The organism is Thalassobacillus sp. C254 (genome assembly GCF_001310615.1).
In genome coordinates this window covers 1-57,671 of record NZ_BAXQ01000011.1, presented here as the reverse complement: position 1 = coordinate 57,671, position 57,671 = coordinate 1, and the positions used below count along the sequence as shown (strand labels likewise).

Genomic DNA, 57,671 nt, shown 5'->3' with positions numbered 1-57,671 from the left:
CCATTGGAGCAAAAGTTGAAGCACTTTACTGCCAGTGGAAAGGAACAGGGAGAACGACTTACCTCTACTCAGAGACAAGCCTCTCCTGCCGATGTCTACAGGCCTTCTTCGTTACAAGAGGGATCAGCCCGTCAAGTCTTTGATTATTTAAGAAGTATTGGTTTTAACAGAGAAGCAGAAATAAGCCAGAGCCTGGCTGGGAACCGAAGTCCTATAGGAGATGAAAATGTAAAGCACAAGCTGATGCAGTTAGCGAGAAATGAAGAAGAAGGGAGCCGGCTGCAGCAGCAGGCAACCCAAGGGGTGAACCATATTACCGGACAACAGCTGTTAAGTAAGCCAGACCCTGGAAGCCCTATTCAAACTATGTTTTTTCGCTTCCTTATCTCTTAAAGGGAAAGGTCAAGAATTTACAGGTTTATGTTAACTCAAGGGATGAGAGAGGATCGTTAGACTGGGAAAATTGCAGCCTTTATTTTTTAATTGAAACAAAAAAATTAGGAGAGGTCGGCATCTCTGTACAGGCGAGTGAAAGGAATCTGCAGGTCACACTAAAAAATGATCAGCAAAATTTAAAAAGCAGTATGGAACCACTTATTAAAAAGACTGAGAACGCTCTGACTGAATTAGGCTACCGTGTAGCAGGTATTCATTTTAAGACGTTTACTGAAAAAAAACAAAAGAAGAAGACCAGAGCGATTCCATGCCCGTTTTTACAGAGAAAGGATTTGACTATAAAATATGATCGTTTCTGCTTATTACAATCACAAACAGAGAAAAGAAAAAAATGGCCGGACAGCAGCGGTTATTCGTTATGACGAAGAAGAGAACCTGGTGCCTAAGGTAGTTGCTCAAGGGAAAGGACAGGTTGCCCAGCAGATTATGGCTCTGGCCAAGGAAAATAACATACATATGCAGGAAGACCCTTTGCTGGTAGAAAACCTTTTGGATATGGATCTGGGGGAAAATGTACCTCCTCAGCTTTATTCGGTTATAGCAGAAATATTACTGCTTATTGAAGAAATGGAAAACAGCTATTAAAAGAAATGATTAACAGACGATAATACAAGCGAGACTGCTTTCGGAGGTGTTTGAATTAATGTCAGGCTTAACAGAAGAGTTTATCCATAGGAAATCTTCTCAAGAAATTACCTCACTTCTTTATGAAGCAGCTATCCATAACATAAATGAAGCAATAGCTGCTATACAAATGAAAGATTATATGGAAGCTAATAGGAATTTACAAAAAACCAATGACATCTTATACCGTCTTGGTGCGGGTTTAAATTATGAAGCTGGAATTATTTCTGACCAGCTTGATGCTCTGTATAATTATCTTGCAGAACAAGTGATAGAAGCGAATCTAAAAAACAAATTGAACCCTTGAAATTGGCTCTCGAAATACTGACGAACCTGGCTGGTGCATGGAATCAGGGAATCAAAGCCAAACCGGACACCCGCTTTAAAACGATTCGCCAAAAGACCAATATTTACGAGCAGCATGTTATGCAAGAAAGCTGACAGAAAAGGAGATCTACATGAAGATTAATAATAATATTCAAGCGTTAAATGCCTACCGAAATTTAAGTCAAAACCAAGTGCATGTTTCTAAAAACCTTGAAAAGCTTTCTTCCGGACTTCGCATCAATAAGGCAGCAGACGATGCAGCGGGCCTCGCTATTTCAGAAAAGATGCGCTCACAAATCAGAGGCTGAAGCAGGCAGAACGAAATGCAATGGATGGAATCTCTTTAATGCAGACATCAGAGGGAGCGATGCAGGAAGTTCATTCCATGCTGCAGCGAATGAGAGAACTGGCAGTACAGGCAGCAAATGATACAAACACTGAATATGACCGGGACCAAATACAAAAGGAAATAGATCAGCTGAAGCTTGAAATAGATTCTATTTCGGAGAAAACTGAATTTAATACACGGAAACTTCTAAACGGGTCTAGCGCGGTATTGTCTACTTTTCACGTTATTGACGGAAACGATGCAAACCAGGCTAATTTAACAAGCCTTCCTAAGGCAGTCAATGCCAATCTGAAGTCAGGCGATTACAGACTTAATGTAACTGATGTCGAGCCAAAAATATCCATTGTCCAGCCCGATGCAGGAATCGGGGCAGAAGGCAGTGTAGTGTTTGCTGAAGATGCAGGAGGGATGCCACTTGGAGAATATACAATAAATATCCGAAATTATGAGTCGAACAGCGACTAACGGGGCTATGATTGAAGTTTTTGGACCGGATGGATTGTCACTGGGTTCTAAAGCTGTAGCAGTTGGGGAAGAAGGTGAGCGTGAAACCATAGCAGGATTATCAATAGATACAGGTGCTATCCAGCGGTCCGGTACGGTTAAAGTATCTATGGAAATGGAGGCCGCCTTCTCTCTCTATTACCGGGAACCAGGTAACGAGGATGGTGAATATCATAGGCACGCTTTTGGCAAAGAACATACATCCAGAAATGGAGTAGTTACTCACGGAGGCCTTGAATTTTCTATTTCCAGTAATTTACAAACCTCAGATGCTGAGGAAGCGACAGCATTTACAATTGTGAATAATGCCCTTGCGTTTCAGATCGGCCCCAACACAAACCAGCATGTGCTTGTAGACATCCCAAAGATGGACACCGTACAGCTTGGTATTGAAGAAATAGATGTGCGCAGCAGGAAGCAGCCAATCAAGCTATTTTTGCATTGGATGAAGCAATTAACAAGATTTCTGATGCCCGCTCAAAGCTAGGAGCAACACAAAACCGTCTTGAGCATACAGTTAATAACCTGCAAATTACTCATGAAAATTTAACAGCCTCTGAGTCTCGTATTCGTGATGCAGATATGGCTTTGGAAATGACAGAATTTACACGGAACAATATTATAAACCAGTCAGCGACAGCCATGCTTGCACAGGCTAATCAATTGCCCCAGGGGGTATTACAGCTGCTTCAATAGAATGTATCATTTACAGGGTAATAGAAATCATTTGCCCAAGGAGTATGATGTTTTAAGAGGAAGCTAATGTGACCTACCATCCTTGCGTGGCCGATGGTACAATGAGAAAAACGGTAAAGGGCGTGACGAGAATCGATATACAAAAGGTTGGCCGCTCTGAACTTCAACAAAATGTTAAAAGAAAAGCCGGCCCTGAACCTTCTCTTTCATTTACTGAAATCATGAACAAGCAAAAAGATGAAAAGGCACATGAACGATTCACTAAGCTTGTTCAGCAAATCGAAAACCAGGGGAATGTGCTGGCCGAAACAAGAACAGTAGAGGAGCTGAGAAAGTATAAACTGCTGGTCAAGGAGTTTATGCAGGAAGCAGTGGAGCATGGTCTTCGTCTTGAAGAAAAACGCGGATTTAACAGAAGAGGGCGTACAAAAATATACAAAACCGTACAAGAAGTCGATCAAAAGCTCCTGGACCTTACAAATGCCGTGCTGGCACAAAACAAAAAAAGCCTGGATATTCTTGATTTAGTGGGGGAAGTAAGAGGACTGCTGGTTAATGTCTATACATAATAGGCTGATAGAGGAAGCTTCCCTCCTCATTAAGCGGGGAAGCAAATACTGCTTACGTTAAATCGAAGAGAAATTTGACGCAAATGGACTATATCGTGATTCTCTCGCGTATGATTTAAGCAGTGCTCTCTAGGAGTTGCTCTTTCCTTTTTTATGAGCTGCTTTAAAGATTGCGGCTTTTTCTCATTTCTAATATTCTATTCTTTGTGAAGAAAAGAGGAGTGATTTAGCTTTGCTAGTTGTTATTAGAGGTAAAAGCACAGACTAAGTTGTTCACAAATCCTTCACTTGGTTTTCAAGAATTGGCAACCAAAGCTCTAAGCTAGAAGTGTATAGTAGAAATCAGGAATTCTCTTTATCTAAACAAAAATTAAGAATAGGAAGTGAATAGAACGTGATCGTTCATGACTTGGTGGAAACGAAAGAATATTTTACAGAGGAAACAAAGGCTGACTACTATGTGGTTTATGAAAAGTTTGAAAACAGTGATGCAAGCTTTGAGGAAAGCGGTCGTTTCTCTGTAAAAGAAGCCGACACAGAAGAAGTTGTGCAGATATTTTACGGCTGCAAGGATAATTCCTTATGTTCATTAGAAAAATATAAGGTTGACGAGTATCCTTCTGTGGAAGCAATCCTTAAACAAGTAAAAAATGACCATCAAGAAATATTTGCTTAATAAATCATAAAGCCTCTTTGGTATATACCATGGAGGTTTTATTTTTTTATTTATGAGTCTTTGTTCTTAATTCTTATTAACGATATAATATAAAGAGAGAATGGAAAATTGAGGTGACTGTATGATAAATGTGTTATTTGTCTGTCTGGGGAATATTTGCCGGTCTCCCATGGCTGAAGCAGTCTTTAAAAAGAAAGTCCAGGAAGCAGGCTTAAGCAGTAAAATAACTGTAGATTCAGCCGGTACAGGGCACTGGCATATTGGAAATCCTCCTCATGAAGGAACGATAAGTATACTTACGAAAAATAATATTGAGGCGGCCGGACTTCAAGCAAGACAGTTAAAGAAAAAAGACCTTTCTGAGTTTGAATACATCATTGCTATGGATGCTGAAAACCTGGGAAATATTAGAGCGTTAGCTGGACACAGCAATACAGGGGAAATATCACGTTTATTAGACTACGATCCAGCTTCTCCTGGAGAAGATGTGCCGGATCCATATTTTACAGGGAATTTTGAGGAAGTGTATGAGATGGTTGACTGCAGCTGTACAAATCTCCTTACTCATATACGGGAGCGTGAGGGGATATGAAAACAAGTGTTGAACTTGCTTTATCCTCGATTAACGCCGAAGACCATATTAAAACTGTCCAGCCTGTCTCAGGAGGCAGTATTAGTTCAGCGTATTACGTAGAAACGACGAGTGAACGTTTTTTTGTTAAGCTTCATGAAGAAGCCCCTAAGGATTTCTTTTCACAGGAAGCTGCCGGTCTTCAGTTTCTTGAGGAAACCCATACATTAGCTGTGCCTGAGGTTTTAGGGTGGGGAAAGAAGTTCATTGTAATGGAATGGGTGGAAGGAGAAGCAACAAACACAACCGAGGAAATGCTGGGAACCAGACTGGCTCAGCTGCATTCCCATCATGGAACTTATTTTGGTCTCGAGGCAGATAATTTTATTGGAGAGCTCCCCCAGTCCAACGGATGGGAAAAGACATGGGGAGATTTTTTAAGAGAAAAACGATTAAAGCCGCAGTTTGATTTAGCAAGGTCTCTTGGAAGACTGTCAGGTCAGAGAGGGAGCAAATCTCAGAAGTTATTAGAGAAAGTTGATGAGTTAGTACCTCCTGACAGAAAGCCTTCTCGTCTGCATGGTGATTTATGGGGTGGAAACTGGATAGCAGGCCCTGGTGGAGAACCCTTCTTAATAGACCCTGCTGTGTTTTATGGTGATTATGAGTTTGAAATCGCTTTTATGGATTTATTTGGCGGATTCTCTCCTCGAGTGTATGGAGCGTACCAGGAATCAAAGGAGCTGGAACCCGACTTTGAAGATCGAAAGCCGTTGTATCAGCTTTATTATCTTCTTGTTCACTTAAACATCTTTGGTGAAAGCTACGGACGTTCCGTTGATAAAATTTTAAATAAATATGTATAACAGGGGCCTCGGCAATGAGGACCCTGTTTTATTTTTCAATTAAGTTACCAAGATTAACTGTCATTTCATTCTCCGTATCGCGCAAGTCATAAATGCGTGCTGTGCTGTTTTCAGGGTCAACGGCTTGAATGTAAACGGCTACATCATTATAGTATACATGTTTCATCTCTGGAGAGGATGCTATTTCTTGAGCTCTCTGAATATTCACAGGCAGATTCTCCTTTGCTTCTTCATTTATTTATATCCTAGGGTGACGATAAGCTGCCTTCTTTATACCTAAAAGTTTATTTCTGCCTTGATGAGGGTAGGTAAGGAACGACAGGGGACAGGTGATTTGATGAAGTATGATGTGTTAATCGCAGGAGGGGGAGTAGCCGGGCTGACTCTCGCTTTAAAATTAGTTAAGAAAAACATTCGTGTTTTACTTATTGAAAAGGCCAAGCAGAACCCGCAAAAGGTGCTCTATAAAGGAGAATTGCTGCAGCCGAAAAGCATAAAAATATTTAGCGACCTGGGCTTATATAGCTTGCTGGAAAAAGAGAGCTACCCCTTACATGTTATTCACTCAATTGAAGTGGAGCTTCAAGAAAATGGATTTCCAACTCCCATATTTGAGAGCGAGCTTCGTTATGATAAGCTTGACTCTTTTTACAATCAGGCTTTTATGCTCCCCCATGAAAAGCTGAGATCCATTTTACTGGAGGAATTAAAAAGGTACGAAACCTTTCATTATATATGGCCTGGGACATTCCTGAATTTTACTGAGGACCAAAACCCTGACGCCAGGAAAGCAAGGATCAAAACAAAGGATGAAGAACTGTACTGCCAGGCTGATTTCTACGTAGGAGCTGAAGGCAGAGTTTCAAAAATCAGAGATTCCATGAAGACAAAAGTGAAGGAAAGTGATTACAATCATCAATTTTTAACGGTCTCCTTCCCACGTCCTCCTTCCTTAAAAGATTCTGTTATTTTTGCAAGCAAAGATAGTTTTCTCGGCCTTTTTCCATTGCCTGGGGGAGAGGTAAGGACAGTTCTGTTGATTCAGCCAGGACAGCTGAAAAAAATGAAAGAAGAGGGAATCGAGAGTTTTTACAGGGCTTATTATCAGTCATGCCTGAAATGAAAGGTACGTGGACTCCGTTGGATGGAGGGATATTCAGCTGATGATTCCAAAGCGACATAACGTCTCACATTATGTGGAAGAAAATAAAGTGATTATAGGGGATACAGCTCACAGCGTCCATCCAATGGCTGGGGAAGGAATGAATCTGGCTATTCAAGATGCTGATGTGTTAGGAGAGCTTCTTGGCTGGATGTACACAGAAAATAAAACGGACCACAAACATTTAACGTGGTTTGAAACGATCCGGAAACCCAGGGCAGAATACTTATCCTTTCTCAGTCATCAATCTGCCTTAGCTTACTCTTTTCCATACCAAACTGCCAGGAAAACAAGGATGAGGGCTTTACACTACATGGAGAATATACCCAGACTTCATTTCAAGCAGATGCTGAATATTTCTGGGCTTGGCATGTGGAAGTTTTCAGCATGGGATTACATGAGAACTATTGGTCTCCCTCCATGGTTTACCTCTAAAAAGCAATATTCCCCGCAAAAGCAGCAGCCGCATTTTTTTACACACAAAGACGATTATCCTTGGTACTACAAGTACCATTAACTTGATGAGGTGAGTGGAGAAATGATAAAGGAAATGAAACGATTACTGGAAGCAAGGAAATGGATGAAAAAGAATGAAGAATTTCTCCCGACCTGGCATGCCCATGTAGGATATAGTTTGGACTTATTTGATCATTTTGCCAAAGGGGCAAAGGTCCAAGAGGTACAAAGAAAACAGGAGCTTGATGAGGCTCTTCTTAAACGCTGGGTTGAAGTAGGCCTTGCTATTGGACACCTGAAAAAGAAACGTAATGGGAAAGTGAAAAGTCATAAAGAGATGACAAGGTATATTTCTAGACATAGTCCTTATTCAGTTGGCGTCCTGTTAACAGAAATGATGGAGCTGCATATACCGACGCTTCTGTCATATAAAGATGCAATGAAGGGAAAGGAGCGGGTTAGCTACCTGGAAAAGGATTACGGCCCGATCGTTGCCCAGACATCTTCGTTATTAGAAGCATTAGCCTTTCCAAAACTTATGGAAGTGATCAAGAAAAATAAAGCTTCTTCTATTTTGGATATGGGCTGTGGCTATGGCGGTTACCTAAGTCGTATTTATGAGAAAAATCCCGATCTTACATTAACAGGAATTGAACTTCATGAAGAAATTGTAAAGGAAGCAAAGGAACAGACTAAGCAAACAAATGTAGAGATTATTCAAGGAGATATACAGGATTTTTATACAAAAGAATACAAATCAGATATTGTAATGATGAATAACCTGCTTTACTATTTTTCAATGGAAGAGCGGCAGGACTTATTTAAAAATGCAAAAGAGCTGTTAAATAAAAAAGGACGATTACTCATTATGGCTCCGTTGCAGAACTCCAAGCATGGACAAGCCTTTTCAGCAGCATTTAACAGCTTTATGTCAGCCCATGAAAATTTATACCCTCTTCCTTCTGAAAAGGAAATAAAGAGTTATGCTAAGAAAAGCGGTCTGAAAGTAAAGAAAGTTTCCCCTATCATTAAAGAAGGCGGATGGTATTTGATTGAAGTTGCCAAATAAAAAGAAATGGAACGTTATCGTTCCTCCTGAATAGCATGAGATATACTCTGCCGTATTGATGCTTTTATAGGAGGGACTTTTTTATGTGTGGAATAGCAGGATGGATACATTTTTCCTCTGACCTGCATCAAGAAAAAGAAGAGATGATAAAAATGATAAAGACGCTGCGGCTGCGAGGGCCAGATGAAGAAAATATATGGTCTGATCGTCATGCTTTGTTTGGACATACACGGCTCATTGTTGTGGATCCTGCTGGGGGAAAACAGCCAATGACAAAAACGGCAGCAGGGAAGACGTGTACGATCGTTTATAATGGAGAACTCTATAATACAGAAGAGGTGCGAAAAGAGCTTCTTGCAAAAGGGTATACCTTTGCTTCTTCTTCAGATACTGAAGTGTTGTTAACTGCGTTTCTTGAATGGAAGGAACAATGCGTGGAAAAGGTAAACGGTATTTTTGCTTTTGCAATTTGGGATCATCATAAAGAAGAGCTTTTCCTGGGAAGGGATCGGCTTGGAGTAAAGCCTCTCTTTTTTGCAGAAAAAAACGGAGGCTTTCTTTTTGCTTCAGAAATAAAAGCTATTTTGGCACACAGGGAGGTAAAAGCTGCCCTTGATGAAGAAGGGCTGTTGGATATTTTCGGCCTGGGGCTTCGCGGACTCCTGGAAAAGGAGTGTTTCAAGGGATTCAAGAGCTTCGTCCTGCCCATGTCCTTCGTCTTTCAAGAACGGGAAAAAGAATCAGCAGATACTGGAATGTAAAGAGCGCTGATCATAAAGAGGATGAGAGGGATACTGCTCTTCATATACGCCAGCTGCTTCAGGATACTGTAGAAAGACAGCTGATTGCTGATGTACCGGTAAGTACTCTTTTGTCCGGGGGAATAGATTCCAGTGCTTTGACAGCTTTTGCCGCTACACATCTTGCTGGTGAAGGGAAAGGAAAGCTCCACACGTTTTCTATCGATTATGAAGATAACAACAAGCACTTTAAAGCAAACGAATTTCAACCGGCCAGCGATAAATCGTTTATTGAATTAATGAGTAATCAATACTCGACAATCCATCACAACAAAGTGATTCCTGTTCATACATTGGCTGATATGCTGGATGATGCAGTTATGGCCCGTGACTTGCCTGGCATGGCAGACATTGATTCTTCCTTACTGTGGTTTTCAAAAGAAATAAAAAAGACTGCGACAGTGGCACTATCTGGAGAGTGTGCGGATGAAATCTTTGGGGGATATCCCTGGTTTTACAGGACGGATCTTCTTCAAAGAAAAGGATTTCCGTGGATGGACTCCTTGAGTGAACGAAAAAAGCTGCTGCGAAAGGAATGGCAGGAAAAACTAAACGTAGAAGAGTATTCACAGGACCGGTATCAAGAAACCTTGAAGGAAGTTCCTGCTCATGAAGATGATTCAAAGGAAGAGGCAAAGAGAAGAGAAATGTTTTACTTAAACATGATATGGTTTATGACCACTTTGCTTGATAGAAAAGATCGCATGAGTATGGCTGCAAGCCTGGAGGTAAGGGTGCCATTTGCCGACCACAGGCTGGTTGAATATGTGTGGAACATTCCTTGGGAAATGAAGAGGTTAAATGGGATGGAAAAAGGAATCCTCCGTAAAGCGCTGGAGGGCATTTTGCCTCATGAAGTCCTTTACCGAAAGAAAAGTCCATACCCTAAAACACACCATCCAGTTTATACAAATCTGGTAACTCAAAAAGTCAGAGATATACTGGCAGATAAACACGCTCCAATTCTTGAAATAGTGGACCGTGCCGAATTAAAAAAGCTTGCTGACAGCAAGGGTGCTTCTTTTACCGTTCCCTGGTTCGGACAGCTGATGACAGGACCTCAGCTCCTTGCCAATATGGTTCAAATGAATAAGTGGCTTGAAATTAACAACATTGACATTATTTCTCATTAAGGCGCCATATGGAAGACACCGTGAAAGCGAATGAAAAGAAGCTTAAGCGGGTGTCGCACTTGTAGCTTTAGGTTCAGGGGAGTGGACTTTGAACAATAGAATACTGAAAACAAAAAGAGCTCTCACCGATGTGAGGGCTCTTCTCTTTCTGGGTTTTGTCCCAGACTCATGTTAAACAGGAAGTAATCAGACTAATCCCGCATTTCATCAAAGGCTTTTTGCATTGGCTCCATCATGTTATTGTTTCCATTTCCATTACCATTACTTTGGCTTCTTCCTAGCTGTAAGCCGCTGCCCCTACTCCTAAGCTGACTAAAGATAACATGACTGCATTATTGCCATTGTTTCTGCGGTTGTTATTTCGCCCCATGCCAAACATGAAACCATCTCCTCCTGTGTTTTAGCTGGAATTCATTCATTCAGCCCAGCCATTATTAATATGAGGATTTTTCTTGGCATGTAAACAAGGATGTTGTTACCATGAGCTGCCCACCTGAACAAAAGAGGTTCCCTTATAGTAAGGAACCTCTTTTGTTTCGTTATTCTTCCTCTGCATCATCGAGGTTAATTTCTATTTCCAAGTCATCACCAATGGTTTCTGCTTGGCCGTCAGTTGCTCCTTCAATAGAAAGGGTAAGGGTTTCAAGTTCGGCAGGATCCATGTCTAAGTAAAAAATAACATAATCCTTTTCGACTGAGTCTTCTCCAAACTCGCCGCCAACACTTCCCGAATCAAAAATATCGGCACTTACCTCTTCACCTGTATTGGTGGAAAGAGAAGCTGGTTAGGATAAAAAATCACCGTGTCTTCTTCATTGTTTTGAGCTTCCATAAGCACGGCTACAATTGTTTCATCATCTTTTTCACCAACAAGAACTTCTTGAATGGAAAGCGAGATAGGACCGGATTCCTCTTCGATACCAAGGTCAGTGTCTTCATATATAATATTGGCATCATCAATTCCTTCAGCTGTAGTGGTTTCTTCTTCCGCTTCTTCTTCATCCAGCTCTTCATCTGGATCTGGAGATTCTTCATCTTCCTGTTCGTCCTCATCAATATCCTCGGCATCTTCCTCAGGAGCCTGTGCATCCTCTTCTACAATATCCCCGTTTTCTTCTGCTCCTTCATCAATAACGGCATCGTCCTGGTCTTCTTCACCGTTACATGCTGTTCCAAGAACAAGCACAGAAGAGAGGGACACGAGCAGTAATGATTTTTTCATAAATTGTACCTCCTATGTAAGCATGGTAATAATCTCTTCGATTGACCAATTATTAGTATACCTAAATAAATGAATTTGTAAAGAAAGGTATGGGTACGCTGTTGTTTGTGGTCACAGAGCCGTGACTGATTATATGTAGCTTTTAAAGTTATACGATTTTATAAGAAACCCTTGTCTTTTTTCATGAAAAGGGATTCCAACCATGAGTCATTTTTTCTGAAAAAGAAAAAAACCTCCCCTTTTAAGGAGAGGCAATAAAGAATCTAAGCTGCTTCTTTTTTATCCTCTAACACTTCACCTGCCTGAACATTAGCAAATTTCAAGGAATAAAGAACAAAGAAAACACCAATGGCACAATAAGCTAGTGTAAAGTCTCCCGCTGCATTTACTGCTAAAGAAGGTGCATGCATAAATCCAAAGAAAGAGAGGATGGCACCAACGAAAGAAAACGCTGCAGCCTTTTTGAAATTATGGTCAATGATAAAGACGGTAATGGCTCCAAGGATAATGGCCGTAAACATGGCTCCTTCACCGAGGGGGACAATGCCAGTTGAAATATCTCTGACTACTTCACCAGCTTCATTGTTAAATCTTGTCATGACATAGTTAGCGACATAAGGAAGCATAGCCAGTGCCACTGCCGGATAATACTTTGTGGAATTCTGCTGAAAAGCAGAAGATACCATGGAAATTCCCACAAAAACAAGGATAGGAGCAACAGCTGCTACAGGTATGAAAGCGGAAATAGCAGCAATTAAGCCAAAGCAAGCTGCCAGTGCAAATACAGCGGCGTTTAAAATGCTGTACCCTCTTCCGGCTCCCATCCACTTCGAACCGACCGTAGCAATGTAAACAGTAGTTGGAAACAATCCACCAAACAATGTGCCGATCATTGTTCCTGTTCCATCAACAGCCTGGCATTCTCTTACGTCATAATCATCCCCTTCAGCAGACATGGCTTCTACATTATTCATTGTCTCAATTGCATTATAAAGTGTAATAGCAGAATAACTGCCAGTAAGCCAATAAGGGAGCCAAATAAATAATTAAATCCTTCAATCCCTGCAAGTGTAGGAACAAGAGGATAAAAGCCAAGATTGGCCATTCCTTCTTGTACCTGGTTCATATTCACTTCACCAATCACGAAAGCAAGGACGGTACCAATAACAATCGCAAAAAGAGATGTCGGGATGTTAAAAGGCATGGATATCTTGCCAAGAACGCCCACTAAGATAATGGCTAAGACAACTAGGCCGACAACAGGTACAGAGAATGTATTGAATAGCATTTCTCCAGCGATAAATGTAAGAGCGACACCTGCAAGGGCGCCAAGCATAGCTGCGCGAGGAAGGTTGCGTTTCACCCAGTTTCCAGAGAATGCAACAAGAGCTTCAATCAACCCGCTTATGAAACAAGCAGCCAATGCAATTTTCCATGCGAGTTCCGGATCTCCTGTTAATTGGTTTGCCGGCAGCAGGACCCCGAAGAGAAAAATAAACATAACGGGTGTGCTGATCCCGTAGGAAAGAGCTGTTACGTCTGTTCTTCCTTCCTTTTGGGCGAGACGGTTGGCCATGTAAGCATAATACAGGTTACCAAAAATGACTGCTGCGGCCGCTCCAGGAATTACTTTTCCAAAAACAATTTCTGCTGGAAACCCCATTCCAAGCATGGTTACGGCAATGATGACAAAATTAGCCAGGTTGTTTTGAAATAAAGCAAAAAAGGCGTCCGTATCTTCTTTTTTATACCACGGGTAATGGACAGTGTTGGTAGTCATTGTTTTCCCTCTTTCTTACAGCTCTGAGATGCCATTTCATTTTTTACAAATTCTACCTCGCTATGTGACAACGTTTCTATGCGGGCAAGTGATTCTACCGGTATCCTGCATCAACAAGCTTTTCTCGTCCCGGCTGAAAGGACTTTTCAATTACAATCCCAAAGCCGGCAATCGACGCACCGCTTTGCTTAATAACAGAGGCAAGCCCCTGGGCAGCTTGTCCGTTAGCTAAAAAGTCATCAATAAGCAAGACGCGGTCAGTTGAAGTGAGAAGGGATTTGGAAATGGTGATCGTATTTGTTTCTTGCTTTGTAAAAGAATAAACGTCCGCTGTATAGACATCATCTGTCATAGTTATTGACTTTTTCTTTCTGGCAAAAATAAGCTCTACCCCAAGTTCGGAAGCAGTCATAAGAGCCGGGGCGATTCCGGAGGATTCTATCGTTACCACCTTGGTTATCCCCTCATGTCGAAAACGAGCAGCAAACTCTTTACCTATTTCGCTCATTAAAGCAGGATCAATTTGATGATTTAAAAACGTATCGACCTTCAATACACCTTCAGATAAAACAAGGCCTCTTTCGGTAATTGCCTTTTCCAAACTTCTCATTTCTGTCATCCTTTCAGTTACAATTCGTCCACTCAATGAAAAAAGCCCGATCTCCAGTGTCCATATGAGCGAACAACTGATGATCGGGCTGTGTGCACAAAATAAGCCATATTCATCCGAGGTTCACCCATAGTCGAATGATATGGTCATTCGGTAGAAACTTGCAGGCCGTATTCCCGCGATTATATGAGTGAGTATGTATAAATTTGTCGTATGTATGGATTATAACGCAAATAGACAAAGTTGAAAAGAAAAAATAGCTTTAAATACGAATTTTGATTTCAATATTGATTTTAATGTTCGTATTTTGGTAAGTTTTACTTTTTGAGAAGTAAGGAATAGATGGGGACTGTACAGGCTGTCTCGTTGACTTTTATAAGGCTGTTCGTTACATTTTATGAGGGGAACCGCAATGGAAAGCTATTCTTTTTTGAAGCACTCATTAAAGAAAAGTAATTATGAATGGTTTCATGGCTTTTAGACAAGGTTATACATATGTAAAAGAGGTGATTAAATATGTTGAAAAAATTATTTGGAAAGAAAAATGAGCCACAGGATTTGGTGGTTTATTCTCCTGTTTCAGGAAAATACGTTGATTTAACAGAAGTACCGGATCCAACATTTTCGGAAAAAATGATGGGAGAAGGCTTTGCTGTTGATCCTTCTGAAGGACGGGTAGTATCCCCAGTAGATGGAAAGGTCATTCAGGTATTTCCTACAAAACATGCCGTTGGTATTAAGTCTAATGAAGGTCTTGATATTCTTATTCATATCGGACTGGAAACAGTAGCAATGAATGGAGAAGGGTTTGAAGCTCACGTCTCAGAAGGAGACAAAGTAAAAGCAGGAGACCTTCTCATTGAATTTTCCCTTGACGATGTTAAGGAAAAAGCAAAAAGTACTTTAACTCCAGTGGTTTTTACTGAAGGGGAACAATTTGAGAACCTGGAATTAAAAGAAGCTGAAGATGTAAAAGGCGGAGAAACGGAAGTCGCTTCTGTGACTGTGAAAGCTTAAGGCATTAGTGAAAAACACCCGGGCAAAACCGGGTGTTTTTTGTGCCTGCAAGTTTTCAGGTTTCGTATATATTTCTCCGGAAAATTTAGTTTTAAACCATAGGATACGGGAAGGTAGATTGTATAGAACAAAACAAACAGGTACAGCTACCGGAGGTGATTTCCTTGGCAGAAAGAGTAATAGGCGTTTATGAAAAAGAGCAAGAAGTCATTACTGCTGTTGAAGAGCTTAAAAAAGAAGGACTTGCCCCTTCTGATATGTCTTTGGCTGTTGATGAGAAGACAGATGCTAGTTATTTGATGAGGGAAACAGGTGTGCAAACTGAAACTGAAAAAACAACTGAAGCCAGTGAAGGCAATAATAAAGGAATGCTTGATAAGCTTAAGCAAGCTTTTACAGGAAATGATCAACAGAGTAATGAGACATCCGGAAATGTAAAAGAAAAATTTATTAGTATGGGCATGACTGAGGAAGAGGCAACGGAGTATAAGGACCAAATAAAAGAAGGAAAAATGGTTTTATTTGTAACCAGAGATGCAGACGAGAGTTTAGGAGGTCCTATTGGTCATACTACCAAACCTACGTCAACGGATCGTCCTCCATTAATGGGTTCCACCTCAAGTGAAAGGGAGACTGAGGGAAGCTCCATGAAAACAGAGGAAACCCCAGTTGAAACAGAAGGAACGCCAAATAAACCTGCGAAACCCAAAAGGTCATATGCGACTCAAGGCACCAGTGATCCAGCACCGGAAGGATCTTCACCACCACACAGTAAATCTGAGCCAGTCGCTTCAGAGGATGAAAATAGAAACAAATAAAGCATTCTTATAATGTCGACAGGGGACCAGCATACGCTGGTTCTCTTATTATAAAGAACGAGCATTAAATTTTTTAATCATTTATTTATTTTCCATCGCTCCCTGGGTAGCGGCTGAATTAACATGACCACGTCCTCTTTTGCAAAGCCTTGTTTTCAAAGAACAATGTAGGGGAATTGAAGTAAAAAGCACTTTTTAAAGAAAGGAAGGTATAAAATGGCCAATAGAGTTGTTGGTGTGTATGATTCAAAAAAGAAACTTCTGGAGAACGTGGAAGAGCTTAAGGCAAAAGGCATTGATGCATCGGACATTTCGATTGTAGCTAAAGACGAAGATACAGCAAATTTTTACGGCGAACAAACCGGGGCTCAAACAATGGCGGATACGTACGATGCTGACCAAGATGAAGGGTTTTTGAGAAGGTCAAAGCGGCCTTTCAAACAAAAGGTGAGGTTGAAACAAGTGACGCAAGGACCCTGACTGATAAATTTATGACCTTGGGACTGCCTGAAGATGAGGCCAGAAAGTACCACGATAAAGTGGAAGACGGAGGGATTGTGGTCTTAGTGGATCGTCCTGCTTATGAAGATAACGGCAGCAAGAGTAGTCAGGGCAATACGCAAGAAGGTATTTCAACAACTTCTTCGGATGCAGGTGCCGAACCCCTCGCATCCTCTTCTGATATAGGAACAGAAACAACCAGAAACGAGAGTGACCATCCAATCGAAGGGACACAAAATCCTGCACCAGGCAGAGACAAATTTTCTGACAACGCGTTAAATCATCAGGAGAATAATGAAAATAAATAATGGAGAAAGGGCAGCACAAGCTGCTCTTTTTTTAAAAAGAATAGTTTTGTTGTTTTACAGCAGGGGTGCTACAAAAGAATAGTAAAGGGAGGCAGGAGTATGATTTTTAAAGGAGACCCTACCTATCATGGTCTTTGTTCTCTATGCAGCCGAAGAATTAAAAATGAGGGATATTGGAAGGAAGATTCATCATATGGTACTTTTAAATACTACTGTTCCGAGGATTGTATGAAAAAAGAGGAGCCAGACCCTCAGTAACAGCTGATATTTAGGCCAGGTGCAGCTTGAAGGCTGCGCCGATTCTTTGAAAAGGCAGTCAAATTTTACCTTTGGCTGCGAACTCGTTTTTCTTTTAATGCCTTACTCTTTACAGTAAAATAAGGTACATAGTTTGATAGAAAGAGTGAGTGTATTATGATCATTCAAAAGGTACTTAACCATAATGCAGCTATAGTAAAGGAAGGTAACGAGGAAAAAGTTGCTCTTGGGGCGGGGCTGGCCTTCCATAAAAAAAGAAATGATACGATAGATCCGGCAAGGATAGAAAAGCTGTTTGTATTAAAAGAAAAAGAACAAGATCATTTCACCCATCTTTTACACTCAATAAAAGAAGAAGAGGCTGAAGTTATAAGAAAAATCGTAAAAAAGGCTGAGTCTGAACTGAATGCCACTTTTAATGAAAGAATTTATATAGCGTTATTTGATCATATTATCTTTACCATAGAAAGGGTGCAGACAGGTCAGTCTGCGCCGAATTATTTACTTCCTGAAATAAAAGGTTTATACCTGATGAATTTAAGGTCGGGTTATGGGCTGCTGAGGCGATAGAGAAAATGACAGGGACCTCCATGTCAGAAGATGAAGCGGGTTTTATCGCGCTTCATCTCTATACAGCAAGAAACAAGCACCCTTCTGTTGAAGAAACGATGAATCTTACTGAAGCGATACATTTAATGGTTGAAGTATGCGAAGAGTCTCTGGGAGTTACCTTTCCAACGGATACAGTTGCCTATCAGGGGTTAATTACTCATTTAAATATTGCTATTAAAACAGTCATACAACAGGAAGATATAAGCTCTACCCCATCTGAAATGGTTCAAATGATCAAGAAAGGCTATCCCGAAGTCTATCAAAGCACGCAAGCTGCAACTGAGGCTTTAAAAAAAGAATATGGCCTGCTCCTTCCCGAAGACGAGAACGTGTATATATCGATGCACATTCAAAGAATATTAGTCAGAATAAAGGAAGAGGAAAACAATCATGCCTGAAGACTCTGGTCTTTGGGCATTTTTTCATTGAAGCAGTCAAATGGCTTGAAATATAAAGAAATAGGGTCATTGATTGTCCTCTGGACATATTCAAATGTCCCCTCCTGTGATATACTATTTTCCAATATGGGGAGATTTAAAACAATTCAGAAAAGAAGTATGGATGGATTAGAGTAGGAGGGACTCAAGTGAATAAGCAAGTCCGGATATATGATACGACCCTGAGAGACGGAACACAAGGTGAAGGAGTCAGCTTATCTGTTGATGACAAAGTAAAGATCGCCAGAAAGCTTGATGAGCTCGGCGTTCATTACATTGAAGGAGGCTGGCCTGGAAGCAATCCGAAAGATATGAATTTTTTCGATAAAATAAAAGAATTGGACTTACAAAACAGTGTGATCACGGCTTTTGGAAGCACTCGTCGTTCCGGTATTAAAGCTTCTGACGATCCCAATTTAAACCGATTAATTCAAAGCGGTGTCAAGGCTGCTGCAATTTTTGGGAAAACGTGGGACTTCCATGTGACAGAAGCTTTGCAAACAACCTTAGAAGAGAATCTACAGATGATATATGATTCTATTTTATTTTTAAAAGAACAAGGCTTAGAGGTAATCTTTGATGCCGAACATTTTTTGATGGCTATAAAAATAATGAAGAGTATGCGATTCAGGCCATCCTAAAAGCACAGGAAGCGGGAGCAGACTGTATTACCCTTTGTGACACAAATGGAGGGTCCCTTCCTAAGGAAATAGAAGACATTGTAAAGGATGTAAAAGAAAAAGTCAGCACGCAAGTCGGTATCCACTGTCATAATGACGGGGAGCTGGCGGTAGCGAACACTTTATCAGCCGTCCGTGCTGGCGCAAGCCATGTGCAAGGGACAATAAATGGGTATGGCGAGCGCTGCGGAAATGCCAATCTCGTTTCTTTACTGCCGAATCTCCAATTAAAAATGGGGTATTCCTGTATTGGGAGCGATCCTATGCAGGAGCTCGTTTCTATCTCAAAATTTGTGCATGAGATTGCAAATCAAGTGCCGGCAAGCAATCAGCCATTTGTAGGAAATAGTGCGTTTGCTCACAAAGGCGGAATGCATGTCAGCGCAGTTTTGAAACACCCAGAAACCTATGAACATATTAAACCTGAAGTGCTGGGGAATAAGCGTCGGGTTCTTGTTTCAGAGTTGTCGGGCCAAAGCAACCTTATGTTTAAAGCAGAGGAAATGGGACTTACTCTTGATAAGAATGATCCCAAGGTTAAAGAAATTATTGAAAAACTAAAAGAAATGGAAAATCTGGGGTACCATTATGAAGCGGCTGAAGCGTCGTTTTTGCTTCTGGTAAAGAAGTTGTTAGGAGAAGATATTACGTTCTTTGAGCTGGATCATTTCAAAATTCTGACAGATAAAGAATCCAGTGATGAATTAACTACTGAAGCTGTGGTGAAGGTGAAAGTAAACGAAGAAGTGGTTATGACCGCAGCAGAAGGGAACGGGCCGGTTAACGCGCTGGACCATGCATTGCGTAAAGCGTTAGGCGAGTTTTATCCAGTGATTCATAAGATGTACTTATCTGATTATAAAGTGCGTGTGCTTGATGAGGGGGAAGCTACTGCTTCCAAAGTAAGAGTACTCATTGAATCATCTGATGGAAGAAATACGTGGAGCACTATAGGTGTGTCCGGCAATATTATAGAAGCAAGCTGGCATGCTCTTGTGGATAGTATCCGTTACCACTTTATGAAGCAGGACGAAGAGCTCGAAATCATAAAAAAAGATACTGTTAAGCCTCCAGTTGGAGTAAATAACCATTAAGCAGAGGGATGGCATTTCTATTGGTCTTTGGTACAATAAAAGACAGGATATAGTAAAGGAGAGAATGAGATGAGCAGAGCAGAGGTAAATGAAGAGAAAAAAGGTTATTTCGGGGATTTTGGCGGGAGTTTTATACCACCCCAGCTAGAAGCAGTATTAGAGAGGCTTGATAATGCCTTCCAACAATATAAGGATGAACCGGAATTTATTGAGGAATACAATTATTATTTAAAAGAATACGTAGGGCGTGAAAACCCTCTTACATTTGCTGACCGGCTGTCAAATGAGCTGGGAGGAGCCCGAATTTATTTCAAAAGAGAAGATTTGAACCATACAGGCGCCCATAAGATAAACAATGTGATTGGACAGATATTACTTGCAAAAAGAATGGGAGCCATCGTGTGATTGCTGAAACTGGTGCAGGACAGCATGGCGTGGCAACGGCTACAGCATGTGCCATGCTGGGAATGGATTGTACCATCTATATGGGAAAAGAAGATACAAGAAGGCAGGAACTCAATGTCTTTCGCATGGAGCTTCTTGGAGCTAAGGTTGTCCCGGTAGATAAAGGAAGCGGACGCCTTAAGGATGCTGTGGATGAAGCGTTAAATGATCTGGTAGAAAACTATGAAACGACGTTTTACCTTCTCGGATCAGCTGTTGGTCCTCATCCGTTTCCTACCATTGTTCATCATTTTCAATCAGTGATCAGTAAAGAGTCTAAAAAGCAGATTTTACAAAAAGAAGGGCGCCTTCCTGATATGGTTGTTGCTTGTGTAGGCGGAGGCAGTAACGCGATTGGTGCATTTTCTGAGTATATTGAAGAGGAGGATGTACGCTTGGTCGGCGTTGAGCCTGAAGAAGCTGCAACCCTCACAAAAGGAACGCCGGGTGTCATTCATGGTTTTAAATGTTTATGTCTTCAAGATGAGGAAGGAAATCCTCTTCCGACATACTCAATTGCAGCGGGTCTTGACTATCCGGGAATTGGGCCAGAACATAGTCATCTAAAGGTATCAGGACGAGGGGAATATGAAACGGTATCGAAACAGGAAGTGTTAGATGCTTTTCAAAAGCTGGCTCGTACCGAAGGGATCATTCCTGCCTTAGAAAGCGCTCATGCTGTGGCTTATGCTGTTAAAACAGCCCCTTCTATGGACGAAAACGATATTATTATTGTTAACCTCTCCGGCCGTGGCGATAAAGACGTAAATGAAGTCCGCTTGTTACTGAAAGAAAAAGAAATGTAAATAAGAAAAGGCTGGGAAAAAATCCAGCGAAAAAGAATGGCCTCACAGTTGGTGAGAGCCATTCTTTTTTAGGAGACGGAATTGTCCCAGCTTATTTGTATCTATCTGAAGGAAGGAAAAACATATGGCATATCAGGTTCGTCAATCTCAGTAATTTCCTGTAAGTGAACAGAAGGCATCGTGAAGCCTCCATATTCCCCCTCCTGGATTGTCCCTCTAATAGTAACCCATGAGTCTTCCTCATAATGCACCGCTTCTTCGGATTCAACCAGCAACCCATAAACCGTAGCGTCAGCAATGCAGCATGTCATGGAAAATCGGGCTACAACCATTTGGTTTTCGTTAAATTCTGGTTCTCTGTACACGAAACCAGACACTTCAATTTCTTTGCCTTTAAAGTTGTCCAAGTGAATGTCCATCGCAGAGACCATGTCAAGAAAATTGTCTTCTGTAATGATTACTTCATCTTGATTTTCATAAGCATCTGCAATTTCTTTATAGTGGGAATCCAGTTCTTCCTCCTCGTATAAATCTTCCATCATATAATGCTCTTCCTCTGAGATTTCCCCTAAGCTGTCGCCAGAAGCGGAAATTGCACCCGACTCAAGATCATCCAAATACTGCTCTGGATTATCAAGGTAAGCTTCCGCTCTGTTTGCTGTGTCTTGCTCCTCAGAAGCTTCTGCTGCTGGTGTAGCAGGAGAAGAGGATGAGGTTGGACTTGTGAAAATACCAGAGCCATATTGAATTCCACGGTTGGCAGCTACTGAACTGTCCAATACTTGATCAGGAAGTGAGAAACCAAGCACTACAGGAGCAACAAATATCCCATAAATCATTACCTTCGTTAGTGGCCGCCCCGTCATGCTATGGTCGCTTCCACAGTCACAATAAAAATCTTCATTTTTTTTACTTGTGCTTCGTAATATCTGAATTACACCTAAGATAAATAGCACAATTGTTGCAGCATAGACAAACGGCAGCATCGTTGGCGCAATGTATAACCGAATGCTTCCTGATATAATCATTCCAAGCTGAAGAAGGGCAAAGCCAATTAATATAATTCCTCGAATATAAGCATGAAAGCTTGTGTCAGTTTGATTTTCCATGTGCTCCTCCTTTCAGAACAATTTCTTATAAAAGGTTTTGGTAAAGCCAATGTGGATCTTTTTAAGTCATTTAATTATTGATATAACCGTGAGACGATTTCGGGGGTAGCATGAGCCGAACCTATAAAATAAATAATTGAAGGATCATGATACTTGTAAACACGGTCACTGTTACGACTGACATGAAAATCAGTACAAACTTTGTTTTAAAGAACGCAAACAGCATAATAGTATTCTTTAAATCAAGCATCGGTCCATACACGAGGAATGCGGCAATGGACCCGGTGGTAAACATACTGCCAAACGATGCAGCTACAAAGGCATCGGCCTCTGAACAAAGTGAAAGAACAAAAGCAAAAGCCATCATAACTCCTGTAGAGGCCCAGTCACTCGAACCAATTGCAAGTAGGAGACTTCTATCCAGAAAGGTTTGAAACATAGCTGCGATGAAGGCACCGGCAATCAAGAATTTACCCATAAGGAAAAACTCATCTGCGGCATGATAAACCGTTCTTTTTATCCCACTGCTTTGCGGTTTAGGGGATGGCGTTGCCGCTGCCGCCATTCCGTTTCCCAGTAATTCGTCTTTTTGCACCTTGAGCTGGTCGCTGTTTTTAAAAATGGTATAAAGAATAGCTCCTATGATAATGGAGAGAACAAAAGCCAGTCCAAATCTTGTGTAAAAAACAGTGAGGTCATTGCGGAAAGCAAAATACGTAGAGGCCGCAACCACCGGGTTTAAGATCGGGGCTGCCACTAAAAAGACCACACCGACATGCAGAGGCATACCTTTTTTGATTAAGCGTCTGACCACAGGGATAATGGCACATTCACATATAGGGAAAATAGCTCCAAGCATGGCTGCAGGCAGCAGGGCGGCGTAAGCTTTTTTAGGCACGTATCTTTGTATTGTATCCTCTGAAACATAGACTTGGATAAGAGCAGATATAAAAACTCCTAGTAAAATAAAAGGCACGGCCTCTATAACAATACCTAGAAAAATAGTGTTTACATTTAACCAGGAAGACGGAAGCGTAAAGAGACCTCCATCTTTAAAAAGATCCATGCTGAAAAAAAGAATCACAAAAGTAAATAGCAGCAAAATACCGAGGGCATCTTTCATCCAGCCGTTCAGCGGGGAGGGGGTATGTTCCATATTAATTTTTTGCTCCATTCTTTCTTGGTCTTATATGTAAATTCTATGTGGCTTAGAGTGTATTTTAGCATAGATTCTTCTACTTTTATTAAGTAAAATAGAAAGTAATCCAGATTTTACAAATTTGTAATGAAAGAAACCATTGGGGGACAAATATGGAACAAAAGAAAACACCGGTCTATGTGCTTACAGGCTTTCTAGGAAGCGGGAAGACAACGCTTTTGAAAGAAATGCTTACTGCAGAAAAATCAGCAGGAAGAACACCTGCTGTAGTTTTAAATGAGCTTGGGGAAGCAAATGTGGAAAAAAGCTACTTCAATGAAGAGACTCTAATAGAAAAGTTAAACGGCTGTATATGTTGTACTATACAAACGGATCTTACAGATGATCTCCTTGATTTTTTCACCTATTCAAAGAAGAAACCAGATGTCATGTTTATAGAAGGGACAGGGGTCGCTGATCCTTTACAGGTGATGGATGGACTAACAGATCCCAGACTGCAGGCTTTTATTGATATTAAATCTGTAATTGGCGTGGTTGATGCAGCAAGATACATAGAATACCAAAGCATGTTCTCGAGCTCTAAAGAAGTAAGAGAAGTGTTACGGTCTCATCTATTACACAGCTCGCTTCTTATACTGAATAAAGTAGATGAATGCGATGTCAGGACACTTGAAAAGGTAAAGAAAAAAATTGATAAGGCAAAGCTTCTTCAGTTCCTGTTATAGAAGCCAGCTTTGGGGATGTCTTACATGAGGAACTAATGATGTCACGGTTTGAACATACCTCTGAAAACAGTCAGGAACAAAGACAGGAAATTCAGCATTCTCATTCTCATTTTCAAGCTCTGCACATTGAACCGGAAACACAGCTGCAAAAAGAAAATCTTAAAAACTGGCTTGAGTCTCTCCCTGAACAGGTAGTTCGTGTCAAAGGGATTGTTCACATGAAAGGAGAGGGAAAAAGGGCTATTCTTCAATATTCACCTGGTTCTCTCAGTTTAGAACCACTTTCTCACAGAGATGAGGATGGAGGGCAGCGCTTGATTATCATTGGCTACAATATTAATTCTGCCGATATAAATGAATCATTCAGTAAAATGATGTAAAAAGCAAAAGGGTGATCTCTTTTGCTTTTTACATAGGAAAATATTTCTCTTGCGTTTTCAGGCAATAATTTTGATTATTTTGTATAATTAATGTTAGAATAAAAGCTACTTGCAAAAGCAGGTCTATTTTTTGCATGTAAAGGGCCGCGAAATGTCCTTGCGGGACGAAAAGTGTCCCTGTTTTATGATCATCGTATGCACGACTTTTTACAGGAGGGTAATAAATGATCAACGTAGAAGATAGCAGCTCACTATTAAGAAATGACGTAAAAAATCTTGGAAACATCCTGGGGGAAATTTTAGTTCATCATGGCGGTGTTTCCTTATTAAACAAAGTTGAAGAAATCAGAAAAAAAAGTATTGCCTTAAGGCAAACTCACAATGAAGAAGAATACAAAAAGCTGAAAGAAGAAATCAGCAGCTTGGAACCGCCTATGCGCCAGCATGTCATTCGTGCTTTTTCCACATATTTTCACCTGGTCAATATTGCAGAACAAAATCATCGCATTCGAAGAAGACGCCAATATCAGCTTGAAGATAACAATGTAAGCCAGCCTTTTTCCCTGGAAGGAGCAGTGAAATCTTTAAAGGAAAATAAGATAACAGAGAGTGTCATACAGGATGTACTCGATGATTTATCCTTAGAGCTCGTGATTACTGCTCATCCTACAGAAGCAACCAAAAGGACTGTACTGGAGATACAAAAGCGAATTTCCACTATTTTGCAGCAGTTTGATAATCCTCTTCTTACAAAACGGGAGAAGGAGAACTTACATGAGAGTCTTTTTAATGAAGTCACAGCTTTGTGGCAGACAGATGAGCTGCGTCATCGCAAGCCTACTGTAGTAGATGAAGTAAGAAATGGTCTGTATTACTTTGACCAAACGTTGTTTGACGTGCTGCCAGACATCCACCAGGAGCTTGAGGAGCAGCTGGATTCTGAGTTCCCTGACCATGATTGGAAAGTCCCTAACTTCCTCACATTTGGCTCCTGGATTGGAGGGGACCGTGACGGTAATCCAAATGTAACCCCTGAAGTAACATGGGAAACGTTACAGAAACAAAGAGCACTGGCAATTAAGAAATACAGAAAAGTAGCAGAAGAACTGATGAGAAGATTCAGTCATTCCATGGTCAGGGTAGAAGTGAGCAAGGAGCTTCTTCGTTCAGTTGAAGAAGACGAAGCGAAATACTTAGATGAAGGTGAAGCTTGGCCGGTGGATTCAGAGATCTACAGAAGAAAATTTGCAATCATTTTAAAACGGTTAAAACATACCGGAAAAAAGGAGCTTGGCTACGAAGATGCTGAGGAGCTATTGAACGATCTTCTGATGATTCAAGAAAGCGTAGAAAAGCATCAGCCTTCACACCACAAATTAAAAATGATTCGAAAATTAATTCGCCAGGTTCAGCTCTTTGGTTTTCACCTTGCAACCTTGGATATTAGAAATCACAGCGGCGAGCATGAAGCAGCAATTACTGAAATTCTGCGAGCAGTGAATATTACTTCTGATTACAGTACCCTTCCAGAAAATGAGAAGGTAGAAATGCTTGAAAGTGTCCTTAAAGATCCGCGTCCGCTTCTATTGGCAGATGAATACTATTCAAAAGAAACACAAGAAATGCTTAAAGTATTCCATACGATTAAACAGGCACATGAAGAATTCGGACAAAGGTCCATTGAGGTTTACCTGGTCAGCATGACCCAGTCCTCAAGTGACTTGCTGGAAGTCCTTGTTCTTGCAAAGGAAGCCGGAATTTACCGCCTTCACGCTAATGGTGAGGTAGACAGTCATTTAAATGTGGCGCCGCTTCTTGAAACCATTGATGATTTAATTGCAGGGCCAGACATCATGAAAACCTTGTTTAGCATGGATGTATACCGCAATCATTTAAATGAACGAGGAAACAATCAGGAGGTCATGCTGGGTTATTCTGATGGAAGTAAAGATGGTGGTACCCTTACTGCGAATTGGAAATTGTTTAAGGCCCAGCAGGAAATTCACGATATGGCTAAGGAATTTAATATCGGTTTAAAGTTTTTCCATGGCCGCGGCGGATCCTTAGGCCGGGGAGGCGGGCCGTTAAACCGCAGTATCCTTTCTCAGCCTGCAGAAACGTTGGGAGACGGAGTGAAGATTACGGAACAAGGGGAGGTTCTTTCCTCTCGCTACCTTCTTGAAGATATTGCCTTTAGAAGCCTTGAGCAGGGAGCATCTGCTTTGCTGGAATCATCAGCTAAGATTTCTAACAAGTCAGAACAAGCACATATTCGTGAATCCAAGTGGGAAGAAGCAATGGAGGAAATCTCCTCCCACTCATTAAAGAAATATCAATCGTTAGTGTTTGGTGACAAAGACTTCCTTGGCTATTTTAATGAAGCCACACCAATAAAAGACCTGGGAGCTCTTAATATTGGCTCTCGTCCAATGAGTAGAAAAGGAAGCAGCCGCTTTGAAGATCTCCGGGCAATACCATGGGTATTTGCATGGACAGTCCAGGCAGCTCATCCCTGCCTGGTATGCTGCTGGAACGGGCCTTCAAGCTTTTGCTTCAAAAAGTGAAGAGAACGTGAAACTTCTCCAGTCCATGTATAAGCATTGGCCATTCTTCAAGTCTACTGTTAATAATCTGCAGATGGCTCTTATGAAAGCAGATTTGAGCACAGCAAAAGAATACATGAAGCTTGTGAAGGATGAAGAGATAGCAAATAGAATTTTTGGGGATATAAAAGAGGAGTACGAAAAAACAAAGGAGATGCTCTTACAAATTACGGGGAATGATAATCTTCTTGATCACACTCCTAACATCCAAGAGTCAGTTTATCGAAGAAATCCTTATGTTGACCCTCTAAATTACCTGCAAGTGGAATTAATTAAGATCATGCGCTCACAGGAAGATCAGCCTGAGGAGCTGCTGACAGAGGTACTTTTAACAATAAGTGGAGTGGCCGCAGGCTTCGAAATACAGGATGATGTAAGAGGGGTTGTCTCAAATGAGACAGCTCCTTTTTAATCTCACTAGAATACTGAAAACAAAAAAGCTCTCACCGCCGATGGTGAGGGCTCTTCTCTTTCGCTGGGTTTTGTCCCGGCTTCTTGGTTTTATCTATTCTACATCAACAACAACTGTTGGATCCAGCTGGGTTACAACAAATACAGCTAGAACAAAACAATAAATGGCAAAATAGATCAGTTTGCTTTTTTTAAGGAATCCGATGAGCCAGACAATTCCTATCCATGAAAATATAAAGGAAGCAATGAAAGCAATGATTAAATTACCTGTTCCTATGGACGCAAACGCTCCTCCGCCAATATCGTCGAAGGCTAACACGGAAGAGCCTAAAATGACGGGTATTGAGAGTAAGAAAGAGTAACGGACAGCTGTATCTCTATTTAAACCGCAGTACAGAGCTGTAATTAAAGTAGCACCTGATCTTGAAATCCCCGGAAGGACTGCTAAAGTCTGACCGAGGCCGACAAAAATTGAATCCAAAAATGTCATATCTTTTTCAGTTCGTGAACCGTATTTGTGGAATCTTTCTATTAAAATAAGAAATAGCCCCGTAGTTGCTAAAGCCCCTGCAATAAATGGCGGGGTTTTCATAATGTCTGAGACAAAGTCATTTAAAAGCAAGCCAAGAAAACCGGTAAGAAAGGTAGCAACAAGAATATAAATTGCAAAGAAAAAAGAGGTTCTGTGATGGGAAGACCTTGTAGTTAAGAAAGTAAAGAATCCTGTGACGACCTCGACCACATCTTTTCGAAAATATAAAAGAACAGCAAGAATTGAACCAATATGTAAGAAGATTTCAAACGAAAGTCCGGGAAAGGTATAGCCAAAAACCATCTGTGTAATGACGATATGGGCAGTACTGGAAATAGGCAGAAATTCTGATAATCCTTGAACAATACCGAATATTAAAGCTTCGTACCAACTCATTTATCTCTTCACTCCTCTTGTTATCTCTGTTATTTTAGCAGATATAGGTATGAACGGATAGATTAAATTTATGAAGTTTTTTCCTGAGGCCACCATACTTGTCCATCAGTTTAAAGATGGACTTTCCTCTACTATATTAGTAAGGTATCAGAGGTATGAAAGAAACCATGCTTACTTTTAAAAATATAAAAAATTAGACCTTATAAGGTGGGGTAATGATGAAAAAAAAGCTGACGATGTTCATACTCATTGCAGCTGGAGTTGCTGGAATGTTTGTGGTGTATACAAATTTGACCATAGAGAGAGTAGGAGTGGAAGTTGGGAATGCAGCAGTAGATTTTACCTTGCCGACCTGGACGGAGGAGGAGAGATCTCTTTCTTCCTACAGCGGGGATATTGTTATTATGAACATGTGGCTTCTTGGTGTGAGCCATGTACCAGGGAAATACCGGATTTGCTTCAGCTGCATGAAGATTACCATGCTGAAGGAGTGAGTGTCCTAACAATTAATATGAATTCTTATGAACGTACGAGGGAGGACGCCCAGAGATTTGTGGAGGAATATAATATGACGGAAGCCCCGGCCGTTATTGATCTCGAGGGAGATGTAGCAGATATGTACAATATTCAATACCTCCCAACCACCTATATTATTGATGAAGATGGAATCATAGTGGACAAGATTCCTGGTGAAGTTAGTTATGAATTGCTTGAACAGAAAGTTTTAGAGCTATTATAAAAGGCATGGTAAAGGTCAATTTCTCTTTTCCATTCGCTTTTCGGAGCAAATGTATTTTTTAAGGAAATGACCCTATTGAAGCTTGTAGAGTTTATTGTTCCCAGTCAATTGGCTGGTGTGAAAAAGGTACTGAACCGGACTCATGCCAGCCAATTTTTGTCTCGTTTCCTGGATATATTACTTTTCATATACATAAAGTACGAGTGTAAGACAGAAAGGAGCGAGCAGGATGTATGAAGAAAGGTTCGCAACGGTTCTTTCCATCCTTGAGGAAAACAATGGATGTCAACGTATTGCAACAGATCATGGCAGCGGGAAAGCTTTGGTTTTTTTATCCTTTCTTCCAAAAGTACATGTTGGAGACAAGGTAAAAATAAACACCACTGCTTCTGCCTTAAAACTGGGAACCGGGGGATGGGATATTGTGACTTCTCTCGTATCAGGCTCACCATTTTCTCTCACGGGAAAAGGGCATATTATGAAAGCCAGATATCTTCCTTCCCAGCATAGTGTACTTTCAGTGGATGATCCTGAGCATCCGGATCATTGGATCTTTCAACAGCCATTTACTTTAAAAGGAAAAAAGATCCTGCTAGCAGAGCTGCACAGCATGATTCCTGTGTTAGTTGGAGCTTTAATAGCTCTAAGTCCTAAAAGTAAAATTGGGGTTGTGTTGTCTGATGAAGCTTCGCTGCCTTTAAATATGAGCAGCCATCTAAGTGTAATGAAAGACTGGGAAGGGGTAAAAACTATAACCGTAGGGCAGGCTTTTGGAGGAAAGGAAGAAGCCACCACTATACCTAATGCTTTGCAATGGCTGTCGGTTAAATATAATGCAGATTATATGATCATTTCTATGGGACCTGGTACCACTGGCACCAGCACACCATGGGGTTTCAGCGGACTGTCATTGGCTAATTGGTCCAACCTGGTTGGGGCATTGGAAGGCATCCCGGTATGGACAGCGCGTATTTCCTTTCAGGACGAAAGGAAACGACACAGAGGAATCAGTCATCACACCCTTACACCTTTACAGGATTTTACCTTGGCTTACTCTTTCCTGGCACTGCCTTATCTTGCTAAAGAGAAACACGAAGTGATCTATCAGCAAAGCTCTCTCCTCATGAAAAAAAACAAGCATATCAAAGTGTTATGGCAGGCGGTTGACGAGCTTGAGCTTAAGTGGAAAGAGTGGAAAAAAGATTATCCTCTTTCTCTTACAACAATGGGGAGGCCGATAGAAGATGATCCGCCGTTTTATTTATCCTGCCTGTCAGCGGCTCTCGCTGTGGCAGGGTAGGGATCAGTTTTTACTCCCCCATTCAGCCATTGTTTTATGAGTTCGTGAGGCAGCTTTTAAATATTGAGTCACTTCCCATGCTTTACCGACAATTCTAATGTGGCGTGGAGTGATATAAACTTTCATATCCACCGCTCCTTTATTCATTTTATGATAAACTGTATGTAAAATCGGGGTTTTTATACATAAGGGGGAAGAAAAATGAAGGATCATCTGTATGAGGAAACTGTTAAATCTACAAATATATATAAAGGGAAGATAGTAGATCTGAATCTTTTAGATGTAAGACTTCCTAATGGCAAGGATGGAAAACGGGAAGTAATTAATCATCCTGGAGCCGTGGCGGTTATCGCCCTAACTGAGGATAACAAGCTTGTATTGGTCCGACAGTTTCGAAAGCCTTTAGAAAAACACTTAATAGAAATTCCGGCTGGAAAGCTAGAAGAAGGAGAGGATCCTTCAGTAACAGTTGCCCGGGAATTAGAAGAAGAGACAGGCTATAAAGCTAAGGAATTCCAAAAAATCACTTCGTTTTATACCTCTCCTGGTTTTGCTGATGAATTGGTACATATTTATGAAGCAAAAGGGTTAATGCAGGGACTGCCGGGACCGATGAGGATGAATTTGTAGATGTACTGGAAGTCACCCTTGAGGAAGCAGAAGAACTGATGGAAAAGCAGGAAATTCATGATGCCAAAACAGCTTATGCTCTGCAGTATTTAAAGTTAAAGCTCTGTTAATGCTTATTTTTTCTGTAAACTTCCTCTTGTTTCCCTTCTCTCACCAAGCTTTTTATGTGTTTCTGACCAGGTAGTTTTCTGCCTGTATTGTGCCCGCTTACCCTGGTCAAGCGGGCATGGTAATTTGTCAGTCCTCTGTCTCACTAAATTAGTGACCATAAATAATAAGAATCAAGACAGTGAAAACAGGATAGGTATACCTAGCAATCGAAATCGTATTCTTCCTTGAGTCATAGTTTTTGTATAACTCTCATAGAGTAGAGACAGAAACAGAGACGAGAGGGGGAGAATTCTATGAAGGGAAAGCTGGCCAGGTCTGCTTATCAGCATATAGAAGAGCATCGGTCGCTCTATTTGTTTGTCACTGTTCTCTTTCTCATGGGTATTGTGTTTGGAGCTATTGTAGTAAACAGCTTGAGCTTGACACAAAAACATGATTTATATATGTATCTGAACCAATTTTTTGGACAAGTAAGTGAAGGAAGCTATGCCACGGCAAGTGATATGTTTAAACAAAGCTTCTCTCACTACGCTAAATATGCAGGGCTTATGTGGCTTTTAGGCTTATCTGTGATCGGTCTGCCTTTTATATTATTATTGTTGTTTTTAAAAGGGATCGTTGTCGGCTTTACCGTAGGTTCCTGGTGAATCAAATGGGGATTCCGGGTTTTGCCATGTCATTTGTTTCAGTGCTCCCTCAAAACCTGATTGTTGTACCTGTTTATATTTTTGTGGCAGCAATTTCTTTAGCATTCTCACTTAAATTGATCAGACATCAATTCTTAAAAACAAATTATGAGCCTATCTTTCCTATGTTTATGAAATCGTGTTTGTTTATGGGTGTCTCCCTTATGCTCCTTGCTTTTGCTTCAAGTATTGAAGCCTTTCTATCACCCTCTTTAATGAAAATCATTATAGACTGGACAGCAGGTTAATAACTAAAATTTAATTATAATAATTATAATGTGATAATGATTTTAGTTATCATTTGACACTCTCTTCTCCTGAGATTATAATTAATCGTGAATGGTCACCAGGGGGAGGGGAATGTCAATGGAAAACCGGATAGACCGCATTAAGAAGCAGCTGCATGCGCAAAGCTACAAGCTTACACCTCAACGAGAAGCTACAGTGAGAGTCCTTCTAGAACATGAAGAAGATCATTTAAGCGCGGAAGATGTATATCTGCTTGTCAAAGAAAAATCTCCTGAAATCGGTTTGGCTACCGTATACCGTACCCTTGAGCTTTTAAATGAGCTTGAAGTGGTAGATAAGATTAACTTTGGGGACGGAGTTTCCCGTTATGACTTGAGAAAAGAAGGAGCTGCTCACTTCCATCATCATCTCGTATGTATAGAATGTGGGGCAGTGGACGAAATTCAAGAGGATCTTCTCGGTGATGTAGAAAAAGTCGTTGAGAGGAACTGGAACTTTCAAATTAAAGATCACCGATTAACCTTCCACGGAATCTGCCACCGCTGCAATAATAAATCAGACCCAGAGAAAAAAGCGGAGAAAACCGAAGAAAAGGGTAGTAAAACCAAAATCCGAATAAAAACCTTTTCATTTAAGGAAGAGGTTTTTATTTTTTGGTTTATATAAGACATAGAAAGCCTTCCTATAGCAGCTGGAAGGATATAATTTTCTTATACATAAAGATTTTTCCGTAAGATAGCTGTCTCATGTATATTTCTTATCTATTTAGGCATAGCTTGAAATTAAGCATGCTTTTTTAGAGGTGAATAATATGAGAAAGTGGTTTAGCCCCATGTTTGATGCTGTTAAAGTATTTCTTGTCTTTGCAATGTGCACGACATTTTTTTATTATGGTATTCTATGGATAAGTGCAGAGTATGAAAGCGATCATAGGTTTGAAGAGCCCCAGGGAAGGGCAGTAAAAGTGATAGAAATGTTTGAAGAACCAGGACCGTCAGTCTGGCTGGAACGGCTACTGTTTTTTACCGGCACGGGGAATGACAAGGGGGGAATTTAATGGAGCATGGGTAGATGATTTTCTCCATTACATAAAAGTAGAACGGGGATTGAGTGAAAACACTGTCAATTCGTATAAAAGAGATTTAAAGGCTTACCTTTTATTTTTAAAAGAAAGAAACAACATTGCAACGTGGGATGAAGTACGACGAGCTGACATTACGGAATTCCTCTATCTATTGAAAGAAAAAGGAAGATCCCAGGCCACGCTGGCCAGGACCACGTCTTCCATAAGGGCGCTTCATCAATTCTTGCTGAGAGAAAAAACGGCTTCCAGTGACCCTTCAGAGCTGATCGAAACACCTAAAGGGGACAAGAAGCTTCCCGAGGTGCTATCAACCACAGAAGTAGAGTTATTATTAGATGCAACTGGCGGAGCTGATGATTTTTCCAGGAGAAACCGGGCGATGCTTGAACTTCTTTATGCTACAGGCCTGCGAGTTTCTGAAATGTGTGAATTAAAAAAAGGCGATGTTCATTTATCAATGGGGTTTGTCCGCTGTACGGGAAAAGGAAACAAGGAAAGAATTATTCCGTTAGGAAAAGTTGCCATTGAAGCTTTAGAAATCTATTTGCAAAAAGCACGTCCTGGATTAGCAAAAGAAAAACCACACGAGCAGTTATTCGTAAATCATCACGGGAACCCTTTATCACGTCAAGGTTTTTGGAAAATATTAAGAGGAATAGCCGACAAAGCAAATATAACAAAAGCGCTGACACCTCATACTCTTCGTCATTCATTTGCCACTCACTTACTGGAAAATGGTGCAGATCTGAGAGCGGTACAAGAGATGCTTGGGCATGCAGATATCTCAACCACACAAATTTATACACACATATCAAACAAAAAACTAAAAGATATTTACAGTTCGTACCATCCCAGAGCATAAAAGAAAAGGACAGGCTCACAATAAACAAAGATTCTATTTCAGGCCCTTTGATAAGAGAGGTATTCTTATGGGGGCTTTTGGTTTGCTTACAAAGCAATGAAAAGGGAGAATGAACAGTACATAAAGGAGGAAATGATATGGCGGAAAATATACCTTTTAAGAGAGTCTTCTTAATTGTGATGGACTCAGTAGGGATAGGGGAAGCTCCAGATGCTGCAGAATTCAATGACGTAGGAGCTGACACCCTCGGCCACATCGATGAGAAAACAGGCGGTCTTTCTATGCCAACTATGGAAAAGCTAGGACTAGGGTGGATTAAGGAAACGACGGGGATCCGAAAAATAGATGCTCCTCTCGCTTCTTTTGGAATTATGGAAGAAGCTTCAAGAGGAAAAGACACGATGACAGGCCACTGGGAGATTATGGGGCTGAGAATAGACGAGCCGTTTCGCACGTTTCCTGATGGATTTGATGAAGGGCTGATTAAACAGCTTGAAAAGGAAACAGGAAGAAAGATAATCGGTAATAAAGTAGCCTCAGGAACAGAGATTATCAAAGAATTAGGGAAGGAGCATATGGAGACAGGTGATTTAATTGTTTATACGTCCGCAGATTCTGTGCTTCAAATTGCGGCTCATGAAGAAATTGTCCCTGTAAAAGAGCTCTTTGAGATATGCGAAAAAGCCAGAAAACTTACGTATGAACCTCCCTATATGATAGGAAGAGTGATTGCTCGTCCGTTTATTGGTGAACCAGGAGCTTTTGAGCGTACAGCAAATCGTCATGACTATGCTTTAAAGCCTTTTGGCAGAACAGTTATGAATGACCTGGCAGACCAGGGATTTGACAGTTTAGCCATAGGGAAGATCAGCGATATTTATGATGGAGAGGGTATCACCGAATCCTTGCGGACTACTTCGAATAGTGACGGAATGGATAAGATCATTGAAACAGCAAACCGTGACTTTACAGGACTGAGCTTTTTGAACCTTGTAGATTTCGATGCTAAATTTGGACATCGCCGAGATGTAGACGGGTACGCAAAAGCCCTTGAGGAATTTGACCGCCAGCTGCCGGAGTTACTGGAAGCTTTAAAAAGTGATGATCTCCTGTTACTTACCGCTGACCATGGAAATGATCCGACACACCACGGGACAGATCATACGAGAGAAGTAGTGCCTTAATCGCATATTCTCCTTCTCATTCAGGGGGCCAGGACCTTGGCGTGAGAAAGACATTTGCTGATGTAGGCGCTACAATTGCTGAAAATTTCACATTGAAAGCTCCTTCCCATGGAACGAGTTTTTTATCCGCTCTTAAGAAAGGATGAGTAAAACCATGAGTCAAGAAGTGAAACAAAAAGAAGCATTTTCTTTTTGCGTGGACAGATTCAAGAAACACCCAAGGCAGGCTTAATTTTAGGGTCCGGGCTTGGGGTGCTGGCAGATGAAATTGAAGAGAGAATTGTCATTCCTTACAGCAAGATTCCAGGATTTCCTGTCCCAACTGTTGAAGGACACGCCGGTCAACTGGTTTTTGGCAGACTAAAAGGCCTCCCTGTTGTGGCTATGCAAGGGAGATTTCATTTTTACGAAGGCTATGCGATGAAAGAAGTGACTTTTCCCGTACGAGTAATGAAGAATTTGGGCGTGGAAACGCTGCTGGTGACAAATGCAGCAGGCGGAGTGAATGAATCCTTTGAAGCCGGAGATTTGATGATTATCAAGGATCATATTAACCTCATGGGGGATAATCCCTAATGGGAAAAAATAATGAAGAGCTGGGTCCTCGTTTTCCAGACCTCTCTTCAGCCTATGACGAGAAACTAAGGACAGTGGCAAAAGAAACTGCTCAATCCCTGAACATGTCTATTCGTGAGGGCGTGTACATAGGCAATACTGGCCCTGCATATGAAACGCCTGCTGAAGTGAAAATGGCAAGGACTTTGGGAGGCGATGCTGTAGGGATGTCTACGGTCCCTGAGGTTCTGGCTGCCAGACATGGCGGTATGAGAGTACTCGGTATTTCCTGCATTTCTAACATGGCCGCAGGTATACTCAATCAGCCTCTGAGCCACGATGAAGTTATTGAAACAACTGAAAAAGTGAGAGAAGAATTTTTGTCTCTTATGATAGGGATTATAGGACGAATGAATGAGGAGGAACTATAAATGAATATGTCTGCCAAAGTAAAGGAAGCTGCGTCTTATCTTAAAGAACAATTTAGCGTAAATCCAAAAGTGGGCCTCATTTTAGGATCAGGACTTGGTGATCTTGCAGAAGAAATAGAGGATGCGATCTACGTTGAGTACCAATCTATTCCTCATTTTCCTGTTTCTACAGTGGAAGGACATGCAGGAAGACTTGCCGGGGGGACTCTCGAGGGAAAAGACGTTGTAGCGATGCAAGGACGTTTTCATTATTATGAAGGCTACAGTATGCAAGAAGTGACGTTTCCTGTCCGTGTCATGAAAGAGCTGGGGGTAGAAACGATTATTGTTACGAATGCTTGCGGCGGAATGAATCCTTCATTTAAGCGGGAGATCTTATGGTAATTGAAGATCATCTAAATATGACAGGGGCCAATCCTCTCATTGGGCCAAATGATGAGGAGTTAGGACCGCGCTTTCCAGATATGAGTCAGGCTTATGAAAAAGGTTTACAGGAAGTAGCTCAGAGGGCAGCTGATAAGCTGGGAATTTCCATACAAAAAGGTGTGTACGCCGGAATCTCAGGTCCTGCTTTTATGACTGGCGCTGAACTTATTATGCTTCGTAAGCTTGGAGGTGATGTCGTAGGGATGTCCACGGTTCCTGAAGTAATTGTTGCACGACATGGAGGACAGAAAGTTTTGGGCATTTCCTGCATCACAGATATGGCAATCGGTGAAGAAATTGAAGGTGTAAGCCACGAAGAAGTAATAGAACGGCGACAAAGACGAAGCCTCGTTTTATTTCTCTCGTTAAAGAAGTATTAAAGACAATGCCATAGGGCGAGAGGGGGACGATTTACTATGCGTATGGTAGATATCATTGCAAAAAAAAGAGATGGGGAAACCCTTACAAATGAAGAGATTAAGTGGTTTGTTGAAGCTACAGCCGAGGGGAAATCCCAGATTACCAGGCTTCAGCTTTTGCCATGGCTATTTATTTTAAAGGAATGACTCAGCAAGAGGCGGCGACGCTGACATATGAAATAGCAGCTTCAGGAGATCAATTAAATCTGACGGAAATTGAAGGAATTAAAGTAGATAAGCATTCTACTGGAGGAGTAGGAGACAAGACTACTTTGGTCCTTGGGCCATTAGTGGCCGCCCTTGGTGTTCCAGTTGCAAAGATGTCAGGACGAGGGCTGGGCCATACAGGAGGCACCATTGATAAATTGGAAGCCTTCAATGGATTTCGGACAGAATTAGAGCGTGAGGAGTTCATTCGTCTCGTGAACGAAAATAAAATTGCTCTCGCCGGACAATCTGGAAACCTGACACCTGCTGATAAAAAACTTTATTCGCTCAGAGACGTAACGGCTACTGTTGATTCGATTCCCCTGATTGCAAGCTCGGTAATGAGTAAAAAATTGCAGCCGGAGCCGATGCGATTGTCTTAGATGTTAAGGCAGGCTCAGGTGCTTTTATGGACAAGGTGGAAGATGCAAGAAAGCTGGCGAAAGCAATGGTTGATATTGGTAACTCTCTGGGGAGACAGACAATGGCAGTCATTAGTGATATGAATCAGCCCCTTGGCCGCCTTGTCGGCAATGCACTTGAGGTCAAAGAAGCTATTGATACGCTAAAAGGTGAAGGCCCGGAAGATCTTCATGAGCTTTGTCTGACACTTGGAAGCCATATGGTAGTGCTGGGAGGAAAAGCAGACACTGTTCATGAAGCTAGGACCATGCTTGAGCAAGTGATTCAAAACGGAAAAGCTTTGGAAAAAATGAAGACGTTCATTGAAGCACAGGGGGGAGATCCGGCTTCCGTTGAAAGACCGGAGACCCTTGTTACAGCTTCCTCTTTCATAGAGGTAAAAGCTGATACAGAAGGCTTTGTCCATCGAATGGATGCTGCTCTGATTGGAAGGGCAGCAATGGTATTAGGTGCAGGCAGAGCGACAAAGGAAGATAAAATAGACCATGCAGTAGGAGTTGAACTAGTAAAGAAAATTGGGGATTCTGTGAAGCATGGAGAGACTTTGGCCGTTCTTCATACAAATAAAGATGAGAATGAAGCTGTCAAAGATATGATTAATAGAGCGTATGAGATTGAAGAGAAGCCTGCCTCAGCCCCTTCTTTAATTTATGATACGATTGAATAATCCACATGAATTCCTATCCTTTCTAAAGGATAGGAATTTTTTTATTCTTCCATTGTCCTGGCAGTATGAAAGAAGAAATTTATGGAAACTCTAGTAGTAAAAAATCTGGAGGTCCTGTACTATGAGGGGATTATTAAAAAGAAGTACATCTATATTTCTTGCTTGTTTGCTAGTCTTATCCGTTTCTCAACATGCGTTCGCAGAGGAGAAACAAGCTGAGCTTGCTGAAGAGGCTGCAGCTGCTATTTTGATGGAAGCAGATACAGGTAGAGTATTATATGAGAAAAACAGTGAGGAGTCCCTGCCTCCGGCGAGCATGACAAAAATTATGACCATGCTTTTAATTATGGAAGCGATAGACGAAGGAAAAATTGACTATGAGGATAAAGTGGTAACGAGTGAGTATGCGGCTTCAATGGGAGGATCACAGATCTTTCTTGAACCTGGCGAAGAAATGACTGTAAGGGATATGCTGAAAGGAATTGCCGTTGCTTCTGGAAATGATGCTTCTGTGGCAATGGCCGAACATATTGGCGGGTCAGAGGAAAAGTTTGTGGAGATGATGAATAAAAGGCTGAAGAATTGGGCCTTGAAAATACTCACTTTACGAACACCAACGGCCTGCCTGTTGAGAATCATTACACGAGTGCAAAGGATCTGGCTTTAATGGCTAGAGAGCTGTTAAAACATGAGAAAATCACATCTTTCACCGGAATTTATGAAGACTACTTAAGGCAGGGCACAGATGATGAATTTTGGCTTGTAAACACAAACAGGCTTGTAAAATTTTATCCAGGAGTGGACGGGTTAAAAACGGGATTTACTCAAGAAGCTAAATACGGCTTGGTTGCCACTGCGAAAAAACAGAACATGCGCGTTATTTCAGTAATAATGGGAGCCACAACACCCAAGACCAGAAATAGTCAGACAACATCGCTCCTTGACTACGCTTTCAATCATTATGATATCCAGCCTCTTTACGATAAGGACCACGTCATAGATCGTGCAGCAGTGGAAAAAGGCGACGCATCCCATGTGACGGGAGTGTTAGGAAGCAGGATAAGCCTGCTGATTCAAAAAGGCATGAAGCTTGAAGATATAAGTGAAAAAGTTGAAATGAACAAGAATTTAAAAGCACCGATTAAAAAAGGAGAAACGATCGGGAAATTTGTAGTAGAAAAAGATGGAGAAGTATTGGCAGAAACGGATATCGTCGCACGTGAAGACGTAAAAGAAGCCACGTGGTGGGGATTGTTTAAACGAACTTTGGCGAAGATGTCCGGCATAGATGCAGGCAGTAATGAAAAGGAAAGCGAATAGCTTCTTCTTTACACGATTTGCCACTAGTTTTGTCAGTGGGAAAGGAAGAGGAAGGTGTAAGGAGAATATATGTTTCAGAAAGATGCTAGTGTTTATCAAGAATGAAATGGGAGTGAGAGCCGATGAGCCTTTCGATTGATTTAGAACGAAAAGGAGACGTACTTTGTGTCCGTTTAAGTGGGGAATTAGATCACCACACTGCCATGATGTGAGAAATAAGGTGGAACGAGCGTACGAGCCTGAAGAAATAAAGCATATTCTTTTAAACCTGGAAGACTTGACCTTTATGGACAGTTCAGGAATTGGAGTCATTTTGGGAAGGTATAAACAAGTGATAAATAGAGGGGGCCAAATGGTTGTATGTGACATTTCCCCTCCTGTGAAAAGACTGTTTGAAATGTCAGGGCTATTTAAAGTTTTGCGTTTGGAAGAGGGAGAATTTGATGCTTTACGAACTTTGGGGGTGGCGTAACAGTGAAAAATGAAATGAGACTTGAGTTTTCCGCTGTTAGTGAAAACGAATCTTTTGCCAGAGTTACTGTAGGAGCTTTTGTGACACAGCTTGATCCAACGATGGAAGAGTTGACAGAGATTAAAACAGTAGTATCCGAAGCAGTCACGAACTCAATTATTCATGGTTATGGTGAAAACCCTGCAGGCACGGTTATTATTATGGCTAAACTTGAGGAAGATACAGTGGAACTTACGATAAAAGACGACGGACAAGGGATTGGAAACGTTGATAAAGCAAGGGAGCCATTGTATACAACAAAACCAGACATGGAACGGTCAGGAATGGGTTTTACGATCATGGAAAATTTTATGGACTTAGTAGAAGTGACCTCAGAACCGGGATTGGGGACCACTGTTTATTTAAAAAAGCATTTATCTAAAACCAAAGCGTTTTGTAATTAAGGGCAACGCCATGGGGACAGAAGTAAAAAAGAATAAACAGTTGAGTGATGCCAAGCTGAGGGAACTGATTGCAAAAAGCCAAAGTGGTGATTTTGAGGCAAGAGAGTTGATTGTTAACAGTAACACCCGTCTTGTCTGGTCGGTCGTCCAGCGTTTTATGAACAGAGGGTATGAAGCAGATGATCTTTTTCAAATTGGCTGCATTGGTTTAATTAAATCTGTAGACAAATTTGATTTAAGTTACGACGTTAAATTTTCCACTTATGCTGTTCCGATGATTATCGGGGAAATTCAAAGATTTATCAGAGATGACGGCACGGTGAAGGTGAGTCGTTCCTTAAAGGAATTAAATAATAAGATCAGAAAGAAAAAGGAAGAAATGACGAAGGAATTGGGACGAACCCCTACTGTGAATGAAATTGCTGCTGCTTTAGAGATTGCACCAGAGGAGATAGTGTTTGCCAATGAAGCGACAAGGTCACTTTCTTCCCTGCATGAGACCGTCTATGAAAATGACGGCGATCCTATCACGCTTATGGATCAGATTTCAGATGAAAATGAACAGAAATGGTTTGATAAGATTGCTCTTCATGAGGCGGTAAGCCATCTTGAAGAAAGAGAAAGGCTGATTGTGTATCTTCGTTATTTTAAGGATCAAACACAAGCAGAAGTGGCAAGAAGACTTAGTATCTCCCAAGTTCAGGTTTCTCGTTTAGAAAAGAAAATACTGGATAAAATAAAAAGCCGGATGGATGAATAAACCATCCGGCTTTTTGTATTTTAACAACAACTAATATTTTTTTATTAAGAACAGTGGGCGTCCTTGTTAGAGGTTTCTTCTTAGTAAGATGAAGTATTTCCTCAATTTTAGAATGAGGAAAAAAAAGGCGTTCATACTAAAAACAACTAAGATCTCCTGAGAGGAGGAACAACTTTGGATGAAATCATTTATATAAAGCTTAAAAGCAGAATCCAAAAGAAGCTGAACGAACGAGTGCTGGTCAAAGATGTTGCTTATCTGGAAGGTCAGGAAAAGATTAAAACGGCGATGGGAGATCTCGTACTTTATGAAGTAACCAAAGCAGATAAAACCCACGTGGTGATAGACATTATGGACGTGCTTTTCCTCCTTCGAACCCGGCATCCTGACCTTGACGTTCAGTCTCTTGGCCCGGTGAACACGATTATCGAAGTGGACCGGGGGAAGCGCCCTCCATCTCTTCTTTTTGTATCCTTTGTTTGGTTTCTTCTGTTTGTTGGAGCAGGACTTGCCATTATGAATTTTCATGAAGACGTGAGCATGCTGGAAGTCCATCAGAAAATTTTTATGATCATTACAGGAAATGAAGTATCGGCACCCTGGCTTCTGCAAATTCCTTATTCCTTTGGGCTTGGGCTTGGAATGATTTTATTTTTTAATCATTTATTCCGTAAGAGAATAAACGAAGAGCCAAGTCCCCTTGAAGTGGAAATGTTCAATTATCAGCAAGATATGGACCGCTACGTAATTATGTCCGAAAAAGAAAAACTGTAAAGATGACTATTGAACCTTTACTGTCAATTCTCGTTGGTTTAGCAGGGGGGCTGGCTGTCGGAAGTGGTTTTGTAGCTTTTATTTCCGTGCTTGGAATTATTCCTCGTCTAGTCCAGCTGACTCGGTCTTATCATCTTGTACAGCTGTATGAGTGGGCAGTGATAACAGGTGCCATTGCCGGATCTGTTTTCACTCTTCATCAGCCTCATGCTCATCTGCCTTCATTTTTAGCAGTCCCGGTCGGGCTTGCTGCAGGAATGTTTGTAGGTATGCTGGCAGCGGGTCTGACAGAAGTGCTCAACGTGTTTCCCATTCTCTCAAAACGAGTAGGATGGAGAATAATATCCTAGTTTTACTGATGGCGCTAGTGTTAGGGAAAATAACGGGATCACTCTTTCATTGGCTTTACTTTGTTAACCATTAAATAAAATGAAAGGAAAGGGAGAAGCTAGTGAGTAGGAAAAAGCCAGTAATTTTTATAACAGATGGAGATTCTGCTGCCGTGAAAGCAGTAGAGTGTGCTGCAGGAGAATTACAGCTCCCCTTTCTTACAGCTTCAGGAGGTAATCCTTCTCCTCCTAATACAACAGAGCTGGAGGAAATGGTTAAAAGCGCAGAAGGGGAGCCGGTTTTGCTGTTGTTTGATGATGCCGGGCAGCAAGGATAGGGCGGGGAGAAGAGAAGATGATAGCCTTAACAGAGGCAATACAGTTGATGTATTAGGTGTCATAGCTGTGGCATCCACCTCGAAACAATTTGACTGGACCAATGTTGATGTATCAATAGACAAGTTTGGGAACCTTACTTCTTATGGAGTGGATAAAGAAGGGATAGAGGACCTTGAAATTGGCCGGCTCAAAGGAGATACAGTGTATTGTATTGATGACCTGGGAGTTCCTGTCATCGGCGTAGGGGATATAGGCAAAATGGGAGGGTGGGATGACCCTGAAAAAGGCTCGCCGATAACAAGAAAAGCTATTGAAATCCTTATCGAACGGAGTGGTTGGAATTGTCGCAACAAGTAGAAGAAAAACAGTCTCTCTTTCCACAACTTCATAAAAATGAAAAATTACTAACAGAACGCCTGGGAATCGGGACAAGTTACGATGTAGGAATTCGAAAGCTGAACATACTTGGGAAAGAAATTCAAATTTATTACGTAAATGGACTTTCAAATGATCAATACGTAATTGAGATTTTACGAGAGCTTATGCTGCTTGAATCACGTGGCAGGGAAGTTCACGATGTTCAAAAAGCAATAGAAAACCATCTTACCCATGTTCAAGTAGAGTATAAAGATACCTTTGAGGATTGTATCACAGAGCTCCTCTCCGGTCTTGCTGTTATTTTAATGGAAGGTAAAGCCGAAGCCTTCATAGTAGATGTAAGAAACTATCCAGGACGAGGCCCTGAAGAGCCAGACACAGAGAAGGTCGTGCGTGGAGCAAGAGACGGATATACAGAAAACATCGTAGAAAACACGGCCCTTACAAGAAGAAGGATAAGGGATCCAAACCTTCGCAATGAAATGCTTCGGATAGGAACGAGATCGCAAACCGACGTCTGTCTATCCTATATAGATGGGATTGCTGACCCTGCCTTGGTGGAGATCGTGAGAAAAGAACTGGAATCCATTAATATTGACGGTCTTTCTATGGCTGACAAAGTAGTGGAAGAGTATATCGTTAAACAGGGAAACAACCCTTTTCCGCTTGTTCGTTATACGGAAAGGCCTGACGTGGCAGCTACTCACCTTTTAGAAGGGCATGTTGTTGTCATTGTGGATGCTTCCCCTAGCGTAATCATCACACCAACGACAATGTTTCACCATGTCCAGCATGCAGAAGAATACCGGCAGGCCCCGGCCATTGGGACGTTCTTTCGTTGGGTTCGTTTCCTCGGAATTCTTGCTGGAGTCTTTCTAGTTCCACTTTGGCTGCTAATGGTGTTGTCTCCGGAAATGCTGCCTGAAATGCTTGATTATATAGGTCCCGACAAATGGAGATCAAAATGTTCCTATTTTTGCTCAAATTCTAATCGCTGAATTTGGTATAGAACTTCTGAGGATGGCTGCCATCCATACTCCTTCTCCTTTGGCAACGGCTCTTGGGTTAGTCGCAGCACTTTTAATTGGGGAAATTGCCATTGAGGTCGGGTTGTTTACCGCAGAAGTTATCTTATATATTGCCGCAGGGGCGGTAGGTCTCTTTGCCACACCAAGCTATGAGCTGGGTGTTGCGTTAAAGATTTCCAGACTTGTTCTCATTGTTCTCGTCTTTTTGTTTGAAGGGCCAGGCTTCATTATTGGTACCACGATCATTTTCTTGTTGGTATGTGCCATTCGTTCCTTGAATAAACCTTATCTTTGGCCGTTTTTGCCGTTTGCACCCAAGGAATTCTGGCAGATTATTGTACGTACTACTGTACCAACTCTTCGATTCAGACCAAAGATTGTTGACCCTCAGGATCCCATCAAGCAATCATAAAAAAAGAGCCAGGCTGTTGAGAAAAGCGTCTCAACAGCCCTTTTTTGCTTAAGATAAACCCAGTGTAATTAGTACTTTAAAATAAACTCACTCCATGCCCGCGACCCTCGTTTGCTATGTAGGTTTAAACGAGTATAGTGCCGACTTTTAGAACTCTATCACTATGATAAAAAACAAAAATTTCTCAACAACCTCGAGCAGCTATGTTGCTGCTTTTTTTATTGGCTTTTTGCTGAACATGATTTAACGTTACATTATATAGTAAGGTTTAGCTACTGGCATAGGGCAAAAATACAATTTCAGGGAAGTGGACTCTTTTTCTTTTGCTAATGTATAAATGATGATAAAATGGACACATTGATTTAAGGGGTAAGGAGAGAGAACGCTCATGTATTTACATGGAACGAGCAAGATAAATGAAAAGGGCCATCTGGAAATTGGTGGAGTAGATACTGTCGCTATAGCCAAAAAATATGGGACCCCTGTATTTGTATACGATACAGCATTAATTCGTAAACGGACTGAGGGCTTTCAAAAGGCTTTTATAGAAGAAGGTGTGTCCTATCAAGTGGCGTATGCCAGCAAAGCATTCAGCTGCCTGGCAATGATACAGCTGGTTGAAGAACTAGGCATGAGCTTGATGTGGTATCAGGAGGAGAATTGTACACAGCTAAACAAGCGGGATTCCCGATGGAGCGTGTCCATTTCCACGGTAACAATAAAAGCGCTGAGGAAATCCGTATGTCCATAGAGTTAAATATAGGCTGTATTGTTGCTGATAACTTTTATGAGCTTGACTTAATTAAAGAAGAAGCGAAGAGTCAAGGGAAAACTGTGAAGGTGCTTCTCAGGACCACTCCTGGAGTAGAAGCTCATACTCATGATTACATTTCAACTGGCCAGGAGGATTCGAAGTTTGGTTTTGACCTTGCGAGCGGGCAGGTTGAAAAAGCAATGGAAACCATTCTTTCTCAGCCAGAAATAGAGCTCCTCGGCTTTCATTGCCATATTGGCTCCCAAATTTTTGATACAACTGGTTTTACAATGGCAGTTGAGAAGCTGTACGAGAGTATTAGAAAGTGGCAGGAGAAGTTTGACTATACCTGACGTATTAAATGTCGGCGGGGGCTTTGGCATACGTTATGTTGAAGGAGATGACCCTCTGCCTCCGGAAGAGTATGTAAAGGATGTAATTAAGGCTGTAAAAAAAGAAGCGAAGGCTTCTGGAATGGATGTTCCTGAGATTTGGATTGAACCAGGACGTTCTATCGCAGGAGATGCAGGAACCACCCTTTATACAATTGGTTCTACAAAAGATATTCCAAATGTACGTAGATATGTTTCTATTGACGGTGGAATGACAGATAATATTCGTCCGGCTCTTTATCAGGCAGAGTATGAAGGAATTCTTGCGAACAGAGCAAACGAGAAAGCCGCAGATAAGGTTTCAATTGCAGGTAAAGCCTGTGAAAGCGGAGATATGCTTATTTGGGACCTCCCGCTCCCGGAAGTAAAACACGGTGATATTTTAGCTGTCTTTTGTACGGGGGCTTATGGGTATTCAATGGCTAATAACTACAACAGAATCCCCCGTCCTTCTGTTGTATTTGCAGAAGAAGGAAAGACTCATCTGGTTGTAAAAGGCGAAACATATGATGATTTAATTCGTAACGACCTTCCTTTATATGCCCCGGAACGAGTATAATAATAAACAGTGCCCTTCTTTGAAAGGGCCACTACATACAATGAGGTGAAGAAATGAAAAAAGGTACAATTTCTTTTGAAAACGGTGAGACAATCCATTTAGAATTCTTTGAAGAAGATGCTCCTGGTACGGTAGCTAATTTTGAAAAACTTGCAAATGAAGGGTTTTATAACGGTCTGACATTTCACCGTGTAATTCCTGGCTTTGTAGCTCAAGGCGGTTGTCCTCAAGGAACTGGGGCAGGCGGTCCTGGATATACAATCAAATGTGAGACAGAAGGCAACCCTCATAAGCATGAGAGAGGATACCTTTCAATGGCCCACGCTGGAAAAGATACGGGCGGAAGCCAGTTCTTTATCCTGTTTGATCGCCAGCCTCACCTGGATGGCGTCCACACTGTTTTTGGCAAGGTAACAGATGGACTTGAAACCGTAGACCGTATTCAAGGTGGAGATGTAATGAAGGAAGTTAAGGTGTGGGAAGAATAAGCACAGTCTTAAAGGCTTCATTGCATAAACTTTTTGGTTGTCTATAAGAGACTGGGATAAAACAGTCTCTAAAAAGGAATAAAAGGTGTCAGTTATCGATTTTCGATAGCTGGCACCTTTTTATTGATCAGAAATGGGTTGATCGGGCTTACGGGCGGTGTACTTTCTCAAGTTCACCGCCAGTAATGCAAATCCTATTTAGTTTTTCACCTGTTTTTTCCTCTCACCGACATTCGTATTCACTTCTATGCAGCTGGCAGGACTTTAGCTAACCGGGGAAGATTACTCCGTCCCCTACTTCTTACTTTTCAATAGAACTGGTTAGGCGTAATATCGGGACGTTTTTGTACAGCAATGTTTAAGTTTCCAATATCTAAAACGAACTGACAGAAATGGGCGCTGGAGAAAGATTTCTATGAATAAGTCTTCATTGTTGCTAGTTTGGCCGGATAATATGGTATACTAATTAAAAATTGAATATATCAAGCCATGCGGTTTGCCTTCGGGGTCGGGTGAAATTCCCAACCGGCGGTGATAAAGCGATATTCGTTTTTCAGTCCGTGACCCGTGTTTTCATTGAAGATACGGTGGATCTGGTGAAACTCCAGAGCCGACAGTAAAGTCTGGATGGGAGAAGGAAAAACCGTGTTCACCTCTTTGCACTTATTTTGCTTGTTTTTTATCAAGCCGAATATCCCAGGGGGAAGTCTGTCTATTTCAGGCTTATACCTTCCGGGAAAGAGGCTTATTTGAACACGTGTATATTACTTACGTTCCCTGAAGAAACCTTTTCTTCAGGGGGTTTTTATTTTGTATAAGCGGTGAAAGAGTGAGGGCCTTCTAGAAAAGCAAAGACCAATTGACCGCAGAAGGAAGCTTGATAGAAGGGGGAGCCATCCATGATAAATGATCAATCCTATATGAAACTAGCATTGGACTTAGCGGAAAAAACAGAAGGACAAACTTCCCCAAACCCGGTAGTAGGCGCTATCGTCGTGAAAGAAGGGCGTATTCTTGGAATGGGGGCTCATTTAAAAGCAGGGACAGAGCACGCCGAGGTGCATGCTTTAGCAATGGCTGGAGAAGAAGCAGCGGGAGCAGATATTTATGTAACCCTCGAACCTTGCAGTCATTACGGTAAAACCCCCCCCTGCGCGGATACAATTATTAATAAAGGAATTAAACGCGCTGTCATAGCAACGTCCGATCCTAACCCTCAAGTTGCAGGAAAGGGCATACAGAAATTAAAGGAGGCGGGGGTAGAGGTTGTCCTTGACGTGGAGAAAGAAAGAGCAGACTGGCTGAACCGGAAATTTTTTCATTTTATGAAGGCGAAAACTCCCTATGTCACCTTAAAGTCGGCCACTTCATTAGACGGAAAGACGGCTACAGTTACCGGGGAAAGTCAATGGATTACTGAAAAAGAAGCGAGGGAGGATGTTCATCATTCACGGCATACTCATGATGCCATCCTGGCAGGGGTTGAAACAGTGAAAAAGGATAACCCTTCCTTAACGACAAGGCTTCCTTCAGGAGGCGTCCACCCGATAAGAGTGATTCTCGATACAAATTTACGAACCCCCCTGCAGGCGAAAATGCTTCATGACGGACTTGCTCCCGTATGGATCATTTGTGGAAGCGATAACGATGAACAAAAAATGAAACAGTATAAATCATTAGGTGCTGAAGTCATTAAAATGAGTCATTCTTCTATCAGCCTTCAGGAGATGCTGAACGTTTTAGGAGAAAGAAATATTCAATCCCTTTATGTTGAAGGAGGCGCGACAGTTGCCGGGTCCTTTGTGGAAGAAAGGGCGTTCCAGGAAGTGATTATGTATATGGCACCTAAGCTGATTGGCGGCAAAGATGCTCCTACGGCTGTAGGAGGAGCAGGGATAGCAAATATTAATGAAGCCATCGCTCTTGATATCATATCAGTCGAAAAAGCAGGAGACGACCTCAAAATAACCGCCCGGCCAAAGGAGGCTTTTTAAGATGTTTACAGGTATTATTGAAGAAAAGGGAACGATAAGGTCATTACATCAAAGCGGCGAGGCGATCGTCATGAGTATCGAAGCAAGAGAAATATTAACGGATGTCGGTCTTGGTGACAGTATCGCGGTGAACGGAGTTTGTTTAACAGTTACTTCGTTTGATGACAGCCATTTTACTGTTGATGTTATGCCGGAAACAGTCAGAGCTACGAGTCTAAGGACATTAAAATCCGGTTCAAAAGTAAACCTGGAAAGAGCTATGGCAGCAGGCGGCAGATTTGGAGGCCACTTTGTTTCCGGCCATGTTGACGGAACAGGCGAGGTGCTTGCAAAGAAGCCGTTAGATAATGCCGTGTACTTTACCATTAAGGTACCAGCTCATCTAACACCGTATATCATGAATAAAGGGTCAGTGTGCATTGATGGAATAAGCCTTACCGTGTTTGGAATAGATCAGCAGGAGCTGACACTTTCCATCATTCCCCATACTCTTTCGGAAACAATACTAGGGGAGAAGTCTGCTGGTGATCCGGTAAATATCGAGTGTGATATGCTTGCAAAATATGTTGACCGGCTGGTGGAAACAAAGCTTCAATCACCGAAAACAGGAAATATTAGTGAATCTTTCTAGAGGAAAACGGCTTTAAATAGAATGGGCAGGAGAGTGAAAGACCATGACTGAAAAAATGTTTGATCCGATAGAGGAAGCGATTTATGAATTAATGCAAGGAAAGGTAGTTATTGTTTGTGATGATGAGGATCGTGAAAACGAAGGAGATTTTGTGGCTTTAGCAGAAAAAGTTACTCCTGAAACAATTAATTTTATGATTACTCATGGAAGAGGCCTGGTTTGCGCTCCAATTTGTGTGGATCGTGCAAAAGAGCTTGATTTGCAGACAATGGTAGACCATAACACTGATCCACACGGAACTGCTTTTACTGTGAGTATTGACCACAAAACAAATGCAACAGGAATCTCTGCCCATGAACGAGCTGATACGATCCGGGCTTTAATCGCTAAAGACACCAAGCCACATGATTTTAAAAAGCCTGGACATATATTTCCTCTTGTGGCCAAAAATGGCGGTGTGTTACGCAGAGCAGGGCATACAGAAGCTGCTGTGGATTTAGCCAGGCTCTCTGGAGCTGAGCCTGCAGGGGTTATTTGCGAAATTATTAAAGATGACGGGTCAATGGCGCGGTCCCTGATTTGAGGAAAATTGCAGACCAGCATGAAATTAAAATGATAACCATTAAAGACCTGATTCAATACCGCCATAAAAAAGATAAATTAATCAGAAGAGAAACTGAAATAAAACTTCCTACAGACTATGGAGATTTTAGAGCGGTAGGCTACACATCAATTGTAGATGAAAAAGAAAGCATTGCCCTCGTTAAGGGCCAGTTTGCTCCGGACGAGCCCGTTCTTGTTCGGGTGCATTCCGAGTGTTTAACAGGAGATGTATTTGGTTCCCACCGCTGTGATTGCGGACCACAGCTGAATGCTGCCTTGCAGCAGATAGAAAAAGCAGGAAAAGGTGTCTTGTTATATATGAGACAGGAAGGACGGGGAATAGGCTTAATTAACAAAATGAAAGCCTATAAGCTTCAGGAAGAAGGCTACGATACCGTTGAAGCAAATGAAAAGCTGGGATTCGGTCCGGATCTTCGTGATTATGGCATAGGAGCACAGGTTTTAAGAGATCTTGGAATTTCCAAAATGAAGCTGCTGACTAATAACCCCAGGAAAATAACAGGACTTAAAGGGTACGGACTTGAAGTTGTAGAGCGAGTGCCGTTAGAATTACCATATAACAAAGATAATGAAACTTATCTACGCACCAAACATTCTAAATTAGGACATATGCTGCATCTTTAGCAATGAAAGGGGAAATTGACATGGGAAACATTTATGAAGGTGAACTAGTGGCACGGGCCAGAAAATTGGTATTGTAGTTGGAAGGTTCAATGAATTTATTACGAGTAAATTATTAAGCGGAGCAGAGAATACGCTTAAACGCCATGGCGTAAATGAAGAAAATATTGATATTGCCTGGGTACCAGGTGCATTTGAAATTCCTTTTGCAGCAAAAAAGATGGCTGAAACAGGGAAATATGACGCCATCATTACACTTGGAACTGTGATTCGCGGTTCTACTCCTCATTTTGACTATGTGTGCGGTGAAGCTGCAAAGGGAGTAGGTTCTCTTTCTCTTCAAACCGGGATTCCTGTAATATTTGGTGTCCTTACCACGGACACAATTGAGCAGGCGATTGAGCGTGCCGGGACGAAAGCAGGAAATAAAGGGGCAGAAGCAGCTGTGACAGCAATTGAAATGGCCAACCTTGATAAAAGCTTAAAAGAAGAGTAAAATAATGATAGCGTAAATGGATAAGCAGTATAACATAAAAGGACAAACATTCTTAATGTGAGTCAAATTTCCTTGCCTGTAAGTGGTAAAATATGTCGTTTGAACCTTTTCTTTTGGTTTTACACAGGTATAATTGAGGAAGAAGGAACAGCATATTAAGGTATAAGATCAACATGAGCAATGAGGGATGAAAATGTTCATCAAGTACAAATCTTCGTATAAAAAGATAGCTATGGGTCTTCTTTCTTTTATGCCTGAAGAAAAGGAAGTCAAGAAACTGCAGGAAACCATTCGTCTTTATGAAGAAGAGGAAAACAGGCAGTTGTATCTTTGGAAAGAAAACGATGACCTTGTAGGTGTAATCGGAATTTATATGCATGAAGATGGAACACCTGAACTCAAGCATCTTTGTGTAAACCCTTCGTTTCGGGATGAAGGAATTGGCCGGAAAATGGTGTCTGTTCTTTCGCAACGCTTAGGCTGTGAAATGGTAGGTTCTGAAGAAACATCAGGTTTTTTGAGCTGCTGTGAAAAAGAAGTGAATCAAGAAGTGAATTAGAAGTTTGCAGGATTGTAAATAATAAGCATAATATAATAAGCATAAAAAAACGGAAGGCGTAAGTTACGCCTTCCGTTCCTTTTCTTTGACATATTGTTGTTTAAGGCGTTCCTCAATCACTTCGGAACGGTCACGGAGAGTGTGTTTATGAATAATCATACCATTTTCGAAGTCGCTGTCGGATCCCCAGAGAGTGCCGATTTCCAAGGATTTTTGCTTGCAATAGGCAAGGAGATCCAAATCAGCGATTGGGAGGTTAAATTCCTCATAGTCCTTATATTCATACATATCCGTTAGCCTCTGTTCAAGTCTTTGTAGTAACTCCTCATATTGTAAACCAAGGAGCTTTAAATTCTCCGCTTCTTTACTTAAAATGTTTATGGCGCTTGTCATCATACGAATGGCACCAGAGAAATTATTCCTTCTTTGGTGGTATAAGGAAACGGCCACTTGTATTAAACCCACCCAGTGGGGTTTTCTTTCTTCTTTATTATCTTTCTTCCAGTGCTCTTCAAGAACCTCGTGACATTCAAAGAAGTCTCTGGGCCCATGAAAGTATACCAGGTATTCGATATATGCGTTTGGATACATAGACAGCAGAAACTCCTTTCTTACAAAGAAAACCGATAAGTTTAGCATGGCAATTATTATAACACATTTAATCCAGCTTCAATAGCTGATTGCCTTTGTTAAGAAAGGTGTTATGTTATAATTTCAACAGTTTCAAGTAAAAACACGCGGTGTTTTGCCGGAAAAATATATTTTTTACCAATTATTTTTTAATCTTGTTCCATCTTGCTCGTCAAAGACGCTTGATAACACTTATAGGGACAAGCAGACACCGATTTATACATCCCTTCATTCTCGTTCCTCGGGCATGTGGTCTCTGATTCCTCTGGACCCCCCTGCGGGCTCGTGAGGCTCATGCATTCCCGAAGGAGTCGCTCTTTTATCTACAATGCCATGAATTGTGAAAAATTAACAGTCCTTTTTTAACAGAACCATTTTAAAAATCAGGTGATAAGACGTGAACTCATACAACGTAAAGATTGATGCTTTTGAAGGTCCCCTTGACCTCTTGTTACATTTGATACAGCAGGCAGAAGTTGACATTTATAACATTCCTGTTTCAGAAATAACCGAGCAGTATCTCTTGTACGTGCAGACGATGCAGGAGCTGGAATTGGATGTTGCCAGCGAATATCTAGTGATGGCTGCAACGCTGCTTGCTATCAAGAGTCAAATGCTCCTACCAAAGCAGGAAGAAATGATAGACGAAGAACTGACTGAGGATTGGGAGGAAGACCCCAGGGAAGAATTAATGAGCCAGCTGCTGGAATATAAGCGATTTAAAGAAGCGGCGGGCACTTTAAAAAATCGTGAGGAACAAAGAAATCTTACATTTTCAAAGCCCCCGAGCACGATAGATAATAGCCAGACTTTAGAGGAAGATAAAGAAATTGATACGAAACACCTTTCTTTATATGATATGATTCAAGCTTTTCAGAAGTTAAAAGAACGTGTCCGGTACAAAAAGCCTCGTCAGACGAAGATTCGTTCCGAAGAAATTCCTTTAACTCAAAGGATGGACGAAATTCGGACATTGTTATCAAGACAAAAAGAACCTACAACTTTTTCAAAACTATTTGATTCCCCTGATAAATCTCATATGGTTGTAACTTTTTTGGCGGTTTTGGAATTAATGAAAGCTCATTCCATCTCCTGCATGCAGATGGATAATTTTGAGGACATCATTATTATCAGCAGAGAGGGGGAGATACAAGATGAGTAACAAGGATATGCTGTCGGTGCTCGAAGGACTCTTATTTGTATGCGGGGATGAAGGCCTAGCTGTTCCGGATGCGGTAAAAGCGTTAGACGGAGATGCCGGGGAAGTGAAAGAAGCGCTCCTTCTCCTTTCAAGCAACTATGAAAATGAAGAACGTGGCCTGCAAATCAAGGAATTTGGCGACAGATTTTATATGATGACGAGAAAAGAACATGCTCCGTATTTTAAAAAACTGATTGACCAGTCAAGAAAAGGCAGTCTGTCACAAGCTTCTCTTGAAACATTGGCTATCATAGCATATCAACAGCCCATCACAAGGGTGGAGATAGAAGAAATCCGGGGAGTGAAATCGGAGAAGCCGATGCAGACCCTGATTAGCAAAGGACTGGTTCAGGAAGCTGGAAGAGCGCAGAGTACAGGAAGGGCTATTTTGTATCAAACGACCCAGCGTTTTCTTGATGTTTTTGAACTTTCCTCTTTAGAAGAGCTTCCTCCGTTGCCTGAGGGAAAAGAAGAAAGTGAGGAAGAAGCAGACCTCTTCTTTGAAAGCTTTGAAGATACAATCAAGGAATAGGCCATCCTGTCCTGGTGCCAGGCACCAACTTTGCTTGTAATAGTAGTTCCTGTGGATCAGGCGTGGGCTCTTATTTATGTTACAGCGTTCCAAGGTGCCAGGCACCTCCCATAAAATGGGAGGTGTCAATTTAAGAGAATGGGACAACTCCTCACTCCATAAGTTTTAAAATAGAGAAAGGAGTGAGGCTCTTGTCCCAGCGGGAAGAATGGAATGAGTATCTTTATCGTGTAAAAGAGTGGATGGATGATTTGGAAGAATATATATACCATTCAAGAGTAGATGTGCAAAGTGACGAGCAGGAAGAAGCGCCTATGGAAACGGAACTTTATCGCTTAAAAGAATCATGGCCGGAATCAATGGAAGAAGATAAGGAAAAGCTCGATTATTTCATAGAGCAGGTAGGAAGAACAGCAAAAGCATATGAACAATTTCAGAGCGGAGCAAGTGTAACGACGGAAAGCAGAGGGGAGACTCAGGATTACGTGCCCCCTGGAGAACACCGCCTTCCTCCTTTGCCTTATTCCTACGATGCGTTAGAGCCAGTGATCTCTGAAGAAATTATGAGACTTCATCATAGTGAACATCACCAATCTTATGTTGATGGACTAAATAAAGCAGAAGAAGAAATGCAAAGGGCAAGAGAAACGGGAGATTTTGAACTGTTGAGATATTGGGAAAGAGAAGCTGCCTTTAATGGCGCCGGCCACTATTTACACACCATTTTCTGGAATAATATGAGCCTGCTGGCGGAGGAGAACCTGGTGGTGAGCTCAGAGATTTCATTGATAGAGACTTTGGCAGTTTCGAAGGATTTAAAGAGCATTTTAGTGAAGCTGCAAAAAAGGTCCAGGGTGTTGGGTGGCTATCTTAGTGTGGGCGCCACGAGCCAGAAGACTTGAAATTCTCCAGGCTGAGAAGCATCATTATTTATCACAGTGGGACGTTATCCCTCTTTTAGTACTGGATGTCTGGGAGCATGCCTATTACTTACAATACAAAACAGAAAAAGGGAAGTACGTGGATAATTTCTGGCATGTCATTGATTGGGATGATGTGTCTGACAGGTTCGAAAAAGCCCGTCGTCTCCAGTGGGAGCCCTTTTAGCACGTCTCCACGGATAGCTCGTTGTTTTCCCCATTCCACTAGGTATAAATAACCCGTCTTCGTTGGAAGGCGGGTTATTTAATGGAAAAGTATGACGCGCATATTGTACTTGAATTATTCCATATTAAATAAGGAATACGATAAAGGAGTGAGATAGGAATGACCGTTGGAACACAAATTAAACAAACATTAGCAGGTCTCAAAAGTGCACAAGCGAGTTTGGAGACCTTTGCTTTACAAACTGAAAATCAACAAGCAAAGCAAACATATCAAAACCTTGCGCAGCAAACTCAGAATATCGTGGACAGTTTAGATATGAGAATGAAGCAGGTGGAACAGGAAGAACCTCAATATTCACAGCAATAGAATACAATGTGTCAATTACCCAGGCTTTCTCTAAAAGCTGGGTTTTTTATGTTTTTTCTTCTTGTAGCGTGGGGTAAAAAAATTTAAAACATATTACTCTCTTCTTCTTCTTCGCTGACTCCTGGTCAGATTGTTCCCTCCAAACCATTTCTTTTCTAAAAGACTTCTGAGAAAGACAGGGCATGGGCATGTTAAGACCATCCGAAGAGCCATCCAGTGCGAGTGAGCTTTTTACTCATATTTTTGTATGTGCAAAGGCAGGGACCCGTCCCATTCAGCATATAACACTCTTCTGATGTTAGGTATGCCGGCTTTGTTTAATTCATTCAAAATCTGGTCCTTAGTCCAGTTTATTTCTTTGAGGTTATCTTCCACCCACTCCCCATCTAGAATGACACTCATAGGAAGATAAGAAGAGGTTTTAGGTATATTTAAATCTTCTTTTGTTGGCGTGGCAGCACGATCTGCTTTCATAACGCTAACCGACCCATTCGCCTCTAAAATAGCATACTGTACATCTTTCAAGCTAAAAATATCCTTATCCCGGAGAAGGTGCTGCAGTTGGTTTAAGTCTAACTTATTGCTCTGTAACGCTTGATAATCTAATTGTCCGTTTCTAATTACAATCGTAGGTTTCCCTTCTAAAACATTTCTGGACCGTTTGAATTTCTGAGTGATTTTTTCAATTGTTGAAATGAGAACCGTCCAGACAAAGATGGCATAGAGAACGTATGTCACATGAATCTCTTTATCATAAATTGCATTTCCAACAAGTTCACCTAAAACCAAAGCAGAAATAAAATCAAAGGGAGTAAGTTGGGTAATTTGAGTTTTACCTAAAAGCTTTGTAACCACTAAAAGAGCAAAGAAGCCTATGAGAAGTTCAACGGTTAAAAATCCATAATTTGTATTCATATTCCATCAACTTCCAAAGTGTTTTTTTATACTATTTCCCTCATTTGCCAAAAAATACAGGATTTACTCAAGAGTTTTAATCGATGAATGGACACAGAGTGGCAGATGTAATCGAAACGCTGTTCTTCAGACCAAAAAGAACAGCCCATCAGTTGATTTACAACATCCTCCAAATAAGAAATACATAAATGGAACTGAATTTTTCATACTAAAAGGAGAAATGTAGAAGGTTGGAGGTGCAGGTCAATGAAATTGAAACACCTAACATGTGTACTGCTGCTTATCGCTTCCATTGTTTTTATGACTGCTGGCTGCCAGCAGCCTCCTGAAATATCCGGACATACTGAAGTGTCACCGCCAGAGCCTGTTAAAAACGCTGCGGCACCGCTCCAGGCAAGGGCCGAGGAAGCCAAAGCCATAATTCGGGCCATGGAAGAAGTGACAGAGGTTACAGCCGTAAGCTTTGAAAAAGAGCTTTATATTGCACCGCAAGTGAAGCACAGTGCCCGTTTACGTCTGAAAGAGATTAGAGAAGCCGGTCACAGGAAGCTCACCAAGCGCTGGCCTGGTATGACGATTTATTTGTCCACAGACCAGAAAGCCTTTATGGAGCTTGAGAAATTAGAAAGAGAGGTCCACCAGCGCCAGCTTACCAAAAGTGATATCAATAAACGATTAGGTAAAGTGGAAGAGTACATGAAGGGATAACAAGGGGGATAATAAGGTGGCTAATGAAAAAAGAAAAATCTTACACCAGCCCAGCAGGAATATCAAACACTGGCGAAAGGAAGAGAGCCTGAGCGGCCCGTTGTGCAGAACTGCATTCGTGCTTTTTGGGTTGGAGGCCTTATTTGCTTTGTAGGACAAGGGATTCAAACTTTTTTTCTTCATTTTTTTGATTTTAATGAGCGGACGGCGGGCAATCCTACTGTTGCAGTGTTAATTATACTATCAATTTTGTTGACTGGATTTGGTGTATACGATCGCTTTGCTCAATATGCTGGAGCCGGGACAGCGGTTCCTGTTACTGGGTTTGCCAATGCCATGGCAAGTGCGGCCATCGAGCATAGGACGGAAGGATATGTCCTGGGAGTCGGCGGCAACATGTTTAAACTGGCCGGTTCGGTAATTGTATTTGGAAGTGTCGCTGCCTTTTTTATCGCTCTCATTAGAACCATTCTTATACAGTGGGGGGATTGTAATGTTAGCTGGCCGCCAGTCATGGGTATTTGAAAGCAAACCGGCAATCATTTCAACAGGAGTCGTTGGCGGGCCATTTGAAGGAAAGGGACCGCTATGCAATGACTTTGACGCCCTTCATGAAGATTTGTGGATGGAAGAGGATTCTTATGAAAAGGCTCAAAAAAGTACTTATGGAGGAAGCGTTTCAATTTGCATTAGATAAGCAGGGTTT

The 57,671-nt window shown here is 41.5% G+C and carries 49 protein-coding genes, 25 pseudogenes and 2 riboswitches (1 of these 76 running past the window's edge); of the genes and pseudogenes, 63 read left to right on the top strand and 11 right to left on the bottom strand.

What is annotated here, in order from left to right:
* The 11 genes and pseudogenes from JCM19033_RS11750 to JCM19033_RS11715 form a co-directional block, all read left to right on the top strand.
* Positions 1–393, top strand: the 3' portion of a protein-coding gene (locus JCM19033_RS11750) for a hypothetical protein (RefSeq protein ID WP_054636438.1). It extends 651 nt beyond the left edge of the window; 393 of the gene's 1,044 nt are visible here — the last part of the coding sequence; the start codon falls outside the window, past its left edge; the stop codon is at positions 391–393.
* Between the two features lie 348 nt (positions 394–741).
* A complete protein-coding gene (locus tag JCM19033_RS11745; RefSeq protein WP_054636437.1) occupies positions 742–1,041 on the top strand; it encodes an EscU/YscU/HrcU family type III secretion system export apparatus switch protein in 300 nt (99 codons plus the stop codon).
* A 58-nt stretch (positions 1,042–1,099) separates the two neighbouring features.
* Positions 1,100–1,387 (top strand): flagellar export chaperone FliS, encoded by a 288-nt coding sequence (gene fliS / locus JCM19033_RS11740; protein WP_157049849.1) that lies wholly within the window; start codon positions 1,100–1,102, stop codon positions 1,385–1,387.
* 2 nt (positions 1,388–1,389) lie between these two features.
* Positions 1,390–1,521: a hypothetical protein gene (locus JCM19033_RS25740; RefSeq protein ID WP_269758159.1), complete on the top strand. Its 132-nt coding sequence runs from the start codon at positions 1,390–1,392 to the stop codon at positions 1,519–1,521.
* Between the two features lie 17 nt (positions 1,522–1,538).
* Positions 1,539–2,221, top strand: a pseudogene (locus JCM19033_RS28190) (hypothetical protein).
* On the top strand, positions 2,202–2,747 hold the full coding sequence (locus JCM19033_RS28185; protein WP_374701233.1) for a hypothetical protein: 546 nt from the start codon (positions 2,202–2,204) through the stop codon (positions 2,745–2,747). Before JCM19033_RS28190 ends, JCM19033_RS28185 begins: the two are co-directional and overlap by 20 nt.
* Positions 2,702–2,956, top strand: a complete 255-nt coding sequence (locus JCM19033_RS28180; RefSeq protein ID WP_374701232.1) for a flagellin — start codon at positions 2,702–2,704, stop codon at positions 2,954–2,956. The genes JCM19033_RS28185 and JCM19033_RS28180 overlap by 46 nt, the downstream gene beginning before the upstream one ends.
* A gap of 131 nt (positions 2,957–3,087) precedes the next feature.
* Positions 3,088–3,525: a YaaR family protein gene (locus tag JCM19033_RS11730; protein ID WP_054636490.1), complete on the top strand. Its 438-nt coding sequence runs from the start codon at positions 3,088–3,090 to the stop codon at positions 3,523–3,525.
* Positions 3,526–3,919: 394 nt separating this feature from the next.
* A complete protein-coding gene (locus tag JCM19033_RS11725; protein ID WP_054636436.1) occupies positions 3,920–4,201 on the top strand; it encodes a hypothetical protein in 282 nt (93 codons plus the stop codon).
* Between the two features lie 121 nt (positions 4,202–4,322).
* Positions 4,323–4,793: a low molecular weight protein-tyrosine-phosphatase gene (locus JCM19033_RS11720; RefSeq protein ID WP_054636435.1), complete on the top strand. Its 471-nt coding sequence runs from the start codon at positions 4,323–4,325 to the stop codon at positions 4,791–4,793.
* On the top strand, positions 4,790–5,638 hold the full coding sequence (locus JCM19033_RS11715) for a fructosamine kinase family protein (RefSeq protein WP_054636434.1): 849 nt from the start codon (positions 4,790–4,792) through the stop codon (positions 5,636–5,638). Before JCM19033_RS11720 ends, JCM19033_RS11715 begins: the two co-directional genes overlap by 4 nt.
* A gap of 28 nt (positions 5,639–5,666) precedes the next feature.
* On the opposite strand, the gene JCM19033_RS11710 is transcribed toward JCM19033_RS11715, so the two are convergent.
* Entirely contained in the window at positions 5,667–5,846 is a 180-nt protein-coding gene (locus JCM19033_RS11710) for an H-type small acid-soluble spore protein (RefSeq protein ID WP_054636433.1), read from the bottom strand.
* A 129-nt stretch (positions 5,847–5,975) separates the two neighbouring features.
* Here JCM19033_RS11710 and JCM19033_RS11705 point away from each other — a divergent pair, with 129 nt between their 5' ends.
* The 4 genes and pseudogenes from JCM19033_RS11705 to asnB all read left to right on the top strand — a co-directional run bounded on the left by JCM19033_RS11705 (position 5,976) and on the right by asnB (position 10,258).
* On the top strand, positions 5,976–6,761 hold the full coding sequence (locus JCM19033_RS11705) for an NAD(P)/FAD-dependent oxidoreductase (RefSeq protein ID WP_269758164.1): 786 nt from the start codon (positions 5,976–5,978) through the stop codon (positions 6,759–6,761).
* Positions 6,762–6,768: 7 nt separating this feature from the next.
* Positions 6,769–7,317, top strand: a complete 549-nt coding sequence (locus tag JCM19033_RS11700; protein WP_269758158.1) for an NAD(P)/FAD-dependent oxidoreductase — start codon at positions 6,769–6,771, stop codon at positions 7,315–7,317.
* A 21-nt stretch (positions 7,318–7,338) separates the two neighbouring features.
* Positions 7,339–8,325, top strand: coding sequence for a bifunctional 2-polyprenyl-6-hydroxyphenol methylase/3-demethylubiquinol 3-O-methyltransferase UbiG (locus JCM19033_RS11695; RefSeq protein WP_054636430.1), 987 nt, complete (start codon positions 7,339–7,341; stop codon positions 8,323–8,325).
* 83 nt (positions 8,326–8,408) lie between these two features.
* Positions 8,409–10,258: pseudogene (gene asnB, locus JCM19033_RS11690) on the top strand (asparagine synthase (glutamine-hydrolyzing)).
* A gap of 539 nt (positions 10,259–10,797) precedes the next feature.
* Here asnB and JCM19033_RS25735 read toward each other — a convergent pair.
* From JCM19033_RS25735 to JCM19033_RS11675, 4 genes and pseudogenes are all read right to left on the bottom strand, one after another.
* Positions 10,798–10,920 carry a hypothetical protein gene (locus JCM19033_RS25735; protein ID WP_269758157.1) on the bottom strand — a complete coding sequence of 41 codons (123 nt, stop codon included), beginning with the start codon at positions 10,918–10,920 and terminating at the stop codon, positions 10,798–10,800.
* A gap of 86 nt (positions 10,921–11,006) precedes the next feature.
* Positions 11,007–11,480: a hypothetical protein gene (locus tag JCM19033_RS11685; RefSeq protein WP_054636429.1), complete on the bottom strand. Its 474-nt coding sequence runs from the start codon at positions 11,478–11,480 to the stop codon at positions 11,007–11,009.
* A 263-nt stretch (positions 11,481–11,743) separates the two neighbouring features.
* Positions 11,744–13,260, bottom strand: a pseudogene (locus JCM19033_RS11680) (NCS2 family permease).
* Positions 13,257–13,870 (bottom strand): annotated as a pseudogene (locus JCM19033_RS11675) (xanthine phosphoribosyltransferase). The pseudogenes JCM19033_RS11680 and JCM19033_RS11675 overlap by 4 nt, the downstream one beginning before the upstream one ends.
* A gap of 110 nt (positions 13,871–13,980) precedes the next feature.
* Positions 13,981–14,080, bottom strand: a riboswitch (purine riboswitch).
* Between the two features lie 306 nt (positions 14,081–14,386).
* Here JCM19033_RS11675 and JCM19033_RS11670 point away from each other — a divergent pair.
* The 8 genes and pseudogenes from JCM19033_RS11670 (at position 14,387) to trpB (ending at position 20,845) form a co-directional block, all read left to right on the top strand.
* Positions 14,387–14,887 carry a PTS glucose transporter subunit IIA gene (locus JCM19033_RS11670; RefSeq protein ID WP_054636428.1) on the top strand — a complete coding sequence of 167 codons (501 nt, stop codon included), beginning with the start codon at positions 14,387–14,389 and terminating at the stop codon, positions 14,885–14,887.
* A 164-nt stretch (positions 14,888–15,051) separates the two neighbouring features.
* Positions 15,052–15,705 (top strand): general stress protein, encoded by a 654-nt coding sequence (locus tag JCM19033_RS11665; protein ID WP_054636427.1) that lies wholly within the window; start codon positions 15,052–15,054, stop codon positions 15,703–15,705.
* Positions 15,706–15,921: 216 nt separating this feature from the next.
* Positions 15,922–16,185: a general stress protein gene (locus JCM19033_RS11660; RefSeq protein WP_054636426.1), complete on the top strand. Its 264-nt coding sequence runs from the start codon at positions 15,922–15,924 to the stop codon at positions 16,183–16,185.
* An 11-nt stretch (positions 16,186–16,196) separates the two neighbouring features.
* Positions 16,197–16,514, top strand: coding sequence for a hypothetical protein (locus JCM19033_RS11655; RefSeq protein ID WP_054636425.1), 318 nt, complete (start codon positions 16,197–16,199; stop codon positions 16,512–16,514).
* 414 nt (positions 16,515–16,928) lie between these two features.
* Positions 16,929–17,344 (top strand): annotated as a pseudogene (locus tag JCM19033_RS11650) (CAT RNA binding domain-containing protein); the annotation flags it as partial.
* A gap of 3 nt (positions 17,345–17,347) precedes the next feature.
* Positions 17,348–17,782, top strand: a complete 435-nt coding sequence (locus JCM19033_RS11645; protein WP_054636423.1) for a PRD domain-containing protein — start codon at positions 17,348–17,350, stop codon at positions 17,780–17,782.
* 188 nt (positions 17,783–17,970) lie between these two features.
* A pseudogene (cimA, locus tag JCM19033_RS11640) lies at positions 17,971–19,595 on the top strand (citramalate synthase).
* A gap of 69 nt (positions 19,596–19,664) precedes the next feature.
* Positions 19,665–20,845, top strand: a pseudogene (trpB, locus tag JCM19033_RS11635) (tryptophan synthase subunit beta).
* A gap of 101 nt (positions 20,846–20,946) precedes the next feature.
* Here trpB and JCM19033_RS11630 read toward each other — a convergent pair.
* Complete coding sequence (locus JCM19033_RS11630; RefSeq protein ID WP_054636422.1) at positions 20,947–21,954, bottom strand: TIGR03943 family protein; 1,008 nt, start codon at positions 21,952–21,954, stop codon at positions 20,947–20,949.
* Between the two features lie 121 nt (positions 21,955–22,075).
* The gene (locus JCM19033_RS11625; RefSeq protein WP_269758156.1) at positions 22,076–23,128 is read right to left on the bottom strand and encodes a permease; all 1,053 of its coding nucleotides are present in this window, start codon (positions 23,126–23,128) and stop codon (positions 22,076–22,078) included.
* A gap of 137 nt (positions 23,129–23,265) precedes the next feature.
* Here JCM19033_RS11625 and JCM19033_RS11620 point away from each other — a divergent pair, with 137 nt between their 5' ends.
* The 3 genes and pseudogenes from JCM19033_RS11620 to ppc all read left to right on the top strand — a co-directional run bounded on the left by JCM19033_RS11620 (position 23,266) and on the right by ppc (position 27,193).
* Positions 23,266–23,838, top strand: a complete 573-nt coding sequence (locus JCM19033_RS11620) for a GTP-binding protein (RefSeq protein WP_054636421.1) — start codon at positions 23,266–23,268, stop codon at positions 23,836–23,838.
* Between the two features lie 35 nt (positions 23,839–23,873).
* The gene (locus JCM19033_RS11615) at positions 23,874–24,218 is read left to right on the top strand and encodes a GTP-binding protein (protein ID WP_083465407.1); all 345 of its coding nucleotides are present in this window, start codon (positions 23,874–23,876) and stop codon (positions 24,216–24,218) included.
* A 224-nt stretch (positions 24,219–24,442) separates the two neighbouring features.
* Positions 24,443–27,193 (top strand): annotated as a pseudogene (gene ppc, locus JCM19033_RS11610) (phosphoenolpyruvate carboxylase).
* A gap of 133 nt (positions 27,194–27,326) precedes the next feature.
* On the opposite strand, the gene JCM19033_RS11605 reads toward ppc, so the two are convergent.
* Positions 27,327–28,160, bottom strand: coding sequence for an undecaprenyl-diphosphate phosphatase (locus JCM19033_RS11605; protein WP_054636419.1), 834 nt, complete (start codon positions 28,158–28,160; stop codon positions 27,327–27,329).
* Positions 28,161–28,375: 215 nt separating this feature from the next.
* On the opposite strand from JCM19033_RS11605, the gene JCM19033_RS24275 reads away from it, so the two are divergent.
* The 3 genes from JCM19033_RS24275 (at position 28,376) to JCM19033_RS11590 (ending at position 30,199) form a co-directional block, all read left to right on the top strand.
* A complete protein-coding gene (locus JCM19033_RS24275) occupies positions 28,376–28,654 on the top strand; it encodes a hypothetical protein (RefSeq protein ID WP_198153490.1) in 279 nt (92 codons plus the stop codon).
* Positions 28,573–28,899 (top strand): TlpA disulfide reductase family protein, encoded by a 327-nt coding sequence (locus JCM19033_RS24270; RefSeq protein ID WP_198153489.1) that lies wholly within the window; start codon positions 28,573–28,575, stop codon positions 28,897–28,899. The genes JCM19033_RS24275 and JCM19033_RS24270 overlap by 82 nt, the downstream gene beginning before the upstream one ends.
* 229 nt (positions 28,900–29,128) lie before the next feature.
* Complete coding sequence (locus tag JCM19033_RS11590; RefSeq protein ID WP_054636416.1) at positions 29,129–30,199, top strand: DUF3866 family protein; 1,071 nt, start codon at positions 29,129–29,131, stop codon at positions 30,197–30,199.
* A gap of 3 nt (positions 30,200–30,202) precedes the next feature.
* On the opposite strand, the gene mciZ is transcribed toward JCM19033_RS11590, so the two are convergent.
* The gene (gene mciZ / locus JCM19033_RS24265) at positions 30,203–30,325 is read right to left on the bottom strand and encodes a Z-ring formation inhibitor MciZ (protein ID WP_157842924.1); all 123 of its coding nucleotides are present in this window, start codon (positions 30,323–30,325) and stop codon (positions 30,203–30,205) included.
* Positions 30,326–30,400: 75 nt separating this feature from the next.
* Between mciZ and JCM19033_RS11585 the strand changes: the two are divergent.
* The 27 genes and pseudogenes from JCM19033_RS11585 to JCM19033_RS11470 all read left to right on the top strand — a co-directional run bounded on the left by JCM19033_RS11585 (position 30,401) and on the right by JCM19033_RS11470 (position 51,506).
* Positions 30,401–30,939, top strand: a pseudogene (locus JCM19033_RS11585) (NUDIX hydrolase).
* A gap of 294 nt (positions 30,940–31,233) precedes the next feature.
* A pseudogene (gene spoIIM / locus JCM19033_RS11580) lies at positions 31,234–31,874 on the top strand (stage II sporulation protein M).
* Between the two features lie 118 nt (positions 31,875–31,992).
* Positions 31,993–32,541, top strand: a complete 549-nt coding sequence (locus JCM19033_RS11575) for a Fur family transcriptional regulator (RefSeq protein WP_269758155.1) — start codon at positions 31,993–31,995, stop codon at positions 32,539–32,541.
* A 145-nt stretch (positions 32,542–32,686) separates the two neighbouring features.
* Positions 32,687–32,932 carry a YqzK family protein gene (locus JCM19033_RS11570; RefSeq protein ID WP_054636415.1) on the top strand — a complete coding sequence of 82 codons (246 nt, stop codon included), beginning with the start codon at positions 32,687–32,689 and terminating at the stop codon, positions 32,930–32,932.
* Positions 32,913–33,821, top strand: coding sequence for a site-specific tyrosine recombinase XerD (gene xerD, locus JCM19033_RS11565; RefSeq protein ID WP_054636414.1), 909 nt, complete (start codon positions 32,913–32,915; stop codon positions 33,819–33,821). The genes JCM19033_RS11570 and xerD overlap by 20 nt, the downstream gene beginning before the upstream one ends.
* A 137-nt stretch (positions 33,822–33,958) precedes the next feature.
* A pseudogene (gene deoB, locus JCM19033_RS11560) lies at positions 33,959–35,151 on the top strand (phosphopentomutase).
* A gap of 37 nt (positions 35,152–35,188) precedes the next feature.
* A pseudogene (locus JCM19033_RS11555) lies at positions 35,189–35,991 on the top strand (purine-nucleoside phosphorylase).
* Between the two features lie 6 nt (positions 35,992–35,997).
* Positions 35,998–36,811 (top strand): annotated as a pseudogene (locus JCM19033_RS11550) (purine-nucleoside phosphorylase).
* 22 nt (positions 36,812–36,833) lie between these two features.
* A pseudogene (locus JCM19033_RS11545) lies at positions 36,834–37,689 on the top strand (thymidine phosphorylase); the annotation flags it as partial.
* Positions 37,666–38,133, top strand: a complete 468-nt coding sequence (locus JCM19033_RS28175) for a hypothetical protein (RefSeq protein ID WP_374701236.1) — start codon at positions 37,666–37,668, stop codon at positions 38,131–38,133. The pseudogene JCM19033_RS11545 and the gene JCM19033_RS28175, both read left to right, overlap by 24 nt.
* A gap of 121 nt (positions 38,134–38,254) precedes the next feature.
* A pseudogene (locus JCM19033_RS28170) lies at positions 38,255–38,979 on the top strand (D-alanyl-D-alanine carboxypeptidase family protein); the annotation flags it as partial.
* Positions 38,980–39,003: 24 nt separating this feature from the next.
* Positions 39,004–39,453, top strand: coding sequence for a hypothetical protein (locus JCM19033_RS28165; protein ID WP_374701235.1), 450 nt, complete (start codon positions 39,004–39,006; stop codon positions 39,451–39,453).
* A gap of 122 nt (positions 39,454–39,575) precedes the next feature.
* Positions 39,576–39,925: pseudogene (gene spoIIAA, locus JCM19033_RS11535) on the top strand (anti-sigma F factor antagonist).
* 2 nt (positions 39,926–39,927) lie between these two features.
* The gene (gene spoIIAB / locus JCM19033_RS11530; protein WP_054636413.1) at positions 39,928–40,368 is read left to right on the top strand and encodes an anti-sigma F factor; all 441 of its coding nucleotides are present in this window, start codon (positions 39,928–39,930) and stop codon (positions 40,366–40,368) included.
* A 10-nt stretch (positions 40,369–40,378) separates the two neighbouring features.
* The gene (gene sigF / locus JCM19033_RS11525) at positions 40,379–41,128 is read left to right on the top strand and encodes an RNA polymerase sporulation sigma factor SigF (protein WP_054636412.1); all 750 of its coding nucleotides are present in this window, start codon (positions 40,379–40,381) and stop codon (positions 41,126–41,128) included.
* 174 nt (positions 41,129–41,302) lie between these two features.
* Positions 41,303–41,902 carry a stage V sporulation protein AA gene (locus tag JCM19033_RS11520; protein WP_054636411.1) on the top strand — a complete coding sequence of 200 codons (600 nt, stop codon included), beginning with the start codon at positions 41,303–41,305 and terminating at the stop codon, positions 41,900–41,902.
* A gap of 2 nt (positions 41,903–41,904) precedes the next feature.
* Positions 41,905–42,326 (top strand): annotated as a pseudogene (locus tag JCM19033_RS11515) (stage V sporulation protein AB).
* Positions 42,327–42,353: 27 nt separating this feature from the next.
* The gene (locus tag JCM19033_RS25730; protein WP_269758154.1) at positions 42,354–42,569 is read left to right on the top strand and encodes a stage V sporulation protein AE; all 216 of its coding nucleotides are present in this window, start codon (positions 42,354–42,356) and stop codon (positions 42,567–42,569) included.
* On the top strand, positions 42,547–42,927 hold the full coding sequence (locus tag JCM19033_RS11510) for a stage V sporulation protein AE (RefSeq protein WP_269758153.1): 381 nt from the start codon (positions 42,547–42,549) through the stop codon (positions 42,925–42,927). Before JCM19033_RS25730 ends, JCM19033_RS11510 begins: the two co-directional genes overlap by 23 nt.
* A pseudogene (locus tag JCM19033_RS11505) lies at positions 42,912–44,388 on the top strand (spore germination protein). The gene JCM19033_RS11510 and the pseudogene JCM19033_RS11505 overlap by 16 nt, the downstream one beginning before the upstream one ends.
* Positions 44,389–44,776: 388 nt before the next feature.
* A pseudogene (gene lysA, locus JCM19033_RS11500) lies at positions 44,777–46,093 on the top strand (diaminopimelate decarboxylase).
* Positions 46,094–46,146: 53 nt separating this feature from the next.
* Positions 46,147–46,581 carry a peptidylprolyl isomerase gene (locus tag JCM19033_RS11495; RefSeq protein ID WP_054636410.1) on the top strand — a complete coding sequence of 145 codons (435 nt, stop codon included), beginning with the start codon at positions 46,147–46,149 and terminating at the stop codon, positions 46,579–46,581.
* Between the two features lie 494 nt (positions 46,582–47,075).
* A riboswitch (FMN riboswitch) is annotated at positions 47,076–47,224 on the top strand.
* 259 nt (positions 47,225–47,483) lie between these two features.
* Entirely contained in the window at positions 47,484–48,575 is a 1,092-nt protein-coding gene (gene ribD / locus JCM19033_RS11490) for a bifunctional diaminohydroxyphosphoribosylaminopyrimidine deaminase/5-amino-6-(5-phosphoribosylamino)uracil reductase RibD (protein ID WP_054636488.1), read from the top strand.
* A gap of 1 nt (position 48,576) precedes the next feature.
* A pseudogene (gene ribE, locus JCM19033_RS11485) lies at positions 48,577–49,226 on the top strand (riboflavin synthase).
* Positions 49,227–49,261: 35 nt separating this feature from the next.
* Positions 49,262–50,454: pseudogene (locus tag JCM19033_RS11480) on the top strand (bifunctional 3,4-dihydroxy-2-butanone-4-phosphate synthase/GTP cyclohydrolase II).
* Between the two features lie 20 nt (positions 50,455–50,474).
* Positions 50,475–50,947, top strand: a pseudogene (ribE, locus tag JCM19033_RS11475) (6,7-dimethyl-8-ribityllumazine synthase).
* A gap of 193 nt (positions 50,948–51,140) precedes the next feature.
* Complete coding sequence (locus tag JCM19033_RS11470) at positions 51,141–51,506, top strand: GNAT family N-acetyltransferase (RefSeq protein ID WP_054636409.1); 366 nt, start codon at positions 51,141–51,143, stop codon at positions 51,504–51,506.
* 63 nt (positions 51,507–51,569) lie between these two features.
* Here JCM19033_RS11470 and JCM19033_RS11465 read toward each other — a convergent pair whose 3' ends face one another.
* Complete coding sequence (locus JCM19033_RS11465; RefSeq protein ID WP_054636408.1) at positions 51,570–52,097, bottom strand: DUF309 domain-containing protein; 528 nt, start codon at positions 52,095–52,097, stop codon at positions 51,570–51,572.
* Positions 52,098–52,533: 436 nt separating this feature from the next.
* On the opposite strand from JCM19033_RS11465, the gene JCM19033_RS11460 reads away from it, so the two are divergent.
* From JCM19033_RS11460 to JCM19033_RS11445, 4 genes and pseudogenes are all read left to right on the top strand, one after another.
* A complete protein-coding gene (locus JCM19033_RS11460; protein ID WP_054636407.1) occupies positions 52,534–53,298 on the top strand; it encodes a segregation/condensation protein A in 765 nt (254 codons plus the stop codon).
* The gene (gene scpB / locus JCM19033_RS11455; protein ID WP_054636406.1) at positions 53,291–53,869 is read left to right on the top strand and encodes an SMC-Scp complex subunit ScpB; all 579 of its coding nucleotides are present in this window, start codon (positions 53,291–53,293) and stop codon (positions 53,867–53,869) included. Before JCM19033_RS11460 ends, scpB begins: the two co-directional genes overlap by 8 nt.
* Before the next feature lie 191 nt (positions 53,870–54,060).
* Positions 54,061–54,976, top strand: a pseudogene (locus tag JCM19033_RS11450) (superoxide dismutase).
* A 159-nt stretch (positions 54,977–55,135) separates the two neighbouring features.
* Positions 55,136–55,342: a DUF1657 domain-containing protein gene (locus JCM19033_RS11445; protein WP_054636405.1), complete on the top strand. Its 207-nt coding sequence runs from the start codon at positions 55,136–55,138 to the stop codon at positions 55,340–55,342.
* 231 nt (positions 55,343–55,573) lie between these two features.
* Here JCM19033_RS11445 and JCM19033_RS11440 read toward each other — a convergent pair whose 3' ends face one another.
* Positions 55,574–56,257, bottom strand: a complete 684-nt coding sequence (locus JCM19033_RS11440) for a DUF421 domain-containing protein (protein ID WP_054636404.1) — start codon at positions 56,255–56,257, stop codon at positions 55,574–55,576.
* A 246-nt stretch (positions 56,258–56,503) separates the two neighbouring features.
* On the opposite strand from JCM19033_RS11440, the gene JCM19033_RS11435 reads away from it, so the two are divergent.
* The 3 genes and pseudogenes from JCM19033_RS11435 to JCM19033_RS11425 form a co-directional block, all read left to right on the top strand.
* Entirely contained in the window at positions 56,504–56,965 is a 462-nt protein-coding gene (locus tag JCM19033_RS11435; RefSeq protein ID WP_054636403.1) for a hypothetical protein, read from the top strand.
* Positions 56,966–56,992: 27 nt separating this feature from the next.
* Positions 56,993–57,490, top strand: a pseudogene (gene spoVAC / locus JCM19033_RS11430) (stage V sporulation protein AC); the annotation flags it as partial.
* A pseudogene (locus JCM19033_RS11425) lies at positions 57,459–57,671 on the top strand (stage V sporulation protein AD); the annotation flags it as partial. The pseudogenes spoVAC and JCM19033_RS11425, both read left to right, overlap by 32 nt.

Coding starts and splice junctions, on each gene's coding strand:
- JCM19033_RS11745 (WP_054636437.1), top strand. CDS start 742: ATGATCGTTTCTGCTTATTACAATCACAAACAGAGAAAAGAAAAAAAT.
- fliS (WP_157049849.1), top strand. CDS start 1,100: ATGTCAGGCTTAACAGAAGAGTTTATCCATAGGAAATCTTCTCAAGAA.
- JCM19033_RS28185 (WP_374701233.1), top strand. CDS start 2,202: ATGAGTCGAACAGCGACTAACGGGGCTATGATTGAAGTTTTTGGACCG.
- JCM19033_RS11720 (WP_054636435.1), top strand. CDS start 4,323: ATGATAAATGTGTTATTTGTCTGTCTGGGGAATATTTGCCGGTCTCCC.
- JCM19033_RS11715 (WP_054636434.1), top strand. CDS start 4,790: ATGAAAACAAGTGTTGAACTTGCTTTATCCTCGATTAACGCCGAAGAC.
- JCM19033_RS11705 (WP_269758164.1), top strand. CDS start 5,976: ATGAAGTATGATGTGTTAATCGCAGGAGGGGGAGTAGCCGGGCTGACT.
- JCM19033_RS11695 (WP_054636430.1), top strand. CDS start 7,339: ATGATAAAGGAAATGAAACGATTACTGGAAGCAAGGAAATGGATGAAA.
- JCM19033_RS25735 (WP_269758157.1), bottom strand. CDS start 10,920: ATGGATCCTGCCGAACTTGAAACCCTTACCCTTTCTATTGAAGGAGCA.
- JCM19033_RS11685 (WP_054636429.1), bottom strand. CDS start 11,480: ATGAAAAAATCATTACTGCTCGTGTCCCTCTCTTCTGTGCTTGTTCTT.
- JCM19033_RS11670 (WP_054636428.1), top strand. CDS start 14,387: ATGTTGAAAAAATTATTTGGAAAGAAAAATGAGCCACAGGATTTGGTG.
- JCM19033_RS11660 (WP_054636426.1), top strand. CDS start 15,922: ATGGCCAATAGAGTTGTTGGTGTGTATGATTCAAAAAAGAAACTTCTG.
- JCM19033_RS11655 (WP_054636425.1), top strand. CDS start 16,197: ATGACCTTGGGACTGCCTGAAGATGAGGCCAGAAAGTACCACGATAAA.
- JCM19033_RS11645 (WP_054636423.1), top strand. CDS start 17,348: ATGACAGGGACCTCCATGTCAGAAGATGAAGCGGGTTTTATCGCGCTT.
- JCM19033_RS11630 (WP_054636422.1), bottom strand. CDS start 21,954: ATGGAAAATCAAACTGACACAAGCTTTCATGCTTATATTCGAGGAATT.
- JCM19033_RS11625 (WP_269758156.1), bottom strand. CDS start 23,128: ATGGAGCAAAAAATTAATATGGAACATACCCCCTCCCCGCTGAACGGC.
- JCM19033_RS11620 (WP_054636421.1), top strand. CDS start 23,266: ATGGAACAAAAGAAAACACCGGTCTATGTGCTTACAGGCTTTCTAGGA.
- JCM19033_RS11615 (WP_083465407.1), top strand. CDS start 23,874: ATGATGTCACGGTTTGAACATACCTCTGAAAACAGTCAGGAACAAAGA.
- JCM19033_RS11605 (WP_054636419.1), bottom strand. CDS start 28,160: ATGAGTTGGTACGAAGCTTTAATATTCGGTATTGTTCAAGGATTATCA.
- JCM19033_RS24275 (WP_198153490.1), top strand. CDS start 28,376: ATGATGAAAAAAAAGCTGACGATGTTCATACTCATTGCAGCTGGAGTT.
- JCM19033_RS11590 (WP_054636416.1), top strand. CDS start 29,129: ATGTATGAAGAAAGGTTCGCAACGGTTCTTTCCATCCTTGAGGAAAAC.
- mciZ (WP_157842924.1), bottom strand. CDS start 30,325: ATGAAAGTTTATATCACTCCACGCCACATTAGAATTGTCGGTAAAGCA.
- JCM19033_RS11575 (WP_269758155.1), top strand. CDS start 31,993: ATGGAAAACCGGATAGACCGCATTAAGAAGCAGCTGCATGCGCAAAGC.
- JCM19033_RS11570 (WP_054636415.1), top strand. CDS start 32,687: ATGAGAAAGTGGTTTAGCCCCATGTTTGATGCTGTTAAAGTATTTCTT.
- xerD (WP_054636414.1), top strand. CDS start 32,913: ATGACAAGGGGGGAATTTAATGGAGCATGGGTAGATGATTTTCTCCAT.
- JCM19033_RS28175 (WP_374701236.1), top strand. CDS start 37,666: ATGGTAGTGCTGGGAGGAAAAGCAGACACTGTTCATGAAGCTAGGACC.
- JCM19033_RS28165 (WP_374701235.1), top strand. CDS start 39,004: ATGCGCGTTATTTCAGTAATAATGGGAGCCACAACACCCAAGACCAGA.
- sigF (WP_054636412.1), top strand. CDS start 40,379: ATGGGGACAGAAGTAAAAAAGAATAAACAGTTGAGTGATGCCAAGCTG.
- JCM19033_RS11510 (WP_269758153.1), top strand. CDS start 42,547: ATGATGCCGGGCAGCAAGGATAGGGCGGGGAGAAGAGAAGATGATAGC.
- JCM19033_RS11495 (WP_054636410.1), top strand. CDS start 46,147: ATGAAAAAAGGTACAATTTCTTTTGAAAACGGTGAGACAATCCATTTA.
- JCM19033_RS11470 (WP_054636409.1), top strand. CDS start 51,141: ATGTTCATCAAGTACAAATCTTCGTATAAAAAGATAGCTATGGGTCTT.
- JCM19033_RS11465 (WP_054636408.1), bottom strand. CDS start 52,097: ATGTATCCAAACGCATATATCGAATACCTGGTATACTTTCATGGGCCC.
- scpB (WP_054636406.1), top strand. CDS start 53,291: ATGAGTAACAAGGATATGCTGTCGGTGCTCGAAGGACTCTTATTTGTA.
- JCM19033_RS11445 (WP_054636405.1), top strand. CDS start 55,136: ATGACCGTTGGAACACAAATTAAACAAACATTAGCAGGTCTCAAAAGT.
- JCM19033_RS11440 (WP_054636404.1), bottom strand. CDS start 56,257: ATGAATACAAATTATGGATTTTTAACCGTTGAACTTCTCATAGGCTTC.
- JCM19033_RS11435 (WP_054636403.1), top strand. CDS start 56,504: ATGAAATTGAAACACCTAACATGTGTACTGCTGCTTATCGCTTCCATT.